Below are 57,671 nucleotides of genomic sequence, written 5' to 3' on the forward strand. Positions count from 1 at the left end.
TCGAGAAGTTGAGCGCTTCAAAAATAATCGGCGTCAGTGCCGAACCGATCAGCAGCGCCACGACCTGATAGCTCTGCTGGATGGCCGATGCCTTGGCGCGGAGGCGATCCCCCTGATACAGCTCCGGAAACAGCGCGCCGTAGTTGACCCACAAGACGGTGGATACGGCCTCAAACAAGATCAAAGCCGTCAGAAACCAGGCAAACAGTCCATTTTGTGTTAAACCACCGGGAGGAGAGAACACCATGATGAAGGTGAGCATGAACAGCGGCATTGCGCCGAATATCCAGGGCCTGCGCCGTCCGAGCCGGGTATTCGTGCGGTCGGACCAGTGTCCGAAAAGCGGATTATTCACGGCATCCCAGATCAGGAAAATGGTCCGGGCCAGCGTCGCGAGCCCGATGCCGAGCCCGAGCTTTTCCACGTAGAAGAAGCTGTAAAACGTGCTGAAGGCCTGACTTGGCACCATCATGGCAAACATGCCGAGTGCGAAGGTGTACGGCGAATTGACCCATTTGCGCTGCATGCGCATCCCTCCCATAGCGCGAATCTATTTGTTCTATATTATTCAACACATGGGTTATTTTACCTCCATGTACGGCGGCAAGATATAATTCAGACTCTCCGTTCCTTTTATAGGGAAAAATAAAGAGGACGGATCTAAACGATCGTCCTCTTGATACTAGAAATGCTGCCTTTCAAAACCCGAGCAAATGCAGCGGAAGCGCCAGCACCGACACGAAAATGCCGGTCAGCCCCATGCTGAAGCCGCTGACGGCTCCCATCCATTCCGAGTCCTTGAGCACGCGCGCCGTGCCGATGCCGTGCGAGGTCGTGCCGATGGCAACGCCGATGGCCGTCTCGTCCCGGATGCCGCACAGCCGCAGCAGCGGCGGACCGATGATGCTGCCCGCGAGCCCGGTCAGAACGGTAAGCACCGCCGTCAGCTCCGGATAGCCGCCATACAGACGCGAGACCTCCATGGAGATCGGCGTTGTCGCCGACTTGGGCATAAGCGTCCAGGCCATCTCGCCGGTTCCACCCATCCCCAGCACAATCAGCCCGGCACTGAGCATTCCGCATAGCGCGCCGACCGTAATGCCGCTTAAGATGGGCTTCCAGCTGCGGCGGATCTGCTCGGCATTTTTGTAGATCGGCACGCCAAGCGCAATCGTCGCCGGGCCGAGCAGGAAGCTCAGCCAAGACCCGCCCTTCTGGTAATCCTCGACCGGAATGTTGAGCAGGACGAGCATCAGCATGATGACCGCGCTCGTCATCAGCAGCGGCTGCACCCAGGTCCGGCGGGACTGAAGCCACAGAAACAAGGCATAAATAATGACCGTAACGGCAATGCCGAATAAGGGATCAGCCGCGATGGACATGCGCATCCTCCTTCTGCTGCCGCGTTCTTCGGGCCTGAAGCCGGTTTTGCACCAGCCAGCCGGTGACGAGGAGCGGCAGCAGCAGGCTGACGACCCCGCTGCCGGCGATCACAGCCCAGTGCTCGCGCAAATAAGGAAAGAACGCCAGGCTGCCCACAATGACCGGCACGAAAAACAGGCTCATATATTTGAGAAGGAACGATGCCGTTTCCTCCACCATCCGAAGCGGAACCCACTTCATGAACAAAGCCGCAATAAACAGCAGCAGGCCGATCACATTGGCAGGGAGCGGGAGACCCGTCAGATGCTGAAGGAGCCAACCGGCCAGCTGAAAAAGGACGAGTATGGCAAATCCTATCATCTTATTCCCTCCTTGTGAACGGCCTGTTGTCCATTGGTTGTATGGGTGATGCTTTCTTCTATAGATCCTTTAAAAATTGAATAATTTTATCATTCAGCCCAGGCAGACCCTCATGCCCAAAGTCCGGGAAAATCTCCAGCTGCACCGGTGCGGTCATTTTGTTGATAGCCGCAAACTGCGTGGAAGGCGGGCAGACGACGTCCATCAGGCCAACCCCGACCAGCACGTCCGCCTGAATGCGCGGAGCCAGGTTCTGGATGTCGATGTACCCGAGCTTCGTGAATATTTCGTCTTCGCGCTGATGCTGCGGATCGAAATAACGGAAGTACGTGCTGAGCTCTTCATAGGCATGCTTGAAGAGGTCCATCTCCCATGTCCGACGGTAATCGCTCAGGAACGGGTAGACCGGGGCCGCCTTCTTGATCCGCGGTTCCAGGGCCGCGCAGGCAATCGTCAGCGCACCGCCCTGCGACCAGCCGGTGGCACCGACGCGGTCCTCATCGACTTCAGGCAGGCTCATGACGATGGAGGCCAGCTGCGCCGTATCCAGGAAGACGTCCCGGAACAGCAGGCGATGCGGGTCTTCATTCTCCAGGCCGCGGATGATATGGCCTCGATGCGTATTGCCGCGGACTCCGCCGGTATCTTCGGACAGGCCGCCCTGTCCGCGCACATCCAGGGAAGCGATGGAGAAGCCAAGCGCCGGATATACCATTTTGTCCATCCAGTCTCCGCTATTTCCGGTATAGCCGTGGAACTGAAGCACAGCCGGATGCGGATCGGTGGCTCCTTTGGGTCTAATGTACTTCGCGTGCACCCTGGCACCGCTTACACCTGTAAAATACAAATGAAAGCATTCTGCGAAAGGAAGCTGGAATGTAGCCGGGATCAGCTCTACCTGCGGATCGATGGATCGCATTTCCTCAAGCGCCTTTTCCCAGTAGGCATCGAAATCATCGGGTTTGGGATTGATTCCTTGGTACGTTTTGAGCTCGGATAGGGGCATATCGATTAGTGGCATCGTCATCACCTTTTTCTTCTGATTTAACCAAACTTAGGTTGATTTTGACAATATCAATTTTCGTTATTCACTCATTTTCTCTTCGCCCATTATACCATGGCTACAACCTCATAGAAGAAGAATTTTTCGTTCAATATCGAATTTATAATGACGAAAATCTTCATCCCATCCCTTAGCGAGGCGGTAACGGCGTCCGCGCCGGATACTCCCACAGCTGCAGGCCAGCGCCGATCATGCCGCTGTAATTGCCGCGATAAGCGGGTACGAACTTCAAGTTATCGGTAAAAGAGGGCATCGCCCGCTTCAACGTTTCCGCCCGGACCCGCCCCAGAAATGCCTCTCCGCTCTCCGCCACGCCGCCGCCGAGCACGATCATTTCCGGATTGAACATGTGCACGATGGATGCAAGTCCCGCACCGAGCGCGCGGAAGGTCTCATCCATGATCCTGCCGGCTACCGCGTCCCCCGCCTGCCAGCGGGTCAGGACTTCCCTTGCATCGACACCTTCCGTACTCTGCCCCGAAGACTCCAGCTCCCGTCTCATCCGGGCACCGATGCCCGTTCCGGACGCGTACTGCTCCAGGCAGCCCACGCCGCCGCAAATGCAGGGCAGGCCGTCAAAATTCACCGACATGTGGCCGATTTCGCCTGCACCTCCCCAGCTTCCCCGGACGATGCGGCCATCTACCATGATGCCTCCGCCGACGCCCGTTCCGAGCGCGACGCACACAAAGTTTCGAAGACCTTGGGCAGCCCCGAGCCTTTTCTCGGTCAGGGTCAGTACATTGACGTCATTATCCACAAACACAGGCATCTGGAGACGCTCCTCCAGAATCTGCCGCAGCGGCGTGCCTGTATAGCCTGGAATCAGATCGGTTGAAAAATGCACCGAGCCCTGTTCCCAGTTGATCTGTCCCGCGCTCGCCACGCCGATGCCGCGTAACCGGAACAGGTCGGGCCCGTTGTCGCGCTGAAACAAATTGCGCAGCGTCTCGATGATCCGGTCCGGAATGCTGCCCTGGCCCGCCAGCGTAGGCAGAGAGCATGTGCTAAGCACATGCCCTTTCTCATCGATAATGCCTGCATTGATTTTGGTGCCGCCGAGATCGATCCCGATGGCGTAGGTTGAATCACCTGCGTATACTGCTCGTGTCATCCCCATGTCTGTCCCGCCTATCCCAGCACGACCGACATCGCCTGCACGTACTGTTCCGTGATCAGCTGCGGTCTGGTAATGGCGCTGCCGACGACGACATATTCCGCTCCCACGGCCAATGCCAGCGCCGCTTCGGCCGGCGTGGAAATTTTCCCCTCGGCGATAAGAACGGCACTCGTGAGCGATTTGGCGAGCTGCGATAACAGGCGGATGTCCGGTCCGGCGACTTGGGTGCTGTACGGGGTATACCCCGACAGCGTCGTTCCCACATAATCCACGCCAAGCTTCTCGGCAGCCATGCCCTCTTCGAAGGTCGACACATCCGCCATGACGGCTGCCCCGGCGGCATGAGCTTCGTCAATCAGCTCCTTCACCGTTTCCAGCCGGTTCTCCCGGTTCGTGACGTCGAGCGCCACGATATCGGCCCCTGCTTGAATGATCTGTCTGACCTCTGTCACCGTAGGCGTTATGAAAATATCCGAATCCGGCATGATCCGCTTGATGATGCCGATCACCGGCAGCTCCACGGCCTGCTTGATGCCCCAAATATCTCGGACCCCGTTGGCACGGATGCCGATGGCACCCGACTGCTGCGCAGCCAGAGCCATCTTGACCATCGTGTCCCCGCCATGCAGCGGCTCATGTTCCAGCGCCTGGCAGGATACGATCAAACCGCGGTTTTTGAATATGCATTTCATATGGCTGCTCCCCCTATCCAAACTCTTACCTCGCTCTATCAGGCTTTAATGGAAGACAAAGCCTCTTCCGTATATTCGTGAATCTGCTTCTGCAGCAGCACAATCCGTCCCCGGTCGGTCTCGCCCACCGGAAGCAGCGGCATCCGCGGCTCTCCGCACTCCACGCCCTGCAGCTTCAGCACAGCTTTACATGCTCCGTACAGAGATGGGAAGCTGAGCAGGGACTTGATGATCTCGTTGATTCTGAACTGCCACAGCTTCGCCTCTTCCATGCGGCCCTCGCGGTAGCAGCTTTCGACCTTCAGGAACAGCTCAGGCATCACGCCGTACGTTCCCCCGATGCCCCCGTCCGCGCCAATGCTGCGTCCTGCCAGATACTGCTCGTCAGGACCGTTCAGCACGAGGAAGTCCGCCCCGCCGATGGCTTTGAACTGCTGCAGCTCGTACGTGCTTTCCGAAGATATTTTCACGCCGATGACTTTATCCTGCGCCGCCATTTTGGCGAGCAGCTCCGCAGAGAGGTGAAAACCGGTTGTTTGCGGAATATGGTAGATGATGAACGGCAGCGACGTGCTGTCAATCATCTCCTGCCAGTGCCGCTCCACGCTTGCAGGCGACAGGCGGTAATAGATCGCAGGAACCGCTGATATCGCATCCGCGCCTACCGATTCGGCGTGCTTCGCGAGCTCCACGCTTTCGCGGGTAGAGGCTGATCCGACATGGACGATGATCGTCAGCTCGCTTCCGACCTCCTCCATAACGGCTTCCAGCACAACCTTCCGCTCCACGGCCGTCTGCAGCATGCCTTCACCGCTGCTTCCACCGACATACAGCCCTTTCACGCCTTTGTCCGCATAATGCCGGGCCAGTTTGCGCACTCTCACAGGATCGACATGGCCTTCTTCGTCATAGCAGGCATAAAAGGCAACGATGATGCCTTTGAATTTTTCGATATTGTACATATTTATCTCTTCCTTCCCTCTCGTCCGTTAAAATCGTAATCCGCAGCGTTACCCCAATATCCGTGTTAAACGTATTAACCTTTGACTGCACCCATCGTGATCCCTTGTGTAAATGCCTTCTGGAACGTAAGGAAGATCGCGATCATCGGCACGGAAGCCAAGGCTGCCCCTGCCATCATGACGCCGTAGTTCGTCGTATATTCCCCCTGCAGCGTCGCGATGCCCATCGGCAGCGTCATCATGGAGGTGGAACGCGTCATAATCAGCTGGCTGAAATAGTCGTTCCAGGAGCCGATAAAGGTGAAGATCGCAAGCGCGCCGAGCGCCGGTGTCAAGAGCGGCAGAATAATGGTCGAGAACATGCGCACTTCCGAGCAGCCGTCAATTTTGGACGCCTCGATCACTTCCGTCGGGATCGTCTGGGAGAACTGCTTCATCAGGAACACCCCGAACGGCCAGCCGATCGCCGGTATGATAAGGCCGCGGTATGTGTTGACCCAGCCGAAATCCGCCAGCATTGTAAACAGCGGCACGAGGATGACCTGCTTTGGCAGCGCCATCGCCGCTACGAACATCGTGAAGATGATCTTGCGGCCAGGAAAGCTTTTCTTAGCCAGCACGTAGCCCGCCAGCGCAGCGACCAGACAAACCGCGACCATTTCGCAGAACGAAATGAAGAAGCTGTTGAACGTCCAGCGCCATACCGAGTTTTTGAACAAATCGGACCAGTTCTGCAGCGTCGGATGCAGCGGGAACCATTCCGGCGGAATCGCGGTCGCCGTCGTCTGCTTTTTGAATGCGCCCGTAATGATCCAGTAAAAAGGAAAGATAAAAAACAACGTCGACAAGGTTAGAATGACATTGGCTATCCACCTGCCGATACCTAACGGTTTCTTGCCGGCTATATCAGATGGATTGACTCCCGCCTTCATGCCGGCCTGTATTGATGAACTCATCGCATACCCCTCCTAGTACTCCACATCGCTGCCGAAATATTTGAACTGGATGGTGGAAATAATGCCGATGACCACAGCCAGGATGATACCCATGGCGGAAGCCATACCGAAGTTGCCCAGCTTGAACGCCTGTTCATACACGCCGTACATGACGGTGGAGGTGCTGTAATATGGACCTCCGGAGGTGAGCAGCTGAATGATCGCAAAGCACTGAAACGTGTTGATCGTCGTAATGACGATGATATAGAGATTGGTCGGCATCAGCATCGGCCAAATGATTTTCCGGAATATTTGCCAGGACGAAGCCCGGTCAATTTGAGCTGCTTCGATATAGGAAGTCGGAATATTACCCAGCGAAGCGACATAGAGGATGATCGGCTGCCCGACGGAGGTGGTAATCAGTACGGCGATAATGGACAGCAGCGCCGTCTTCTCGTTCCCGAGCCAGGAGATCGGGTCAGCGCCGAACAGTCCGGTCAAATAGTTCAGCACCCCGTAATTCGGGTGATAAATCCAGCCCCATACCACCGTAATACTGACCACGGAAGATACGGCCGGCAGGTAGAATACGCCCCTGAAAAAGGATCTGGCAAATTCTTTTTTCTTGTAAATGCTCATCGCGACGAAAATCGAAAACACGATGACGATCGGAACGGTAATCAGTACGAGCAGCGACGTATTCCACAGCGACTTGATAAACGTCTCATTGTGGAACAGATCGACGTAATTGCTCAGGCCCACATATTCAAACTTTCGCAGGCTGTAGTTAAAGAAGCTGATATAAATCCCTCTCAGCATCGGATACGCAACGAACACGAGGAAGAATCCGAATGCCGGGAGGAGAAACAGATAACTCATGAACCAGTCACGCAAAACATTAGGATTTATTTTTATTTTTCGTACCCTTGTTTCCATGGCTCTCTCCCCTACTTTCCCATCTCTTTTGTTGACACGTGATGCGCTTGATTTGAAAGGAGTAGCGCACCATACGGCGCGCTACTCCAGAACTACGGCGTCAGTATCGTTTTATTTGCCGGCATCAGCCTTGGCTTTTGCGATGGCTTCGTCTGCTTTTTGAGCAAATTCATCCAATGCTTCCTTGCCTGTTGCCTTGCCAAGCAGTACCTTTTGCAGCTCTGGGAACCAGAACGTGCGCACTTCGGCATAACCGTCTACAATCGTCGGAGGACTTGTGTAGAAGTCACGTGCTTGCTCTGCATACGTGTATTCCGGATCGTTATACAATCCTGTGATGGAGCTGCGTGCGGACAAGCCGCCGGTTTGGATCAGGTTCTTCTTGCCCCACTCCGGATCGTTAGCAATGAAGTCGATCAGCTTCTTGGAAGCGGCGATCTTGTCTTCGTCGCCATTGTTGAAGACGGCAATGCCGCCCAGGTAAGGCTCAAGCTTCGGCTTCGCGCCGTCAATCGTTGGGAAAGGTACCAGCACATCTTCGAATTCAGCCTTTTTCAGCGTGGCATTCTGTGCTCTAAGCACCGGCGAGTAGTTCAGCGTGATCGCGAGCTTTCCTTGCAGGAACAAGTCATTCACATCGCCGCCTGTGAGGGACTCGGAACCGTTAACAACCAGCTTATCCTTCACGCCTTGCTTGATCCAGTCCAAAGCCGCGCCGGCTTTGTCCGTGTTGATGGCGATTTTGGAATTGTCTTCGTTCAGGAAGCTTGCGTTGCCCAGGTTCGCGATGTATGCGCGCGTTCCTTGGTCTCCGGCTTGGCTTTTCGCGAAGAATCCGGATGGAATGATATCAGGTGCTTTGTCTTTCACAGCTTGAAGCGCCTTCTTGTACTCGTCGAAAGTCCATGTGCGGTCCGGACGGTCCAGCGGCAGCAAATCAAGCGCGCCGATCTTTTCAAATACGGTTTTGTTCACGCCCATCATGAATGGAGCAGTGTTGATTGGATACATGTACGTTTTGTCGCCTACCATGGACTGTTTCCACAGTGCTTCCGGTACGTCCTTACGTACTTCATCGGTCACCATGTCGTCGAGCGGAGCGAGCAGGTCCTTCTTGGCCCAGTCCAGAATCCGTCCAGGCGCGTCATAGATGACGTCCGGCGCAGTATTCGAGGCAATCGCCACGTTCAGCTTTTCAGGACCGGCTTCGAATGTGATCATCTCTAGGTTGACCTTGATCTCAGGGTGTTTCTTGTTGAAGGCCTCGATGATTTGTTTCTCATACTTGCCGACTTCACCGTCAAGCGCCTGGAAGCTCGGGAAGTTCCACCACGTGATTTCTACGGGTTTAGCCTCATCCGTCTTCGGTGTATCCGTTGTTGTTTCTTTCTTGTCGTTACCTGCAGACTCGCTTGGCTTGCTTGAATCGCTTGTGGATCCGCATGCAACGAGCTGGGTGCCGATCAGCGTGATGCCTAGTAACGTCATCAGCCCTTTTTTAACTGTGCTCATTTCTTACCCCCCTGAATGGTTTGAAATTATCTTGTATAGCGCTTACAAGTGTAATTATAGGTGCTTTGTACTATTTTCTTGAATACCCTTATTTTTACTTTCATCCCTCTAAATTGACCCTTATGACAAACTCCTTCTTGTCGAATACCATTTTCCAATATTTGTTTTTTATCTTTGCGCCGCTTTCGCTACAATCGAAAATAACCCCAAGGATTCTAAAGAATCCTTGCTGAATTTTGCCAAACTGTCGGAAGTGCTGCCATATATAGAGGAAGTTTATCGAAACAACGAGTTGCCGGGGGGGTTTGAAGCGATGTATAAATTGATGGTTGTTGAGGACGAGCCGCTGATTCGCCTGGGGCTTCAAAAGTATTTCGACTGGAAAGAGCTCGGCTTTCATGAAATCGTGGAGGCGGAGAACGGGGCCGAAGGCGTGGAAACCGCCCTGAGGGAGAAGCCCGACCTGATCATTACCGACATCCGGATGCCGCTGATGGACGGTCTCGAAATGATCGGCAATCTGCGCGCTCATCTGCCCGAGACGCTTTTTGTCATCTGGACGGGTTACAACGATTTCGAGTATGCCCGGGAAGCGATACGCCTCGGCAATGTGTCCGCGTATCTGCTGAAGCCGCTGCAGTATGAGGAAAGCCTGAAGACCATTCAGGACTGCGTGAGCCAGCTTGAAAAGAAGCGTGCGCAAGAGCAGCTCGCGTCCGCCATGCAGGTAAACCTGGTGGAGAATACTCAGCTCAAACGAAGCCATTTCGTTAAGCAGCTGCTGGAGGACGGCGAGACCCAAGCGGACTCCGAACGGCTTGTCGCCTTAAGCGGAGCCGGAAGCGAAGAGCTATGGATGCAGCCCTTCGTGCTCTCCTACGTCCCCCGCTTGCTGTCCTCCCCGCATTTAAGATCGTGGTGGCGGCAAAATGCCGAACGGATGCTCATCGCGACGCTGCAGCGTTTCATACCTTCCATGGAACGTCAGCTTGTATTCAGCTATGTTTCCCATAACAAATTGTATGCGTTTACAATTATAAACGATGGTATCACCCCCCTCCTTACGGCACCTCTGCCGCCTAAGGAAACCCAGGCCCTGCTTCGCGATTTGGCTGCGGAGCAGCCGGTCCGCCTGTACATTGCCCAAGGTCAGCCGACCACGAGCCTCGGCACTTTGTCTACCCTGCTGCATCAAGCGGAACAAACCCTGCATATGCGGTTTGCCCGGGACGGCCGTCATGTCTATGAGCTTCAGCCACCGGCATCCGAGTCGCCGAAGTCTCCGATCCTCCAGCTTGGAGACAAGGAGAAAATGCTGCTTCTCACCTGCCTGGAGCAGGGTGAAACAACGCAGCTGGAGCAGCTTATGGGCCGCTTGGGGCTGGAACTCGAGGCCAAGACCGGCCAATTTCCCATGGAGCTGAGTCTGGGCTTCATTCAGGAAGTCATTGCTACCGGCATCCGTTATGCCGGCAAGCATGGCATCAACATTGAGGAGACGTATCACCAAAGGCTGCTATACCTGAGATTTGTGGATGATTTTGATTCCATGCCGGCACTGTTCGAATGGCTTACCGGCTGGATGCTGCAGCTTCGGACGGATGCGGGGCAAGCAGCGCGAAACGGCGGCACCCAGGATATGGCGGTATTCGACCAGATCGAGACGTACATTCTTCAGCATATCGACCAGGAGATTACGCTGCAGATGGTGGCTGACCGCTTTTTTTATAACCCGTCCTATCTCAGCCGGCTCTTTAAAACCAAGCTGAACAAAAACTATACGACCTTCGTCACGGAAATCCGCATTGCCTATGCCAAGCGGTGCCTCGTGCAGTCCAAGGTGCCGATGACCGATGTGGCCCAGATGTGCGGCTATACAAGCTATAAGCACTTCGTAAAAACCTTTCGCAAAATAACGAACATGACACCCTCCGACTACCGGAAGCAAATGGGGATGATGGATTGAAAAGCTCACTTTGGCTTCGTAAAATTTTTCATATGCGGCATTTAAACACGCAGATTTTCGTGCTGATGATCCTGACGGTTACCATCCCTCTGCTGATCATTTCGGCCATTATTTACTCCGCTTCCCTGCAGACGGTCAAGTCGGAATATACGAGCAGCTCCGATCTCATCCTGAACAATTTGTCCTTCAACATTGATCAATACCTGCAAAGCATCGAAAAAGGAACGCTATACGCTCATATGGACGGGGAGCTTCAAACCGCGCTTGAAAAATGGATCAACAACCCGGATGATGATCAGAGGCTGTCTTCCCAGTACGTGATCCAGCATTTTATCGCAACGCTCGAAATGACCATCAAGAATGTCGACAGCGTGCAAATCTATGCCGGACACGATCTTTTTTACTCGGCCAATTTCAACCGCTGGGATCTGAACTACGAAAATTTCGAGAAAGAGGAATGGTATCTCAAAACGCTTAAGCAAAAGGGCGGTATCGTCATTTTCGGCACGCACAGCCCCTTTCACAAAATTGATACGAAGGAAAAGGTCATCTCCATTGCGCGCGTCATCAACAAAACCGGCGGCAAACAGCCGCTCGGCGTCATGCTCGTGGATATCCGGCTCGATTCCCTGCGTGAAATTTTGAGCCTGTCCGAGAACACCAAACGGAACTTTGTCATCACGGATTCGGCAGGGGCTATTATTTATGCATCCAAGGACCTCGACTTTTCAAAGCGGCTCCAGATCGACAGCCAAAAATTCCAGCAGGTGCTGGATCAGGAGACGGGCAGCTTTTACAGCGACTTCGAGGGCCATGATTCCTACTTCAACTTCGTCACCTCCCCCTACTCCGGCTGGAAGGTCATTCAGTATACGGACGAAAGGGAAATGACGAAGGATTCCGCGATGCTCGGCCGGATCATTCTGTTTCTCGCCGTCGGCTCAATCGGCATGGCCATCATCTTTCTGATCATCATGCGGGCGCGCGTCACCAAACCGATTATTTTCCTGAAACGCCAGGTGGAAAAGGTCGGCATGGGCAAATTCGACGTGGATTTCGGAAGCAAGCGGCAGGATGAATTCGGGGTACTGTATCAAGGGCTCCGCAAAATGACCGAGGAGCTGCAGGATTATATCGATCGTTCCTCCAAAGCCAAGGTACAGCAGAAAATCGCACGGCTGGGTGCGCTCAAAAGTCAGATCAACCCGCATTTTCTGGCGAACGCCCTGGAATCCGTACAGATGAAGGCCATCTTAAATGACCAGCGCGAAATCGGCGAAATGGTCGGCACGCTCGGCCAGCTGTTCCGTATTCACACCAAGATGAGCAAGGACATCGTTTCCCTCGAGCAGGAGCTGCAGCATATCCGGCTGTACATCAAGGTGCAGCAGATGCGCTTCGGAGACAAAATCCAGTACGCCGAGGAGCTTGCGCCGCAGACGCAAAACCTGCAGGTGGTCCATTTCTCTTTGCAGCCGCTGATCGAAAATGCCATCATACACGGTCTTGAGCGGAGAGTAGGCCCAGGACTGCTGGAGGTGCGCACAGAGCTGAAAGAGGGGCAGCTGTTCATCATTGTCCGCGACAACGGTGCCGGCATGGAGCCGGAACAGCTGGCCGCGCTGCGTCAGCGTCTTGAGGAGCACACGGATACGGGCGACGATAACCATATCGGCATCGTGAATGTCCTGGAGCGGATTCATCTATACTTCGGGGCCCAGTACGGGATGACGATCGACAGCAGCCCTAGTGTCGGCACGACAGTGACGATCCGCCTGCCGGCGGTCTCACCGTAGATGCATGTCAGCCCGTTTGTAAGTCGCAATGGACTTTCAGATTTGGCAAACCGCCATGATAGATGTGTCAATTCGCGTTTTCGTGAATAGGCTATATCATCAACATTGATCTGGAGGTTCATTGATATGACGACAAGCAATTATCCCTTCGGGCCCGGCTTCCAGCCTAGTTATCCGGTTCCGTGGGCGTATGATCCATATGCTTATACGTTTCGCAGTCCCTTCCCGCCGTCTTACTACTACTGGCCGCGGCCGGAGCGGGCCTACCCTTACCCGGCAGCCTACCCGGTTTACTCCGCTTATCCGCCCTACCCGGCTTATGGGGCTCCGTATCCCGGCATCGCCTATACCTATGGCTATCCTCAGCAGGAAGCCACTCAAAACCGGGTAGAACCGACGCCGAAAGGCTTGAAGATCAAGGTTCAGCCGGAGGCGGAGGCGAAACCGGAGGATATAAAGCCGGAAAACGCGAAGACCGAGAATGTGAAGGCGGAGGGTCAGCCGGGGCTGAAGATGAATACCGGCATTGAGGTTGGCGGTCAGCATGGTGCAGGATTCCATGCAACGACGCAGGTCGATCCGCACGGAATCAGCAATCAGGTCAGCAGTCATGTGGGTGCAGACTCATACGGCCTGAACGTGCAGGGCGAAGCCAACCTGGACCAACAGGCCAAAGGCTTTCAATTTGAAACCGACAGCCAGCTGGGCGGTAAATACGGCATTCAAGCCCATGTTGATGGCCATGCAGGCCTGCAGCAGGGCATCGGGCTCAACACGGATGCCCAAATTGGCGGAGATCACGGCATTGGCGCCCATATGAAAGGCCAACTGGGCGGCGGTCAAGGCGCCGGATTCAGCACCGGCGCTTCCATCGGCGGACATCATGGGCTTGGTGCCCATGCCGGCGCGCAAATCGGAGGCGGTCAAGGCGTGAGCCTCCAGGTCGGCGGCAACGTCGGCAGCCACGACGGACAGGTGGGCATCAACCTGGGCGGCAAGGAGAAAAAGCAGTCCGAGTAAATGGCGCCATAGCTCTTGTAAGCCGGCCCCTGCTTAAATAGCAGCCAAAAAGGTCATCTTCGCAGATGACCTTTTTGGTGTTCGGATTTTATGAGGTTGTCTTCGTATCATGAACCGAATTAAGCGTGCTGCAGCTGCTCTGTCTTGATGTCCGGCAGCGCCGCAATGCCGGCCGAATTCAGGAAATTCCACGGTTTGTTGTAATGCGGCTGGAAGAAGAAATCCACGAACGCCAGCTCATCGACCGTCATGCCGTTTTGGATGCATACCGACAGGGTATTCATCGCCTGCGTCAGGTCGACTTTGGACATGATCTGCGCGCCGAGAAGGCGGCGGGTTTCCTGATCATAGACGACCTTAAGCGTTACTGTCTCTGCCGAAGGCATAAATTCCGGCCGGTAGGCATCCCGGATCGTAACGGCTTCCGCGCTCAGCTTCTCGTCTGCGCAGGCGCCTTCGGTAAGACCCGTCGAGGCCAGGTTCAAATCGTATATTTTCAAGCCCGACGTCCCCTGCGTGCCCAGATACTTCGTCGTCTTGCCCATCAGGTTGCGGGCTACCAGCATTCCCATTCGTACGGCGTTGGTAGCCAGCGGAATATATGCAGCCTTGCCCGTCGGATTGTAGCGAACCGCACAGCTGTCTCCGGCGGCGAATACGTCCGGTCTGCTCGTCTGCATATACTCGTCGACGATGATGGCGCCGTTTGGCAGCATATCGACCTGACCGCTCAGCAGCCCCGTGTTCGGGCGGAAGCCGATGCAGAGAATGACCAGATCGGTTTCGATTTCACCTTGGCTCGTAATGACGTGGCTTACTTTGCCATCCCGGCCCTCAAAAGCCTGCACCGTCTGGCCCAGCGCCAGCTCGATGCCTTTGGCGCGGAACGCATCCTCGATCTGGCTGCTGAATTCGGTGTCCAGGTACCGGTTCAGAATCCGGTCCGCGCTGTCGATCAGCGTCACCTTCTTGCCGCTCTGCTGGAATGCCTCTACCAGCTCCACGCCGATGTAGCCTGCCCCAACGACCGTAATATGATTCGCTTCTTTCGCTTTTTCGATAATCGTATTGGAATGATCGTAGTTCTTGCAAAGTAGAATATTACCGAGCTCCATGCCGGCAAGCTTCGGAATGATTGGCCAAGAGCCCGTCGTGACGATCAGCTTATCGAATGTATCCGTGAAGTGGTCTCCGGTGGCCATGCTGCGCACCTGCAGCGTCTTCGCCTGGGTATCCACCGCGAGCACCTCATGCCGCATGTGCGTTACGATGCCCAGGTCTGCCAGCTGCTGCGGCGAGGAGTAGAAAAGCCCCTGGGGATCCTTTACGACCCCTCCTACGTACAAGGCAATGCCGCACGACAGGAACGACACGTTATCGTTTCGCTCATATACGGTAATCTGCGCTTCAGGGTACAGCTTGGCGGCGTTGACCACCGCTGCGGTTCCTGCATGTGTGCATCCAATGACGGCTATTCTCATAATAAGTTCCTCCTCGGGATGATTGGCTATTTAAAAATAAAAGTAATCGAATTTATGATTAGAATAAGGGTTGATCTTCAGTCATTTGAAAAGTGGAATCAGCGACGGGTTAAGAAATGATCCATTCATGTCTGTTCTTTCAAGTTGTTGGTTGTGATTTATTTCACACTTATAATATACTGTGATTTTTTTCACATTGCAAGGGGTTTTACGTCTGTTTTCGAAATTTGTTCAATTTTTCACAATATAGATCTGGCTTAGCCATTGATCACGCGCCGTGAGCTTAACCACCTTTGAGCTATATTCCGTAACGAATAAAAATGCACCTCCCCATGGGCCATGCATCGAACCGGCAGGTTCTTCATGCTCCATCTGGAGAGGTGCTTGTATTAAGCAGTATAGTTATTTATTCAACCGCATTCTCAGCCTTTGATAACCTGAATCGCGTCATTCTGAACGTCCACATTGATATGCGTCACATTCTCGTCGTCCAGTACCAGATCAGTGATGCCGTCCTCTACGTACTGCTGGATGACACGGCGCAGCGGACGGGCCCCGAATGCCGGGTTGTAGCCGAGCTCGGACAATTTCTTCTTCGCCTCGTCGGTCACATGAAGCGTGATGCCCTGTTCTCCCAAGGTGCTGACGATTTCGTCAAGCATATGATCGACGATTTGAACCAGAACCTCTTCTTTCAAGGAAGCAAACGGAATGATCGCATCGAAACGGTTCAGGAACTCGGGACGGAAGTAGGCGCCGAGCGAGTCCAGAATCGAGCTGGTCTGCACGGATTCCGCGGCCGAGAAGCCGACGGTAATCTTCTTCTCCGTGATGCCTGCGTTCGATGTCATGATGATGACCGTATCCTTGAAGCTTACCGTCCGTCCCTGGCTGTCCGTCAGGCGGCCGTCATCCAGCACCTGCAGGAACATATTCTGCACGTCGGGATGCGCCTTCTCGATCTCATCGAGCAGGATGATGCTGTACGGATTGCGGCGCACGCGTTCGGTCAGCTGGCCGGCTTCGTCATGGCCGATATAGCCTGGAGGCGAACCGATCAGCTTCGATACCGAATGCTTCTCCATGTATTCGCTCATATCAAGCCGGATCATGGCGTCCGCCTGGCCGAACAGCTCTTCCGCGAGCGATTTGGACAACTCGGTTTTACCGACGCCGGTCGGTCCGACGAACAGGAAGGAAGCAATCGGCTTGTTCTTCGGCTTGAGGCCGGCACGGCTGCGGCGCACCGCTTTGGCTACCTTCTCGACGGCTTCCGTCTGGCCGATAACTTTGAAGCCGAGACGCTCCGCCAGATTTCTCATCTTATTCTGTTCGTCCTGCTGCAGCTTGCCGACTGGAATGCCGGTTTTGCGTTCGATGATATGCTGTATATCCTCGACGCGGACTTCCGCTTGAGTTTCCTGCTGCCCCGCGGCGCCGTTCAGCTTGCCGAGCAGTTCGCTCTCCTCATCGCGCAGCTTTGCGGCGCGTTCGTAATCTTCACTTCGGGTCGCTTGGTCTTTCTCGGCCTTTACCTGCTCCAGCCGTGCCTGAATCCGCCCCTGTCCGCTACCGGACATCCGTAAATTCAGTTTGGCGCCAGCCTCATCGAGCAGATCGATCGCTTTATCCGGCAGGAAGCGGTCCTGGATATACCGGTGGGACAGCTGCACGCAGGCCGCGATGGTTTCGTCGGAATAGCGAACCCCGTGAAATTCCTCGTACTTCGGACGCAGCCCCTTCAGAATCTCGATCGTTTCCTGAACCGTTGGTTCATCGACCATGACAGGCTGGAAACGGCGTTCCAGTGCGGCATCCTTCTCGATTTGGCGGTATTCCTTCAGGGTGGTTGCCCCGATGACCTGCAGCTCGCCGCGCGCCAATACCGGCTTCAGCATATTGCCTGCATCCATCGAGCCTTCGGCTGATCCTGCGCCGACGATCAGATGGATTTCATCGATGAACAGCAGAACATTCTCACGCTGCTGCAGCTCGGCGATCAGCTGTTTGACCTTCTCCTCGAATTGGCCGCGGATGCCGGTACCGGCAACAAGCGAAGCCACATCGAGGGAATAGACCTCTTTATTCAGCAGCTTGGCGGGTACTTTGCCTTCCGTGATGCGGAGGGCCAGGCCTTCGGCGATAGCCGTTTTGCCGACCCCGGGTTCACCGATCAGAACCGGGTTGTTTTTGCTGCGGCGGTTCAAAATTTCAATGACGCGCTCGATCTCTTCGTCACGGCCGATCACGGCATCGATTTGTCCCGCTTTTGCCGCGTCATTCAGGTTGCGGCCCAGCTGATCCAGTATGCCGTTTCCGCCTTGCCCCCTGCTCGGAGCACGGGTCCCCGCGCCATGTGCGCTGTTAGCGTCCTGCCCAGATTGCGGCTGCTGCATGAATCCTTTGAAGAACTCGTCGATCGGCGACATGCCGGACGAGCCGAAACCGGCGTGGAACGGAATTCCGCTGTTAATTTCTGCATAGCACTCTTTACATATATAAAGTCTCTCGGATTGTTGATTTACGGTCAGGCTAAGTCCTACGGTTGCTTCATGTTGATTACATTTTTGACAACGCATGTTCATTGCCCCTTTCTTGTATGAAAGCTTAAGCTCGCCTCAATCGGCGTATGATCAAATCTTCTGACTTTGACTTTCTTTGACTTTCCTTGATTATTATTATAGCGCATCCTTCTCCTATGTCAACCCCGTTTGAAAATATACAATGAAAACTTTCAACGAAACAAAAAAACCACGCTCACCCGGTTGTTAACAGGCTTAAACGCAGTTTTCTAACGTAATTCAAGATCAACGATCCCTAAGCTACTTTGATTCCAAAGTCAAAGAACGAGGTCTCGCCATCATACGGGCTTCGGATGTTCTCCCCAGTTTTCACCCCAAATGCGCAATTCCCGAAGCACGGGGATGTACGCCCTGCCTTTATCCGTCAGAGTGTACTCAACGGTTACAGGTCTGGTAGGGAAAACCTGGCGATTGATGACTTCATGCTGCTCCAAGTGGTGCAGGACATTCGTTAAAGACTTGATACTGATATGGTCTAAATTTCTTCGCATTTGATTAAAGCGCTGCGGACCCAGACTAAGTAAGGTGAGCACCAGAATAGACCATTTTCCGCGAACAACCTCCAAGGCTTCACGAATGGATATGAGGCATTGCTCCTCCTCTTTGCTTACATTCACTGAAATCTCTCCTTACTATAATATAGTTGGTCTATTTTATAGGGCTACATAAAAATAATGTGTCTACTTTAGATTATACATCTGATAATTTATAGTAACATTAAGACATATCTCACTGCTATGTTTCAGCTTAAGCAGCGTTCGTCTTACAAAGCTTAGGAAGGAGTTTTAGAAGGCCACGTGACCTCAAAACTGTAATAATTATAATATTAGTTAATAATTTGAAGACTTCTAGTGCCTTCAAAGAGCACAGTAATAATGAGGAGGAGAGACACATGTCCGTTGCACAATCGTCTCAAAAGGTGGAGCAGCAGTTCTTTAACGTGATTCAAGATCGGCGGTCCGTACGCTACTATTATTCTGAAGCAAAGATACCGCGGGAGGAAATGAACGAAATCCTGCAGCAAGCTACGTTAGCCCCTTCAGGCGCCAATCTGCAGCCGTGGCGGTTCCTCGTCATCGACTCACCGGAGCTGAAGCAAAAACTGTTTCCGATCGCCAACCAGCAGCAGCAAGTGATCGAGGCCTCGGCTGTCATTGCGGTACTCGGTGATTTGGAAGGCTACACATTGGCCGAGAAAATTTACGGAATGACCGTCGATGCGGGTTACATGCCTGAAGAGACAGCCAAATCATTCGTGGAACGCTATCAAGGATTGTTCGCAAGCATGCCTACAGAGACGGTTCTCCGAAAAGTATTGATCGACAGTGGATTGGTATCCATGCAGCTGATGCTTGTCGCCCACGCTAAAGGTTATGATACGGTGCCGATGGGCGGCTTTGACCAAGCTAAATTTACAGAAGCGTTCAATATTCCGGAGAGATACGCTCCTGTTATGCTCATCGCCATCGGTAAAGGAGCGAAGCCCGGACACCCGACGGTGAGATTGCCAATTGAGGATGTCGCCTTCTTCAATGAAATGCCTAAGGCATGAATCATAACCGACACGCTTGTAAGTGTAAGAGAAAGGCGAGGGCATTGCGTACCCTCGCCTACTTTTTGCCGATATCGGCTCCCGCCTGCTCAGGATAAGATTCATCGATAGCCCCGTTCGCAATCCGGATCCCGACCTCGTCTCCCACGGAAACGGAAACGTAATCATCCTTTCCGACAGACAGCCATATCGCATCGGGCTGAGCCTTCTCCAGAATCTCATTCAGCGGTGTATCCGGCGCTGCCTGCTTGCGCACGACCAGCACCCTTCCGTTTTCTTTGGCTACCACATATCCGTTTTTGTGATCCCAGCGCCCTTCCGGCGCTGCATCCTTTGCTGCGGAGCATCCCATGACCAGAAGCAGCAGCATAACGGCCAATATCCCATATTTGCGCATGTTCCTCCTCCTTCCAAACCAAGCGGTAACGGCTCATGGCCTGTCTTCCGCTAAGCATATAACTCCTGTGACGGAAATAATGGTTATCATGTTGCGCTTCGCGCATAAAAAAAGACATCTAGCGATGTCTCCTGCATTCATTCATGTGCGTTCAGGAAAAATCCGAAACGATAACGCTCTCTCTTTCACCTCTATACGTGTATGCTTCTATGGTTTCGGGCTTTGCGTGTCGACCTTGATCTTCAGCAGCAGCGTTAAGACATCCGCTGCCAGCATCTCCTTCAGTTCCTCGGGGTTATTCGCGTTATAGTTCCGGTAACCGCCGGACTTACTCTGGCGAAATACGGCCAAGGTGGCAGACTCCCCCGCTTTCAGCTCCAGTTTCTCATCTCCTATGACAGAGCCCATCATGGACGAACGGTCTTTATCGATTACACCGGGTACGTCAATGAGGCCTGTGCTGACTCCTGGGGCGTATAAAATCATGGACTTCTGCTCCCCGCCTTTGGTGACCAGTCCCCAGCCCATCGCACCCTCGCTTGATTCGGAGGGGGCGTTGCCGTAAGAGAGACGGATGAGCTGCGAATCCTGCATTTTCTCACCCTTTTTATAGCCCTCCACCCAAATCTCAACCCAGGTTGTATCCGCATGCGGCAGAAGCAGGTTATAATCGAATACGCTGCCGAGTGACAGGGTTCTGAACATTTCCGTGTAGCTTGAGTCCTTCTGCGGCTTAATCACTGCCAATGTATCCTCCTTCGGCTTCGAACCGGCACACCCGGCAAGCAGCAGAATCAGCAGAACCCCGGCCGTCATCCGCTTCCATCCTCTTTTCATGGCTCCCCCCTTTTCCTCCAGAAGTAAGAAGGCAATTCGCCGCCTTCACTCTTGTCATAATTTGTATATATTGTAAGTTAATTTATGGATACCGTAAACCGTGAAACATCAAAAAAGAGGCATCCGCGGATGCCTCTCTTCAACCATTTATTGTTTCAGCATGACATGTTCTTTAATCTTTCCGTTGATCCAGTCCCGTTTGGATACAATCCATGCCGCTTCCTTCGGATACCTGCTGAAGGTAATCGGCTCATCCAAGCCTTCATCCAGCGCCGCAAGCACTGCTTCCCGGCCCATCAGCTCATCCAGGAGGCGCAGCGCCCGCAAATCCTGCAGCGCTTCGCGCAGGACCTCCATCCGGATCGACTCGATCGGGCCTTCCTCGCCCGGATAAACCAGGAATGAGTCACCTGAAGGGAAGACGCCCCCAGCGTCCGTGACGCGGAACGGATCGATCACCTTCTTGGAGTATTGTGTATACCAAAAATTATAGCCCCAGTGCAAGAAGCCGACTGCATCGTATTTGTACAATTGATAGCCCAGAATCCGGTTGCGCGCGGACGGCATGGCGAAGAACCGGTTGGATACATCCTTGTACTGCGATACGCAGTAATACGTCCACAGCGGCGTGACTCCGTGTTCCAGGAAGGGTTCGATGTGGTTGTTAGCAGGTATCGGATTCTCCACAAGGCCCTTTTCATAGAAATCGTAATCCGACAAAGCGTCGATAATCGGAAATCCCTCGAGAAGATCCTTCACGATATTACGGGCACTTTCGTAAGATTCAAGGTGATCCAGCGTCGGCTCATCGGAAATATGGAAATAGCTGCGGCTCTCCAGCCCGTTCTCCCGAATCCAGCTCACCAGCTGCGGCAGGAATTGATTCAGAAATGCATGATAAGCTTCGCCCGACGCGTCGGTCTCCCAGCCGAAGATGCGCCTTGCTTCACCATCGACGGTCGCCATAATTTTCGGTGCATGCCGTGCGCCCCACTGTGTGAACAGATGTGAGAATTCGAAATACTTGACGCCGCATTCGTTGCACAGCTCAACCCATCTTTTCAGGCGGTCAAATCCGAAACGGTACTGATCCACCCCCGTCACCTCAACATCGATCAACTGCACGGTCGGACGTTCTCCCCCGACTTCCGTGTCGAGCGGAGGCGTGAAGAGAGGCGTAAGCAGCATATTGATGCCGTGATCCACCGCGGTTTGTATGTATCGTTTCAGGAGCTCCCAGTGCCTTTCGCTGAACGCATCCGTATGATAGTGTGTCGTCAGGCAGTCCGCGTGAAACCACTGCGTATGCACAAGCTGCTGCTCGGGCAGCTTCGCCCCGATGATCTCAAGCTCAAAGCGCTCCTCCGCCAGCGCCTCCCCCGATTCCGTTTCAAAGCTTACCCGAATCGGGTATATGCCAGGCTCTACATCATTTCTTGGATTCACCGTAACCCAAATCGAACGCCATTGGCCCGGATATGCGCGCAAGCCGCCGTCCAGCGGCAGCAGCGGGTCCGGATACAGGCCAGGCGTGGTCCGCAGCATGTTGTCGTCATGATCAGGCTGCACAGGGAATTCCGACGGCGCCAGGCCGACGCTGCGAAGCGTAATGTAGTCCCCGATTTTTGAATCGACCTTCACTTGAATAGCCGGCATCAGCTGCTTCGGCCGGTAGGCCACCTGATATGAGAATACTTCATTTTGGAGCGCGGCACCGCTTGCTGCTGCCTGTTCCAGCAGCTCCTCGTCGGCAAACACCTTCACCAAAGAATGGACCGTGCGCGTCTCGAATTGCTTCGTCATATACTGCATCCTCCCTTCGTCTCCTCCCGATATTGCGTGGGGGTCTTGCCTACGTTTTTCTTGAAAACTTTCGCGAAATAAAAATAATTCGGATACCCCGACTGCTCCGACACCTCGTATATTGTAAGACGAGAAGAGCCCAGCAGCCGGCAGGCGTAAGCAATCCGCTTATCCGTTACATACTGCAGAAATGTCGTCTTTGCCACCTTCCGGAACAGCTGGCTTAAGTAGCTGGGATTGACGTAGAACTGCTCCGAGATGCTCTTGAGCGAGACATCCTCCGTGAAATGCCCATCCAGGTAATGCATGATGTCCTGCAGGGTTTCGTGCCTGACGCTTGCATCTGCTTCCAGGTCGACCTGCTGCGGGGAGAAGGAGAAGAGCCTGATCTCTTTCAGCATATTCGCGAGCGTCCCGTATTTTTCCACCAACTGCTCGTAACCGTGAATGTATTCATCCTGATCGGCCTGGCCGCTGTGCATGAGGAAGAACGTATTGCAGAACCGCAGCGCATCCTGAATATCCACGGTCCCGCGAGCCGCAAACCTTCCGAACATGTCGCACAGCTTCGTTACCTGCTCCGGATTCAGCGGATTTCCCATCTGCTGCCAAAGATCCTTGATCTCCGGCCAGGAGCGTTCGGCAACAGGCATATAAAGACCCTTCAGTCCCGTCATAAAATACTGGTAGGAAGCAGCTTCGGCCTCCTGATAAGCGCAGTGCAGCTGGCCGGCATCCAGCAAGGTCCTGGAGCAGCCTATGCCCTTCACAGCCGGCGCCAGCAGCAGACTTGCCGCCAGTTCCCCGTCCATGCTTCCATCCGGGCCGGCCCTTAGCAGGTACATGGTCTCCTGCCTGCCGGTCCGCAGCCGGATCAGGGGGACGGAGACTCCCGGCGGCTCTTCGTTCTCCCCGATGACGGCAACCACCAACATGCCTTGACCGTTATCCCACGACAGATTCATGCGGTGTAACAATTGGGCAGCATACGCCTTGGACTCGATCCGGTCCGACATGAAATACAGCAGCTCCATTTGCAGGAGAAGCTCCTTCTCCTGCTGCATCGCCCTGAACCGGGTCAGCAAGCCCGCCATCTCCTGCTCTTCGAAAGGCTTCAGGCAGTATCCGATGGCACCGGCATTGATAGCCTGCTGGGCGTATTCGAATTCGGCGTGACCACTCGATACGATGAATCGGGTATCGAGCTCCAGTCGGTTCACCTCGCGAATCAGCTCCAGACCGTCCATCCCCGGCATGCGGACATCCGTGATCACTAGATGGGGCCGCTGCTCTTGAATGACCTTCAAGCCCAGAATCCCATTCATGGCTTCGCCAACCACTTCATACCCGTATGATTCCCAGTCTACAGAAAGGCGCATATCTTTCAAGACCCATTTTTCATCGTCGACCAGCACTATTTTATACTTCAACCATCCTCACCCTCTTTGGCCAAAATCGTCAGATATACTTCTGTACCCGCGGTGGGCGAGCTTCTGATCGCAACTCCGGAACCGCTTCCATAAGACAGCTGCAGCCTTCTATGGACGTTCATCAGTCCCAGGCTGTGGTTGTCGGCAGCTGCGGTTTCCCGCTCGGCGTGTCCCGACAAGGCTTGCTGGAGCCGCGCAAGCTGATCCGGCGGAATACCCTCGCCGTCATCCTTGACCCAGAGCACGAGAGCCCCCTGCCCGTTGTCGCACCCGCCGATCCAGAGCGTGCCCTTATCCATTTTCCGTTCCAAGCCATGCGATAAGGCATTCTCCACGATGGGCTGCAAAATCATCTTGATGATTTTACGGTCGTGCAGCTGGGGATCCACGTCGTAATACACGTCAAAACGGTCCTCGAAGCGGAACTGCTGGATTTTAACGTAGAACTTCACGATGTCCAGCTCCTCGCGCAGCGTTACCCGCTCCGCACCCTTGATGCTGTATTTGTAAATCTGGCTTAGGGCACCGGTAATCTCCACGAACTGCGGCATGCCGAGCTCGGCGGCCAGCCCCTTCATGGATGCGAGGGTATTGTACAGAAAATGCGGATTGACCTGATGCTTGAGATAGGACAGCTCCGCCGACTGCTTGGATAGTTCCAGCTCATAGATCCGCATGCGCGAGGCTACCGCTTCTTCCGTCAGATCGTCGATCGCCTCGATCATTTCATTGAATTTTCCGGCCATGATTTTGATTTCCAAATATCCGTCCAGCTTGATCTCGGATCTCTCTTTCTGAAAATGCCCCATCTTCAACGCGTTGATGGACCGGATGAACATCCGGATGGGGGAGACGATGTTTTTGCCGAACACGATCGCCATGAAGATCAAGGCCGGAACCGTTAAGGCTAGAATGAACATGTACACCTTTCGAATGTCTGTCATTCCGCGCAGCAGCTCCTTTTCGGAAATGACGTTGATGATCTTCCCTCCAATATCGGGCAGATCAACCATTCTTACGATATGGCGGATATGCTGCTCATCGTAAAAAACGTAGTTTCCGCTGCCGGCCTTCTCCAGCCTATCGAGCGCATAGGTTTCCCCGATATGCCCGCCACCGCTCGCTGCGACGACGACGTTGTTCCGGTCGAGCACGTAAATTTTGCCGAAGGCATTCTGGTACACCTCCTCCATATTGGAGATGAAGGAGGATGGCTTCATGAATACGACCATGTACCCCAGCCGCCTGCCGACGGTCGAGGTCGGCATGGCATTGTTGATAGGAAGCCCCACCAGGAAATACTGATTCTCCTTGTCTCCGTTATGATTAACGATGAGCCCCTTGTAATAAGGATTCGAGCCGCTGTAATTTTTAAACGCCATTTCTTCTATGGTACGCATGACTGCCTCGCGCTTTTGGCTGTCGATCATCAGGTTAAAATTGCTGCCGTTATTCCCGATGATGGTCACGTCCATAATGCCTTCGCGAAGCGAGCTGTATCGGGCAACCAGAGTGTCTGTCTGTCTGTACAGTTCGTATCTCCCTGGCGACTGGTCCTTTGTCTCCAGCAAATACTGCTGAACCGATTCGTTATAAGCCATCCCCTGAATCAAGCGATTGGTCGCCGTATTTTGCGCGGAAATATGCTGCCTGATCTTATTCAACAGCAAATAAGAATAGTCGCTGTTCTGATGGTACAACCACCTCGATGTAAAGATATAGGCCGTGGCCATGACCCCGAAGAGCAGCAGCATAAAGGCCATAATAATAAGAAACAGCTGCCGCCGGATCGGCAGACTCCGAATGTAGTTTAGCAAGAGGTGAATCCTCCCCCGTGGCTCTAGGATGCCATAAGACGTCTCGCAGCGCATTTTCCCCCATTATCGCATAGATTCGATCCTGAATATGCAATAAACTTCCTCCACAGGCATAACCTGCAGAGGAAGTGCTCGTGGTCCCGCTTCGGTTTACGGCTTAATGCCCATTTCCGCAGCCTTATCGTTTACTTCTTTAATAGCTTCGTTCAAGCCCTTGGCCTCATAGCCCTTCAGGACGGTCTCCCACATTTTTGCCGGATCATCCTTGCCAATGACGACCTTCGTAATATCGTCGATGAATTTGATGCCCATGACTTTATCCTTGGCAGGCGTGGACATCAGCTTGATATCGAACGCCGTCGGGATCGGTTTGGCTTCGCCCGTGAGCTTTTTGTACGCTTCATCAACTTTTTCCACGAGCGCGTCGCCGAACTGCATCCGTTTCACGCTGTCCTCCAGATAGGTATCCTCGCGCCATCTTGCCACCATCGCGAGCACCTGCTGGGAAGGGTATACATCCTTTAGCGCCTTCATCGAGCCCGTTTTGGCGTCAATCGGCCGGGTAACGAGGATTTTGTCGCCCTCCTTCTTGTAATCCTTGCCTTCAAAACCGTACCGCACGAGCATGTCGCCTTCCTGCGACAGCAGGAAATCATACATTTTCAGGATGCGGTCCATCTTGACGTCGTCGACTTTGGCGCTGAAATAACTTTCCGACCAGAAGGAGGTTTGCACAAACCGGTACGTATTGCCGTCCAGGTCCGGCCAAATCGGCAGAATGGCAACGGACTCCTCGAATGGCTTGTCATGCTGATACTTCGACCACAGCGTCTTCAGTCCGGCAAGCTTTGCGATAGAGATCTGATTGAAGATAGCCCCGGCTTTATTCTGAGCGAACTTTTCTTGTCCATCATCGTTTTTCAGAATCGGAAAATCGGGATCCAGGCCGCCGCTCGTATACAAATCGCGGAGCTGCTTCAACCCGTCAACCATTTTCGCAGATGCAACCGACGGAATCCATTTGCCGTCTTCATACAACCAGCCCTCGTTGCTGTATTGCGGAATCGAGCCCAAGAGCGGCGTATCCAAGAAGGATGGGAGCCGCAGCGTGACCCCTACCGTGTCTTTTTTGCCGTTGCTGTCGGGATCCTCGCTCGCAAACTTGATCAGCATATTTTTATAATCGTCATAGGATTTCGGTACCGGAATATTGAGCTTCTCCATCCAATCCTTGCGGACGATCAATCCGCGTTCCATGACCCATTCATCCGTAGAGTCGAAGGTCAGTCTCGGAATCATGTAGAACTTGCCGTCCACCTTCAGCGGCTGTACGTCGGCCTGATCCATCACCTTCTTCACATTCGGGTACTTGCTCAAGTCATCCGGCAGCGGACGGATGATACCCTGCTCGATCCACTGATTGTATGTAGCCGTATTGAACATATCCGTGGCAATGATATCCGGCAGTTCGTCCGCGGCGGCCCATAACCGGAACTTCTCCTGATAGTCCGACCAGCTTACGTTTTTGGGCTTAAGCGTGACATTGAAATCTCCTTCCACCTTTTTCAATAGATCATCGCTGTCCCGGTTCGTAAACGCTTTGTCGGCATCCCACATGCCGAGGCTGATATCCAGCTTTTTGCTGTCGTCGGCCGGCGTTTCCGCTTTCGTTCCCCCTGATTCCTTCGCTTCGTTATTAGCCGTACCCGCTTCCTCCGTCTTACCGCCGCCGCATGCCGCCAGCGAAAACACCATCAGCAGCGAGACGGCGCCCGTCGCAAGCTTGTTCCACCCTTTTGATACCATAAACTGACCCCTCCTTCGTTTGTTTTCTTTCTTATGGATTATGGCTCTTAGGCCGCAATCACTCTTTTAATGATCCGATCATGACGCCCGCTGAGAAAAAGCGCTGAAGAAACGGATAGATGCACATAACGGGCAGCATGGTGACGACGACCGTCGCCATTTTAAGACCCTCTGGATACGTGTTGCGCATCTCGGAAGCCATGGAGGCAGCATAGGCGTTATTCATCATTTTATTGACGTCCACCAGCATCTCCCGCAAATACAGCTGCATCGGAAACTTGTTCGTCTCGGATATATACAGGAGCGCGCTCCACCATTCGTTCCAGCGGTCCACCGCGTAGAACAGGGTAATGGCGGCAATCGTCGGCATGGAGATCGGAAGCACGATCCGGAGCAGCACCTGGATATCGTTCGCCCCATCGATCTTGGCCGATTCCTCCAGCGCCTCTGGCACCGTGCGGAAATACGTCAGCATGATAATCAGATAAAACGTATTGATGGCAAGCGGCAAAATCATGGACATGACGTTGTTAATCAGTCCGAGCTGCTTGACCGTCAGGTAGATGGGAATCAGCCCGCCGTTAAAGAGCATCGTAATCAGAATGCCGACAAGAAAGGCATTTTTGCCCGGAAGGTGCTTTTTCGAAAGCGCATACGCACCGAAGGTGGTCAGCACGATGTTGACTAGCGTGCCGACGATAGTGACGATGGCCGATATCCCAAGAGCTCTGAACACGGTTCCGCCGGAAAAAATGTACTTGTACGAGCTTAGGTCAAAAGACGTCGGGATCAGGTAGATCGCCTGTTTGGCAATGGCACTCGGATTGGCAAACGAAATCAGCACCACGTTATACATGGGCACCAGAATCAGCACGGCCACAAAGATGAGGATCAGATGAATGACAACGTTCGGCCAGCCTCTTTTTTCAACCATTTACATCAGTCCTCCTTGACCCATGCGTTTGACCGCCTGATTGGCAATGATCAGCAGAATGCAGTTGATAACGGATTTGAACACGCCGACCGCCGTCGAGAAGCTGAAGCTGCCGCCTTCATAGAAGGTTGAACGGTAGATGAAGGTATCAAGAATATCCGACACTTCGTATACCCCGGGGTGATACATGTTGAAGATTTGGTCAAATCCCGCTCCGTTCATGATGTTGCCCACCTGCAAAATGAAAAGCACCGCGGCCGTGCTGCGAATCGAGGGCCAGGTAATTTTCAACATTCGCTGGAACCGGTTCGCCCCGTCGATGCTTGCCGCCTCATACAGCGCGGGATCAATGCCCGCAATGGCAGCCAGGTAGATAATCGTTCCCCAGCCCATCTCCTTCCAGATGCTCGTACCGAACAAAAGGCCGCGGAAGCTCGACGGCTCCATCAGCAAATTGATTTTTGGAAGGCCGACGAGCTGCAGCAGCTGGTTCAGGACGCCGGAGTCGCTCAGAAAGTTGATCAGAATGCCCGAGACGATCACCCAGGAGAGAAAATGCGGAAATGTAAAGACCGTCTGGTAAAAGCGCTTGGCGAACGTACGCCGGACCTCGTTCAGCAGTAGGGCGAAAATAATCGGAATCGGAAACTCGATAATAATCCGCCCCGCGGCAAGAATCAGCGTGTTCTTCAGCACATCGAAAAACTGGGGAAGGCTGAACATGGATTCAAACTGCTTGAATCCGACCCAGGGGCTGCCCATAATCCCTTTAGAGAAGCTGTACTCTTTAAAAGCAATGATAATCCCGTACATCGGGTAATAGTGAAATACGACATAATAAGCAACCAACGGCAGCAGCAGGATGTATAAGTACCTGGCTTCCCACGCATGCCTGGCCATGCCGCTGCGGATGCGCCCCGCGCCGGGCTGCGGCCCTTCCGTTCTGTTCGTCCTGCGTTCCAGCATAGAGCCCCTCCTGTCTTCATTTTCGATATCGCACAATCGTTGTTAACGCTTACAACAAAATTATAGAAAAGTTCCCGCCGCCTTCGTATAGCGTTTCTTTAGTTGTTGTATATCCGATTTTTAGTTTCAGCTATCCTGGATCGCACATAAAAAAAAGCGGAGAGCAGCCAGGTCTGACCGGGGTCAGATTTGACCGTTCTCCACAGCGTTCTCCACCCTGTTATCGCCTCAATCGACTATTCATCCATGCTACTGAACGCTCACATCGTCACCGTAAGCATAGCCCGTACCCGAAGGCTTGTACACATAAATCGTGGCTGCCGTGTTGGAGACACCTGTCGTAAAGGTAAAGGTACCGAGCGCGTAAGAGGTGCTGGTAATGACGGCGTATTGCTCCGCCCCCCCGTAATTCTTCACGCCGATCCGTACCGGCTGGCTGCCGTTATCCGTCTTGGCATACCCCTTCAGCGTATAGGTCGTGTTCGGCTGCACCGCAATAATCTGTTCAGCCGATCCCTGTCCCCCGTTCAAACGCAGAGCATAGGTGCCGCTTCTGGCATTACCGCTCACGACGCTGGCCGTATTCCAGTTCGTCCAGGGCGACAAGGCTCCCGTTTCAAAGCCGCCGTTTTTCACGATGCTTGCAGGCGTTCCCTGTATCCCCGGGCCGTTATAAGCCCCCCGGTTCGGCGCATTCGACTGCGAGACCGCATTGCCCCAGTAATCCTTGCCGCCATTGCTGCTTATCAGCAGACCAGAGCCTAGAGAAGGCGATCCCTGCAGCAGCTTATAGCCATCCACCGTGCTCCGGTTCACGCCGGTACCGGGTGCAGCCAGCAGGGGATTCGCGGTCGATTTGTTCGCATCGGCAGGTTCCCCCGCCGTATGAACGCCGTAAATCGTATTGTTGTCGAACGTGAAACTGGCAATGTTGGACAGCCCCTGCCATGTGCCGCTTCCGTCCAATTGCCAGACGTTATTGTAAAAGGCGATCGACTTCGTATATCCGCCCCAGGAACCGGCCACAATCGGAGAGGTTGTGCTTCCTGCCGGCAGATAGATCGTGTTGTTATAGACTGATGTATTGGTTGTAGGCCCGATTAAATGGAACGTGCGCGCGTAATCGTTCTGGCTGATATTATAACGGACGATGCCGCCTTCATTCTTAGCCCCTCCCGGCTGGCAGATCAGGATAAATCCTCCGTCATTGTCGTGGCTGTAGTTGTATTGGACGATCGTCCGCGACTGGCCATAGTCGATGTCAAACCCTTGTCCGTCCCGCGTCGTTTTGCCATTAAAAGCCTCATTATACTGAATGATGGTATCATCCGCATTCCAGGTCCATATCCCTGCATTCGGAGTTCCCGAGCGCATGTTAAAGCCATTCACGGTGTTATACTGCACAACCGCTCCCTGTGTAACCATCGGCACGATGCCGTCGCCGCCGACATCGTTTACGTAGTTGTTCTCGATGATTACGTTCGTACTGGGATACCAGTTGTTCGTCCCGGTACAGCCGCTGTCGTTCCGGCACCCGTAACCGGAATTAACGTCTATGCCCGTCCGGTCCACCCGCGGCCCCACTGTATTCCCGTCGATGCGTACGTCATTGTAGTTCGATTTGATGCTGCCCGTTTTCGTGCGGATCTTGATCCCACCGCTGCCGTTGCCGTCCTTGGCATTGTTGCCGTAAACATCGTGAACGTTATTTCCGATCACATAAATGTGATTCAGCAGGCCTGCGCCTTCGTTAACGACATAAATTCCCATTCGACGCGAGCTCGTCCCGTTATCATTCGTAATCTCCAAGTTTTTAATTTCCCAATACTGCTGGTTGTATAGATAAACGGCCGCCTCCTCGCCGTTTCCGTTCAGAAAGGGCGGACTTCCGGTGCCGTAGGCATCCACGACGATCGGAGCCTGCGCGGTCCCGCTCCCTTTCGGCCACAGCTTTCCGGTCCATGAGCCTCCGCGTTTGAAAGCAATGCTGTCGCCAGGTTGAAACGCCGTTGCGTTTACTTGGGACAGCGTCTTCCATGGCGCCGCCTGATCGGTACCCGTGTTGCTGTCGTCGCCGCTTTCGGAATCCACATAGTAATTCGCTGCCGAAGCCGAGACCGCAAAACATGCAGCCCCGCATAACGTGAAAAAAGCTGCAGCAAGCACTCCGCGCCAAACGATCTTTTTCATTTTCCGTCCTCCGTTTCTTCTTTTCGAATTACAGCTCACTCCGCCTTCATAGTGCCGTATAATCCTGTCAGCCGAACTTCCGCTTCAGATGCAAGCCTTTCCAGATACTCCCCGAAGGCCTTGTCCTCGTACTGCAGCATCACCTCCTCCCGGACCTCTTCAAAGGAAAGATAGCCTCCTTCGGTTCGTGTATCGCAATAGATGATGGACATGACTCCGTTTTCTTCCGCTATCCCGCTCTCTCCCGGCCGCAGGCCTGCCGCAAGCTCATAGAATCCGCTCCGGTATTTAGCCATATCGCGATAATTTCCCTCTCCGATCACCTCGATACCAGTCCATCCGGGCTTGTCTTTTCGTGACTCATATAGCTTCATGAACGGAATCCCCCCCTTCAGTTGCTCCAGCAGCACCTCTATACGCCCGTTGGCCTCGCGGCGCTCCTGGTCCCCTAAATTCCCCTCTTTGTCCATAGAGGGCTCCGTTAATTTAAAGATCCGGAAGATATCGTGTTTTCTTGCAAGCTGATCACGGTTTTCCATATAGTAGGTACGAAGAGCCTCTTCTTCGCCATTCGACTGCCCTTTTTTCCAAACCGTCCTCAGCTGATTCAACGTGCTTGCATGCTTGTAATCATAATAAGACTGCAAGGTAAACTGCCGCGGCCCGTATATAACCTGCTTGCTCCGCACGGCTTCGGCCCTGCGCTTGTTTTCCTGCTCCAGTTCCAAGGTAAGAGAATCGTACGCGCTTTTTTCCGATATTCCCTGCCGGACGGCTTCCTGCTGGGCGGTCTTTATTTGGATGAGTGATTCCATCACCCTTTTTTTCAAAGATCCGGACAGCTTCCCGTCCTTCTCCTCCCGATAGCCGCGCTGCTGCTGGGCCAGCAGAAGAAACTCTTCCTTATCTATGGGTTCATTATTGATATAAGCCACAATATTGGCACGAGGTTTCACGGCGTTATCATTCCAAAGAAACAAGGCGGACAACAGCACCACCGCACATACGCTGATCAAAACGCCCGCTCCATAAGCTTTTCCCTTCAAGTATTCACCACCTTCCAATGATAGCGCTTTCAAATTAGATTATAATAACCCACCTCCTTGCTTCGTATGATCATTTTTTAGTTGCCGTATATTGGATTTTTAGTTTTTGATTCATCCGACGCTAAAAAGCCCGCAGAGAGAGCCGTCGGTTATCAAGGGCTCATCTTGCGGGCATTATTATGAAACACAATATTTAAGGAACCTTATTTCGTAGCGTTTTTCCAGTCAGCTGCAAACTTCTCGATGCCTTGATCGGTTAGCGGATGTTTCACAAGCTGCGCGATGACGCTGAACGGTACGGTTGCGATATGCGCTCCAGCCATGGCTACGCGGGTAACGTGATCCGGATGGCGGACCGAAGCGGCAATGATTTGCGCGTCCAGGTTATGAATGCGGAACAGCTCGGCGATTTTGGATACGAGCAGCACGCCGTCTTCCGAAATGTCATCGAGGCGGCCCAGGAATGGGGAAACGTAGGTTGCGCCTGCACGTGCAGCCAGCAATGCCTGGTTCACGGTGAAGATCAGGGTAACGTTCGTTTTCACGCCTTTTTTGGTGAGGTAGCGGCAAGCTTCCAGACCGTCGAGGGTCATTGGCAGCTTGATCGTGATATTTTTGTCGCCGCCGTTGATCTTGATCAGCTCTTCTGCTTGAGCAATCATGTCAGCCGCGGATTCAGCGTCCGGTGTCACTTCGGCAGAAACGGATTCCACCTCGGGAACGACCTTCAAAATTTCTTCGATGCGGTCTTCGAATTTCACGCCTTCTTTGGCTACCAGCGAAGGGTTGGTCGTTACGCCGGACAATACGCCGGTTTTGTATGCCTTTTTGATGTCATCAAGATTCGCAGTATCGATAAAAAATTTCATGATTCACTTACCTCCAATTTGTTTTTAAAATTTTTAGTTTTTGATAACGGCATGGCCGCCAAACTCATTGCGAAGGGCTGCAACCACCTTGCCCGTGAACGAATCGTTCTCAAGAGAACGATAACGCATGAGCAGGGAGAGTGCAATAACCGGAGTCGCGGTTTGCAGATCCAACGCGGTTTCCACGGTCCATTTGCCTTCGCCGGAAGACTGCATGACACCTTTAATGCCATCGAGGTTCGCGTCTTTGGAGAAGGCCTGCTCCGTCAACTCCATGAGCCAAGAGCGAATAACGGAGCCGTTATTCCATACGCGTGCCACTTTCTCATAGTCGTAATCGAAATCGCTCTTCTCCAGCACTTCGAAGCCTTCGCCGATGGCAGCCATCATGCCGTACTCTACGCCGTTATGGACCATTTTGAGGAAGTGGCCGCTGCCGGCTTTGCCTGCGTACAGGTAACCATTCTCCACAGCGGTATCCTTGAAGATCGGTTCCACGATGTTCCAAGCTTCCTGGTCGCCGCCGATCATGTAGCATGCGCCGTTGCGTGCGCCTTCCATGCCGCCGGAAGTGCCCACATCAAGGAAGCTCACACCGATTTCCTTGAGCTTGTTGTATCTGGCGATGGACTCTTTGTAATGAGAGTTGCCGGCTTCGATCACGATGTCGCCTTTGGACAGAAGCGGAGACAGCTCGTCGATGACGGAGTCAACCACGGCATGCGGAACCATGATCCAGAGAATGCGCGGGGATTCCAGTTTGCTTACAAGCTCTTTCAGGCTTGCCGCGCCTTCAGCGCCTTTGCTTTTCAGCTCTTCGACCGCCGCCGTGTTCAGGTCAAAGGCAGCCACGTTATGCTGATGATCCAAAAGATTTTGTCCCAGGTTAAGACCCATTTTACCTAATCCGATTAATCCGACTTTCATATTATTACCTCCACACCATGCTTTTTTATCTATTTAATATTACTTAACCAGTATGATCTCTTTGCGCTCAGGATCAGGCTTGGGTTACCAATACCTTTTCCTCTTCCTTCTTGGCAGCCGGGGCGTTATCCAGCCACCACTTGAACCCATCCGCTTCAACCAATTGATCGGACGCTTCCGGTCCATTGGAGCCTGCAGGGTAGTATGACAATGGAATCAAGTCCTGCTCGAATGCGTCGAGAATCGGCTGTACGTATTCCCATGAAAGCTCGACTTCGTCCCAATGGGCAAAGAACGTGGAATCGCCGCGGACAGCATCGAAAATCAGGTTTTCGTAAGCTTCCGGCAGTTCCTTTTCGTTCGAGAAGAAATTAATGCGCATCGGTTCAAGCTTTTCGGTGTTGAGCGGGTCTTTTTTGTTTAATTGAATAAAGATGCCTTCATTCGGATTAATTTCGATCACCAGGAGGTTAGGGTCGCTCGTGGTAGTTTGTCCTTTTAAAGGCTCTTTAAATTCAATGACGATCCGCGTAGATTTTTCCGCCATGCGTTTGCCTGTACGGATATAGAAGGGAACTTCATTCCAGAAGTAGTTATCGATCCACAGGCGTAGCGCGATAAAGGTATCGTTCTTCGAGGTTTTGGGCACATTGGGCTCGTCCGTATAGCCCGGAACGGCTTTGCCCTGCATTTCGCCTGCCGCGTATTGGCCGCGGACGACGTTCTTCGCAATGGTCTCCATGTGCAGCGGACGAAGGGATTCCATGACGTTTCTTTTCTTCATGCGGACTTCGCTCGCATCGCTCTTGCGCGGAAGACGCATGCTGATCATCATGAGGAGCTGAAGCATATGATTCTGTACCATGTCGCGGATGGCTCCGGAGTTATCGTAGTACCCGGCTCTTTCTTCGACGCCGACGACTTCGCTCGCGGTAATCTGCACGTTCGCAATATGATGGTTGGACCATAGGGCCTTCAGGATCGGATTCGAGGATTCGAGGATTTCAAGATTCTGTACCATCGACTTGCCAAGGTAGTGGTCAATGCGGTAAATCTCTTCTTCATCAAAAGCCTTGCTGAGCTGCTCATTAAGATGCCGAGCCGATTTCAAATCGCGTCCGAACGGCTTCTCGATGATCAGACGCTTCCAGCCGCTGGTCGTGCCCAGGCCGCTTTCCTTGATGCTCAGCGCGATGACGTCGAAAAACTCCGGTCCTACCGAAAGGTAGAACATACGGTTCTCCGGAATGCCAAGCTCCCGCTCCCGGGATTCCACCAGGCCCCGCAGCTTGCGGAAGTCCTCAATGTTGCCTGCATCCAGCGAGGAATACCGGATCGATTGCAGGAAGGATTCAACGACTTTTGCATCGCTTGCCGCTCTTCTCGAGAAGGTCTGGAGCGATTTCGCCACGATCTGCTGAAACTCCGCGTGGGTCTGCTCTTTTCTTCCCAGCGCGATAATCGAGAAGGCCTCTGGCATTTTGTTATCTATATATAGATTGAATAGGGCAGGGTAGATTTTTCTTTTGGCCAAATCCCCTGTGCCTCCAAACAAAACAAATGACATATTGTCCACAGTATATTCCTCCATTCCATCCAAAAAACTTCTAGCTGCCGGCAGCAGTTAACCCTGCTTATTGGTTACTAAAAATAACCCGATTACTTAACATGGGCAATATTAAACTCATTTTTCCGCTCTGTCAAACATTTTTTGTCCAAATTATGAACAGCGCCCGCAGGCCTTTAATGATAGCGCTTTCCGTGATATAGTGTTGTATAATCATCATGTGATAAACATCATTTCATCGATTTTACATCCATAGTAACTTAATCATGTTTAGTAACCAGGTGATGGAGGAGTGAGTAAAATGAGTGAAGAAAAGCAGGATAATCCGCTATGCGGGAAAATCGAACTCGCCTATCAGATTACAGGTAAAAAGTGGGTCAATCTTATCATTCATACCTTGATGGAAGAGCCCAAACGTTTCAGCGAAATTCAGGCCTATATCCCCGATCTCAGCAAGCGCATGCTGAACGAGCGGATCAAGGAACTCGAGGACAGCGGCATCGTGATCCGCAACGTCATTACGGACCGTCCCATTCGCATCGAATATTCGCTAACACGAAAAGGAACCGAGCTGGGGAGAGCTTTGCGTGCCGTAGAAGAATGGGCAGAGAAATGGTACTAGGAAGCTCCTGATAAGCACTTATGTTAGCGTTTACAAATAAAAATATGTATAAATATACATATCCATATAGACATAACATGCGCAAAGTAATATTACACTTGGGTTTATGAATATATGCAAGCTATAAAAGTCCACTAAAAAGCTCTGCATCTCAAACGAATAAAGGAAGGGAGCTTTCCTTCGTCCATTCCATATCAGAAGATGCAGAGCCCTAGAAAATTTAATGCCTCGGTGCCGCATAAGCACCCTTTCCCGCAATGAAGAGCCGGAACTAAGCCAGCGTCATCACTTCATATTGCCCGGCCAGTTCCATAAAATGCCCCATGCTTGAAATCTCCCCGACGCTCAGCTGTTCCCGGATGCCGTAGTAATCTACGCAGGTCGCGCAGGCCAGCACGGGTACGTCCCTCTCTGCCAGCTCCTTCAAATGGACCGAAGCCAAAGACTGTTCCGTCAGGGCAAGCACGCCCCGGTTGGCACAGAAGATCGCCGCTGGAAGCTGCTCCCGCTGCTTCAGCAGGGTGAAGAACGTCTCCAAGATCTGCGTTCCCAGTTCCCGTTCACCATTTCCCAAGCTGTCTGTCGTTAAGAAAATCACTTTATTGCGCATCCCAATCCTTCCCTTCCGTCCTTTAAGGTTGTGCTTCCATCTCAACGATAGCCCACCCCAGGCAAGGAAGCAACCACATCGAATCCGGAAACGGGTTACCTAGCAGACGTTCCTCCGGTATTTGCCGGGACGTTCGAGTCGGCTCCCTCAATGTTCACGTCATCCGTCGGCCGCCGGCCCGGCCAGTTGACGAAGATGATGCCAAGCCCGATACAGGCAGCCCCCGCCAGCACGTACGTATGGAGCCGCTCTCCGAGAATCAGCCAACCCGACAGCAGTCCGAACAGCGGAATTAAGAATAAATATACATTGGCTTTGCCGGGGTCGCTGTTCTGCAGCACATAATACCAGGTGACGAACTGGGCGATGGAGCTCATGAGAATCATCCAGCCGATCACGAACAACTCTTTGCCCAGCTCCGACGGATCCAAGCGGAACTCGGGCTGCTCCAGGAGCGGGCTGGCTGCAAGGAGAATCACCCCGCCTATCAGCATTTGATAAGCAGCCATCACCCAGGAGTCATATAATTTCCCCCAGCGGGAGGTCAGCAGCGTTGCCAAACCCCAAGCTATTCCGGCTCCAAGCGCATACCAAAATCCAGCCTCCATCTGCACCTTAAAGCCCTGCGTCATGGCAACACCGGCAAAACCGACGAGAACTCCGAGCCATTGAATAATTCGGTAACGAACACCAAACAGCAGAAAGCTGAAAACAATAAACCAAATGGGATTCGTCGACGAGAGGATGGAGGAGCTCCCCGACGTGATGGTTTCCATGCTCAGGTAGATCCCTGCCATGACGAGTCCGGACTGGAAGAGGCCGATTACGGCTATCTTCAGCCAATCTGCGGCTTGCCGTGGATGTGGACGCCGGAGGATGAAGGGCAGCATCAAGAGTCCTGCTCCGATAAAGCGGATGGCCAGCAGCACAAAAGGCGAGCCGAACGCCAGGGCAATCTTGCCTATTGGAAAATTGAGGCCGGCAACCAGCATCGTAAACAGGGTACATGCCAAAATAGAGCGGGATTTCATCCGTATCTAGCCTTCTTTCACAGAATATGTATACAGTGTATGCGTGGTTTGATATCATGTAAAATGATTAAAATTGATACAAAAGATCACTTCAAATGATATTAGGGCATGGCGATAAAACACCCATTCACGTTCACGGATGCATAAAAAAATCATAATGAAAGGCGGTGTTTCCCGGGTGGAGAGCGGAGATTTGAGAATATTCCAGGCCGTCGCCCGTGAGGGCAGCATCACGAAGGCGGCTACCCATCTCGGTTACGTCCAGTCTAACGTGACGGCCCGCATCCGGCAGTTGGAGGGCGAGCTTAATACGTCTTTGCTGTACCGGCAGAGTCGCGGCGTCTCGTTGACACCAGCAGGAAAAAACCTGCTGAAATACGCGGATCAGATCATTCATTTGCTCGAAGAAGCCGTCAGATCCACGCAGGATTCCGAAATACCAAACGGACCGTTGCGGATTGGATCTCTGGAGACCAACGCGGCCGTGCACCTGCCCGGAATCATGCTGGAGTACCACCGGAATTACCCGGAAGTCAAGCTGTCGCTGATTACGGGGCATACCACGGATCTCGTGAAAAGCGTGCTCGACTACGAATTGGATGCCGCATTCGTCAGCGGGCCTGTCGAACATCCGGAACTGGAAGTGTTCTGCTCCTTCCGGGAGGAACTTGTGCTCATTACGGAGCCGAATGAGTCTCGTTTGTCCGAGGCGTTGACCAAGCCGCAGCTCTTCTTCGGCAAAGGTTGCTTTCACCGCAAAAGACTGGAGCAGTGGCTGCAGGAAGAGCATCAGGAGCCGCTGAATATTATGGAGTTCGGTACCCTCGAAGCCATTCTGGGCGGCGTTTCAGCCGGGCTCGGCATATCGCTGCTGACCCATTCCTCCGTGAAGGCCTGGGAAGATTCGGGTAAAGTCCGCTGCTTCCGGATTCCCGAACGGTTCCGGTATTCCATCGTCAGCTTCGTATTCCGCCGCGATTTGTTCCGTACTACGGCATTCAATAAATTCACAGATCAGCTCCTTCATTTCCCGAAGCTGCGGGAGCCTGCCGAAGCAGACCTCACCTAATGCAGAAGCCGCTGTTTCCGGAATCATCTTCTCCGGCAGCGGCTTATTGAATGTGTATATTCGGTTCAGTGGGCTGCCCCCTTCAGATTGATGACGACGACGCCGACTAGAATAAGCATGAGCCCGGCTGCCGTGATCATATTGGCTGATTCCTTCCAAATGACGATCCCGATTATGGTCGTCAACGCCGTACCGATCCCGGACCAAATGGCATAGGCCACGCCGATCGGAATATGCCGGAGCGTGATGGAAAGGGAATAAAAGGCGATGCCAAAGCCCACAATAGTACACAAGCTCGGAATCCATTTGGAAAACCCGTTTGACGCTTTCAGCATGGAAGTAGCAAACAGCTCGGAAATGATGGCGATTGCCAAGAACAGATAGGGCTTCATCCTCCCTCCACCCCCTTGTCCTCATATAAGTCATATTGAGGGATTCTATTCCGGTTGATTCTCATGATGATCCTTCCTCTCTCTTCAAGTTTCCCTTCAAGTTGCAAGTCCTATTGTTTTACCCATGTCTATATTCGCAAATCAACAACCGAGGAGGCATCGTCTGGCTGCCGTGTAAGCCCATTGCAAGCAGCAAATGGCCTCAACCGGAAGATAGAAGAAGTTTTAGGCAGCAAAAAGCGGACACGCATCGCGTGAACGCTTGTTGAATCATCCATGATTTGGTTGCTATTGAATGAATCCCGACTGTCTCAGCAGCCGCTGCAGCAATGCTGCCGTCTCGGCTTTCGTAATGGCCCCGGCCGGATGCAGCCTTCCGTCCGATCCTTGCATCAGCTTATTCTGCACGGCGGCGGCAGCGGCATCTTTGGCCCATGCAGCGATCGACCCTTGATCGGCAAATGACTCCAACGTGCGGCTGGCGTCCTCTACGTTGATATTCAGGCCAGCGAGCTTCATGGCCCGGTATACAATGACCATCGCTTCCTCGCGGGTGATGGAGCTCTCCGGATGGAACGTGCCGTCCCCATATCCGCTGATCAATCCGAAATTGTTCGCTTGTGTAATCGCCCCGGCGTACGGGCTATCGTTCAGGTCCGTAAAGCTGCCGGACTTTCCATTAGCGGCAATGCCCAGTGCCCGAACCAGAGCGGAAGCAAACTCTCCGCGCGATATGGGCTTGGCAGGATCAAAGTGCGATTCGCCAGCCCCCTGCATGATCCAGCGCGATGCCATGTCGCTCACGACGTCTTGTGCCCAGCTGCCCTTCACATCACCAAAAGATGCCGGATAGCTGGTCAAGGCTGCACGGCCGCCGCTTAAGCTGGTGAGAACGACGGCCTTTTTACCGTTTAGATCTGTCATTTGGAATGGAACGGGATGAAGCGCTCCGCCTTCTTGCATCATGACCGCCGTCGTGATCCGGCTCGCATCCACGCCTTCCGGAATGCGGAGCACCTGCTGCACATACGAAGCGAAGCTGCCAAGCTGTATCGCCTTGCCTTGATAGGCTGCCATCACCGTAAACTGTACCGGCGCGGCTATGAGCGTCATGCCCTGCGCCTTTGTTGCGGCCTCCATCGCATCCGCCATGGTCGCATCGCCCTTGGAGACCTCTAACCGGATCTTCAGATGAGGCCACTGCAGATTCTCAGTGCCGAGTCCGGCCGCAAGCTCGTCCAGCTGGATCGCACCCGCAGGCACTTTGAAGGCGCCATCTGACGTTTCGAGTTCCAGCACCGCGTTCTTCTCCTTCAGCGCCTGCAGCGCATCTCCCTGGAATTCAAGGGAAACCCGGTCCGCGTTCCGGCTTAACGGAATCGTAAGTGTCGGATGTTCCCCAGCCGACAAGAGCAGAGACTGAACGGCCGCAGAATCGAGGCTCGCCGTAACGATGGTCTGGCCGTTGTCCGTACGAGTGCTCGCGGTAACCACCTGATTATAGGTGCTGCCGCCTACCTTCAGCGGCACCGGTGCAGCAGCACTGCCACTTCCCGACGCAGACGCACCTGATGCGCTTGCTCCCCCGCCAATACCATTAGAACCTCCTGTTGAGCCACCGCCACCAGAATTGCCGTCAGAGCCGCCATGATCCGGATTACCGGTTGAAGCGGACGCACGGTTCACCGAGATGGTATACGTTTGCGTGGTTAACCCATCATGAGACGTAACGACAACGGTAATCGTATTATTTCCTTCCCGGAGCGCAATCGCCCTTCCTTCACCCGCAGTCAAGACTTCACCGTTGACCGTTAGCGTTGCGCCCGAATCCGCCGGGGCCGGAGTCACCGTCACCGAGCTCACCCCGTTTGCCACGGAGACGGCATACTTCGTCGTATTGGAACGGAAGGCCGGAGTCAGCGTGCCCGTGCTTAACTGCAGGCTGATCAATGCGCCATCGGATTGGGCTCCGTCCGGAATCCAGTTGGCATAAAGCGTGACGTTTCCGTTCCCCATTATGAAGGTATCGCCTTCGTTATAGTTCGTTCCTTTCCCGTCGGCCTGCGTATTCCAGCCTCCGAATGAATGCCCCTCGAACGACATTTCTCCCGGATTGCCAAGAACCGTTACCCGCGCCCCCTCTTCATACACCTCCGGGTCGGCAGGCACACGGCCCAAGCTGCCGTTACTGTCGTAGGTCACGCCGTACTGCTGAACCGGCTCGGCAGTGCCGCATTGGCCCGGGGTTCCGAAGCAAATCGCTTGTCCCGATGACAGGCTCGCCATATTTTGCGAATAGAGCAGGTAGTTGGATGCATTCCCGCCCTGAGCCTGAATGCCGATCGTCGCGGACTGGCCGTTGTCATACTGTCCTCCGCCAGCGCCATCCATATCGATTTGCGGGTACTGAAAACGGATGCTGCCGCTTTTTTCATCCAAAATGGCCTGGAAAGTAACGGGCGCATCGGTGCCCAGGTAATACATATGGTTCCACTGCACGATAAACTTCCGGTCCCCCGCCTCGCCGACTGTTTTCGTATAAATGCCCGAACTCGGGTCTTCAGGCTTGATTTCCATATTCCCCAGATAAGGATGAAGCGCCGGCGGAGAATCGTTATCCGGATATTCGTTCATATACAGCGTGTCATAATCCTGGTCGCCGAAATAGAGCGCGCCCATCGGACTGATGGTAATCCGGTTATAGACATCACCGTAGAAATTGAAGCCGAAGGGCAGATCGAGCTTAGCCATTTCCCTGTCGCCGCTTGGTGTCTGGGTAAGCTCTGCCGGCATCTCATCCGAAACATCCAGCGCTTCGGGAGAAACCTGGTCATCGAACGTATAAGGAATCAGCGTCCCGGCATCGACATCAAAGTAGGTATGAACCTGATGTCCCCCGTTCTCATCGACCACCCGCGTCTCTCTCGCTGCGCGGTTGCTGCTGTCCGGCTTGACCTTCAGGCTGCCGAAGGGCTGTCCATCCCATTCCGCAGAGATCATATAGGGACCGGAACCGGTCGTGTTCATCTCAAAATGCAGGGACTGGTCTGTGCTGTCGTAGGACATTCCCTGCTCTCCATCTCTTAACGTTGTTTCCGCTCCGGCATCGGGCGTCAGCGTAAGGCTTATGCGGGAAGCCAGGTCGGAATTCACCGGAATCGATCCTTTAACGGTTGAAACCATGCTCCAATGATAATCGACGTTGTCCATGATTTCGGCATGTTCTTTCTTGATCGTCGTCACCCTGAACGTTACCGGACGCGGATCATCCAGGTCAAAGCCCGGAACCCAAGTGGCGGGATCGATATTGATCACATAAGGCTCGCTTGGCGGATTGGGACTGTGATTGACATACATCCGGTCTCCCGATTCATTCATGGATTCCACCTGAAGCAAATAGTTATCGTCGGTATAAGCCGCATCCGTAACGATAAAGCTGTAAGGATTTCCTTGGATCGGCTCGACGGAAATTTCCGCCATCGCCAGCAGTGGAAACGCCTGCTGGGCACCCAGAAGCAGCGCAGCAGCCAAAGCCGCCTTTCTTAAACTTTTCATTCGTTGACCTCTCCCTTACTTCCATAACATAAAATACAGCAGCAGCTGTTCATCCCCTGTAACCAGTCCGGAGCCAGCCCGAATTTCAGGGCATTCCCATCATATCCAGGCAAATCAGCGCGGACAATTAACGAAAGTTAATTTTCGACAAATTTTTCGTGCGGTATCTGCATCTCCGGATATTTGGGGCGGCCGGATTCCTTCCTTCAGAAATGGGTATTAGCATTAAAAGCGATAAAAAAGCCGGAGTTAGCCGGGGAGTCGAGTGGTATACTGAGAACAGAATAGTAGAACCGGGGATTCAGCCGGCTTTTTGCCACATTCCGCCATCCTGTGCGGATCTATGGTGAAAAAAAGCGCATGCTGTGCTACAATACTGGAATTGCACCGGCAATTAGATCAGGGAGGTTTATATATACGCCATGCTCATTATTGGTATCGCCGGCGGGACAGGCTCCGGCAAAACGACTGTAGCACGTTCCGTCATTGACCGTCTCGGTACGGGAAAGGTTACGTTTATATCCCAGGACAACTATTATAAAGATCACAAACATCTCACGCTGGAAGAACGGGCTCACATTAACTATGATCATCCGTTCGCCTTCGATAATGAGCTGCTGATCGAGCATCTTGCCCAGCTGCGGGCAGGAGAAGCGGCATACGCACCGGTGTATGACTTTACAGTCCATGCCCGTTCCACGGCGGAAACGCTGGAACTGCGGCCGAACAATATCATTATCATCGAAGGACTCCATGTCCTGTCCGATGAGAAGCTTCGCGCCATGCTGGACATCAAGGTGTTCGTCGACACCGATCCTGACGTCCGCATTCTGCGCCGCGTCGTTCGCGACATCGAGGAACGGGGCCGCTCCATCCAATCGGTTAACCAGCAATATTTGACGACGGTCAAGCCGATGCACGAGGCTTTTATCGAGCCCTCCAAAAAATACGCCGACCTGATCATCCCCGAAGGCGGGCAGAACGAGGTCGGCATTCAGCTCCTGTCGATCCTGACGGAAAAGTTTCTGTCCGGCGACCGGGATTGGTCCGATTACTAAGCCTGTCCGCATACATGCACCCAGGTACAGGTACGCATAAAACAGCGGCCCCATGCGCATATCCTGCGCCGGGGCCGCTTTTTATTTGAAGAACAACCAATAAGGATATACCTTGGTGACCAAGGCCTGACATATGTTCCGGTTTACGCCTGCTTCTGTTCCGCCTGCATGGGGCTAAACTGCTCCCGGTACTGGCCGGGCGTCATGCCTTCCATTTTTTTGAACATGCGGTTGAAGTAGGGCGGCTGGTAGCTGACGGCCTTGGCAATCTCGCTGATTTTCATGTCCGTGGTCACGAGCAGCTTCTTGCAGTGGCCTATTTTGACCGAGGTTAGGTAATCGATGTAATTGGAGCCCGTCATCTGCCTGAAAGCCTTGCTGAGCTGCGACACGCTTACGTCCGCCTCCATGGCGAAGGTTTCGAGCGACAGGTCGCTCATGTAATTATCGTTAATCTTGCGGATGATTTGATCCACCACCTGCTTCATGGACGGATGGTAGCTCTTATGGAGCACCTCGATATACGGCTTGATGATGCTGGAGCGGAACCAGCAGATGCAGGCCTGCGAATCTCTCAGCGCTTCCAGCTCCTCCTGTAATTTTACACCGTCGTATAGCGCATATGGATTGTGGTTGGATTGAAGCATGGAACGGTATAGGCTGTTTTTCAGGCGCATGAGCCCCTGGTGCACGACCCACTCCGGCGCCCCATCATTTTGCAGTGCCTCAACGAACCGGATCAGAATATCCTCCGCCTCCGTTTCCAGGCCGAGATTCAGCGTATGGGTAAATTCCTGCTCCAGTTCAAACGGAAACTCCACCTCCAGCTTCGCTTTCTCCAGCACGATGGCTGCTTCCAGAAGCTGGCTCTCCGAGGTGAAGCTGCGGTAGTTCAGAGCTCTCCTCGCCTGCTCCAGCAGATACGGCACATCCGTCCAGACCTGCGTCGGACCGTTCACAACGACCGTTGACGGCATGCTAAGCACATCCTGAAGGGTATCGATCATGTCTCTGCTCAGCTGCATCACCGGCGGCTTGAGTTCCTCCACAGAGGACATCTCCGGCACGAATCCGATCACAGCAAAGGATCCGTCCATAAAATCGATCGTATGCGTGTATGAAGCGAGGCGCCCGGACATTTCATGCAGCAGGTTGACCGCCGCATAGCTGAGCAGCTGATTATCCTTAACCGTCAATTGCACCCGATCCTCGCTGAGAGAGTGAAGCTGGCAGACGATCACGAAGAATTGGTGACGCTGGATATCCAGCTGCAGTCCCTGCAGCTTCTCGGCAAGCTCCGATTCCGTCAAATGGGCGGCCTGCCCGGATAAAAACTGGTTGATCAGCGCTTCCCGGACCTTCGGAATGGACTGGTTCAGGCTGCTCTGCAGCGTTTCGTTCACGGAACGGTATTGGCGCCACTTGTCCTCGATGTATTTCAGTTCGTTGTTCTCCGTCTTGGCCTCGCTCTTGCCCTCCTGGAACAAATCCACCATCCGGCGGATCGGCCGGTACATGCGCTTTGATGCAAACCAGCTGAGGGCCAAGGCCAGCAGCAGGGAAACGCCCCAATACGTCATCACGACATGCCGGTAAGGCCCCGTCGGGGCGGTAATGGCAGAGGAAGGGGTGCTCGAGACAAAGGTCCAGATGCCGCCCATTTTCTCGAAGGACAGCGCGCTCACCAGCAACTTGTCATTCTTGACCGGCAGCTGAAAATGCGTCTGGGTGTCATAGGAACGCTTCGTGGTGCTCAGCACCTCCTGAATCTCCGGAATGACCTCGGGATGCTGTTTGCTTGCGTCGGATTGCCCGACCAGGGTATCTTCTCCGTCAAGCACAAAGGCCACCTGCTCGGAGTTCGCGTTCAGGCGCACTTTGGCCGGATTGACGTACAGAACAAGCGCTCCATAGGGCTGCTGGCTGTTGAAGGGCAGCTTCATCACGATCGCGTGCGACGAGCCCCCTTGGCCGAAGGGGCGGGCCAGATGATTCGTCCAAAAGATGCCTTTGTCAGCCTGCATAATATTTCTCCAGGCGGCCGAATCGGCCGGCTGTGTTAACGGGCGCAGACCCAGCAGCGGCTGCATGACCTTGTTCTGCTTCTCTACATACAGATAGGCCTGATCGATCAGCGGGTCCCCGTTCTCGATAAAATACAGCGTATCGCTGAGCTCCTGCGTCTTTTCGAACTGATCCACAAAGTTGGTATCGGCAAGGGAAGGCTTCAGGATGGGGTTCGAGATCATATGCAGCGCATACTGAACCAGCTGGGAGAACTGCTCGTCGATTTGCCGCGCGGTGTCTTTCACCAGCTCCTCGTTGTTCTGCTGATGCTGTCTGATGAGATATTGATTGCCGACATGCCAGCTGATGAAGCTCACGATGGAAATCGGAACGCAGGTAAGCAGGATGGCAAGCGCAATGGTTTTCCAGTACATGATTCCTTTAGAAGCCAGTTTTCTCGTCCACTCTTTACCCAAACCCCTCACTCCTGACCGTTTGCCTTTTGGATGAATGAACTTGATGTTCCGCGTTAACGTTTGAATCCATCATAGCGAAAGAAAGTTGACATGAGAAGGCTTTCATGAAGAAAAATCGCTGTAAAAACGGTAATTCCCCTCCAAAAAAGCCCCTGTCAAAAAAGTGCAATCCTTTGAAATGAAATCCGGGGAAATCAGGTAACAGCACGTCACCAAGCCTTTTGGCGATGCTGAAATAAAGTCGAATTGCCGAAAATGTTGTAAGCCTTTACATTTTGTTTATGCTTTCAATTTCCACCCATAGAAAGAGAGGTAGCCCGATGCACACAGCGAGGCGAAATGCCAAACAAAGACCACCCCAACGATCGTTATGGCCGGATTTGAAACGAGATAAGTATTTGTACCTGCTGGCGCTGCCAGGCATTTTATTCTTCATTATTTTCAAATATATCCCGATCACGAATCTGGTTATCGGATTCCAGGATTACTCCCCGTATCTCGGGATCGCCGGAAGCGAATGGGTCGGATTCGAGCACTTCACCCGTTTCTTCTCCAATCCCGATTTCTGGATGCTGCTGCGCAACACGCTGGGCATCAGCGTCATGAACCTGATCTTCTTCTTCCCGGCGCCGATCATCCTTGCGCTGATGATGAATGAGGTCCGCAACCAGATCATGAAGCGCACCGTGCAGTCCCTGATCTACATCCCCCATTTCCTGTCATGGGTGCTGATTTACGGACTGACGTTCCTCATGTTCTCGCAATCCGAGGGCTTGTTCAACAAGCTATTGACCTCGGCGGGAAAAGAAACGATCGATATCCTGTCCAATCCGAATTATTTCTGGGGCATGCTGACGGCGCAGTCGATCTGGAAGGAAGTCGGCTGGGGCACGATCATCTTCCTGGCCGCCATCGCCGGCGTCGATCCGCAGCAGTACGAAGCGGCCGTCATCGACGGGGCCGGGCGCTTCCGCCGCATGTGGCACATCACGCTGCCCGCGATGCGGAACGTCATTATGATCCTGTTCATCCTCCGCCTCGGAACGATCATGGATACGGGCTTCGAACAGGTATATCTGATGATGAACGCTGCCGTCACCCAGGTCGCCGAGGTGTTCGATACCTACGTGTACCGCGTCGGCATCCGTCAGGGCGAATTCAGCTACAGCACCGCGATCGGCCTGTTCAAATCCATCGTAGGCGTCATTCTGGTCGTCGGCGCGAATAAGGCTGCCAAGCGTTTCGGCGAGGAGAGCTTATATTGATTTCAGCAGCAGAAAGGAGCGTCATTTAGATGATCATGGAACTCAATACGTCCTGGAAGGACCGGCTGTTCAACGTTACGAACCTCGGCCTTCTCATCCTGTTCAGCCTGGCGATGGTTTTTCCGATCTACTATACCATCGTGCTGTCCTTTACCGATCCAACCGAATACTACACCCGGGACTTGATCCTGTGGCCGAAGCAGTGGTCGCTGGATGCATACCAATATCTGCTCGGCAACGGATTGTTCGTGAACTCCCTGCTCGTCAGCATTTTTCTGGCCACGGTCGGCACGGCGCTCAGCCTGCTGGTGACCGGGGGATTGGCTTACGCCATATCCTGCCGCCGGCTTCGTTTCCGCAAGACGATGATGTTCATGATTCTTCTGACTTTCCTGTTCACGCCGGGCCTCGTGCCTTTGTATATGGTCGTGAGAAACCTGGGCCTGATCGACAGCATCTGGTCTCTGATCCTGCCCTCGCTCACTAGCGGTTGGTACGTGCTGCTCATGAAGGGCTTCTTCGACAGCATTCCGGACAGCCTCGACGAAGCCGCGCGCATTGACGGGTGTACCGAAATCAGCGTGTTCTGGCGGATCATCATTCCGCTTTCGCTCCCGGCGATCGTCGCTTTCGGCCTCTTTTTTGCCGTGGGCTACTGGAATACGTATTTCAATGGCATTATGTTCATCAACGAGCAGTCCAAATGGCCGCTGCAGGTGCTCTTGCAAAATATGCTCGTCGATCCGACCACCATGGGCGGCGGAGGCAACAGCCAGAGCGTATCCCTGCAGATGAACCGGCAGCTGCCGACGGAAACGCTCAAAATGGCTGCCGTCGTCATCGCGACCATCCCTATCATGTTGGTGTATCCATTCCTGCAGAAGCATTTCGCGACAGGCGCCATGGTCGGTTCTGTAAAGGAATGATCGATATACAGGTGTTGCCCAATCAAAGGAGGTTATAGACCATGAATTCACCAGGAAAACAGATCAAAAAACCCTTGCTGATGAAATCCATGCTGCTCGTGCTCGGTTCCAGCGTCCTGCTGACGGCATGCGGCGGTTCGAAAAGCGCATCGACGGATACGGCCGGCCCGACGTCAATCCAGATGCAGACGCTGAATTATGCCACCGAGTTCATCGACAACACCAACGTCATCTGGAAGGAATTCGAGAAACGCACCAACACCAAGCTGGATATCACCTGGCTGTCGCCATCGACGTCCGAGGAGAAGATCAACGTCATGCTCGCATCCGGCGATCTGCCCGAGGTGACCTTCGTGGAATCGCTCGTCAATCCGCAGCTGCAAAAGATGATTCAGCAGGGCGTATTCTGGGATTTGACGCCGTATATCAAAGATTATCCGAACCTCAGCGCGCCGAATCTGGAAGAAATGTGGACCGATTCCAAGGTGGACGGCAAGAACGTGGTCATTCCGCGGTACTACCCAAGCTACGGCGGAGGCGCGTTTCCGATTCTCCGCAAGGACTGGATGGATAAGCTCGGACTGCAGCCGCCGACCAACATGGATCAATTTTTTGACGTGCTGAAAGCATTTAAAGAGAAGGATCCGAACGGAAACGGACAGGCGGACGAAATCCCGTATGCGGCCAACCCGGATACGCTGGGCTTCGCTTACGGCGTGTTTAACGGCACGCAGGGTCAATGGAAGCTGAAGGACGACAAGCTCGTTCCGGTCATTACGGAGGATGCCTCCCGCGATGCCGTGCTGTGGATCAAAAAGGCCTTTGACGCCGGGCTGTTCCCGAAAGACTTCGCGATCATGAAATATTCTCAAACCGTGGACCTGATCCGCAGCGGCAATGCGGGCGGTACTTCCCAATCGATGAACCATGCCTGGGTGACCGGCTCGAAGATCCGCGAGGTCGTGCCCACGGCCGACTATATGCCGATCACGTATTTGGAAAATGCCGGCGGCGAGAAATACACTCCATCCGGTTCGCCATATTACGGCGTCTACCTGATTCCGAAAAAGGTACCTGAGGCAAAGGTGAAGAAGATTCTTGAGTTCTTCGACTATGCCTACGGCAAGGAAGGCAACGAGATGGCGACCTACGGCATCGAGGGCGTGCATTACAACGTCGAGAACGGCCGTAAAATCCCGACGCCGCAGAGCGCCAAGGACCATCTCGGCGACGGCAACATGAACAACCTGATCCACCTGATCAGCGACGATATGTCGATCGGCGCGGTAGGCATGCCGGATGACGTATATAAACGCAACGTCGAGATCGTGAACGAGCGCAAAAAGATCAAGACACCGAATCCGAGCAATGAGCTGTATTCGGAAGCCTATAACAAGTACTATCCGGAGATCCAGAAAAAAGTGAGCGACATGCGCACCAAGGTCATCATCGGCAAAGCAACCATCGAGGAATACGACAAATTGATCGAACAGCTGCGCGGTGACGCAACGCTCAAGCAGGTGGCGGATGAAATGACCGAAGCTTATCACAAAAAAATGAGCAGTCAGTAATACCTCTGCTTCACTTCGGCTGCACTAAAGGGAGATTTCAATGAAACCAATCACAGCAATCGTCATTGGAGCAGGAGACCGGGGCATGCGGGCCTATGCCCCTTATGCGCTGTCCCATCCGGAGGAGCTTCGGATCGTTGGCGTGGCGGACCCGAACCGCATTCGCCGCGAGGCTTTTGCCAGGGAGCACCACTTGGATAGCTCGCAGCTCTTCGATACGGCCGGGGACATTCTGGCCCGCGATAAGCTCGCCGATGTGGCGATCATCTGCACGATGGATTCCATGCATCTGGAGCCCACGCTTGCGGCTTTGAAGCTGGGGTATCACGTCCTGCTGGAAAAGCCTATGTCGCCGGTTCCCGCCGAGTGCGTCCTGATGGAGCAGGAAGCCAAGAGGCAGGATCGCCTGCTCACCATCTGCCATGTGCTGCGGTACACGCCGTTTTGGCAGACGATTAAGAGGGAGATCGAGCAGGGAGCCATCGGCGATATCGTTTCGGTTCAGCTCAATGAGAATGTGGGCAATATGCATATGGCTCACAGCTTCGTCCGCGGGAATTGGCGCAACAGCGAGTTGTCCAGCCCGATGATTCTGCAGAAATCCTGTCATGACATGGACATTCTCTCCTACATCTTGGATGAGCCGTGCGAGCGCATCAGCTCGTTCGGATCCCTCATGCATTTCCATGAGGGCCATAAACCCGAAGGCGCCCCCGCTTTCTGCATCGAGGGCTGCCCGGCGGAACGGGACTGCCAATATCACGCCGTGAATTATTACATGAACGAAGGGCGCGGCTGGGCGCGAAAGATTACGGATCATCACACCGACGAGGGCATCCTGGAGGCACTCCGGAACGGCCCGTACGGGCGCTGCGTCTACCAAACCGACAACAACGTCGTCGACCATCAAGTCGTGAACATGGAGTTCAGAAGCGGCGCGACGGCTACATTCAGCATGTGCGGCTTCACGCAGGACAACACCCGGATCGTGCAGATCATGGGGACCAAAGGCGATATCCGCGGCAATATGGAGGATGAAGCGATTACGGTCCACTCATTCGTAAGCAAGGAAAAGCGGCTCGTACCGATCGAAGCATCCGACTCGGGACACGGCGGCGGAGATACCGGCATCGTCCGGTCCTTCATCGAGGAGGTGCGGCATTACGGCGACGGGAGCGGCGAAAGTCTCTCCTCCGCCAGCGTATCGGTCCGCAGCCACCTGATGGCCTTCGCCGCGGAGGAATCCAGGCTGCAGCATGGCCAAGTGATCGAATTGTCCGACTACAAAAACCGGCTGATGCTCACGGAGATTGCGGCAGCCGAAGAAGCGAGGTGACCCTGGGCCATGAATGGTCTTGAAACGAGAGGCAAATCGTTCATTATCGATGGAGAGCCTGTCCGCATCATTTCGGGTGCGATCCATTATTTCCGGGTCGTCCCGGAATACTGGGAAGACCGGCTCCGGAAATTAAAGGCCTGCGGCTTCAACACGGTGGAAACGTATGTGGCATGGAATATCCATGAACCGCGACAAGGAAGCTTCGTCTTCGAGGAAGGCGCGGATCTCGTACGCTTCATTGAAACCGCGGGAGAACTCGGTTTGTACGTGATCGTTCGTCCGAGCCCTTATATATGCGCCGAATGGGAATTCGGCGGACTGCCGTTCTGGCTGCTCAAGGAGCCGGATATGCGGCTTCGGTGCAACTACAAGCCGTTTCTCGATCACGTGGACGCTTATTATGACGTGCTGCTGCCTAAGCTCGTGCCGCTTCAGCGCACGAGCGGCGGTCCGATCATCGCCATGCAGATCGAGAACGAATACGGCAGTTACGGCAACGACAGCCGGTATTTGAACCACCTGAAGGATGCGATGACATCCCGCGGCATCGATGTGCTGCTCTTCACCTCGGACGGGCCGGGCGACTTCATGCTGCAGGGCGGCATGGTACCCGGCGTCCTCGAAACGGTCAACTTCGGCTCGCGGGTAACGGAAGCCTTCGCCAAGCTGGGCGAATACCAGACGGACCAGCCGGACATGTGCATGGAGTTCTGGAACGGCTGGTTCGACCACTGGGGCGAGTCCCATCATACCCGCAATGCCGCTGAAGCGGCCGAGGTATTCGGCCGCATGCTGGAGGCAGGCGCGTCGGTGAACTTTTACATGTTCCATGGCGGGACCAACTTCGGCTTCTACAACGGCGCGAACTGCGGTGAAGACGGCTACGCCCCTACGACGACAAGCTATGATTACGATTCCGCGGTCAGCGAATGCGGCGATCTGACGGATAAATTCCATGCCTTCCGGGCAATGCTCGCCAAGTATGCCGACCTTCCCGAGCTGAAGCTGCCCGAGCCGATTGCCAAGCAAAGCTACGGACCGGTGGAGCTGCCTGAACGGGTCTCTTTGTTCGATGCACTGCCCGCACTGTCGGCTCCGATCGAAAGCGCCGTGCCGCTCACCATGGAGCAGCTCGACCAGGATTACGGCTTTATCCTGTACGAGACGGAGATCAGTGGTCCGCGGCCTGCGATGGAGCTTGTGCTTCAGGAAGTACGCGACCGCGCCCTCATCTTCCTGAACGGCGAATATCAAGGCGTCGTCGACCGGATGCAGCAGCGTCAGCCGCTCAAGCTGACGATTCCTCCCGAGGGAGCCCAGCTGCGGATTCTCGTCGAAAATCTGGGCCGGATCAATTATGGCCCATTCATGAAGGATCCCAAGGGAATTACGGAAGGCGTGCGGCTCGGCAACCAGTTCCTGTTCGGCTGGAAGATGTACACCCTGCCGCTGAATAATCTGAATGCGCTCCATTTTACCAAGGGAAGTCCAAAGGCGGCTCATGGAACGCAGCCAGCAGCCGAGACGGGAATTCCCGCATTCTACAAGGGTACCTTCCATGTGGAGGAGGCCACCGACACCTTCCTGAACGTGGCTGGCTGGACCAAAGGCGTCGCCTTCGTGAACGGCCGGAACCTCGGACGGTACTGGGATATCGGACCGCAGCGGGCCCTGTATATCCCTGCCCCGTTCCTCAAAGCAGGCAGCAATGAAGTCATCCTGTTCGAGCTTCATGAACATGAACATACCATGATTACACTGCAGGACCATGCAGACCTCGGCTAAACTTTATTTATTGTTATGACAGACTAAAGATCCGTTATTTATCCAACTTGTAGGGCTATCCCGGCAGCTTTGCGTGCCGGGATAGCCCTTTTGCTGCCTGTAGCGATATACCACCCCCTTCGTACCTCCTACATAACTATCATAAATCTTGTAACTTAATGCCTATAAATATAGTGCTTTAACGTCACACAGAACTAGAGTTTTAGAACCAAATTCTGTGTAAAGCTTTCAGAATGATGAAAACGCTTTATATAAAAAATTTTAACCTTTTGCGGTGCATGACTTTAAAAAACGAAGAAAACTGCCGATAAGTGGTAAGTGGAGTCTTTCCGTAAGTCTCAAACCTTTTGCCTAATTTATCCACTTTAATGGAGTTCAAGTCCTAGAGAGAAAAAAGAGAGAATTGCGCAGAGAAATAGAGAGTGCAGCGGATAGGGCCTAAGAACTATGAATAAGGAGGAATTTTATTGTCATGCGTTTCAACCTTAAACAAAAAATGATCACATTGATTTGCCTTCTTTTGCTGCTCAGTTTGGGTTCTGCATCGTTTGCCAGCTATAACAGCGCATCCCGTCTATTGCAGGACAGCATCCAGGAGGAAGCCCTGCTTAGCGCCTCCAATCTGGCCATGAACATCAACGAGTTTATCGACTTGGAAATTGCCAAGGTCGAATCGGTCGGAAAGCTGATTTCCGGCAATAAGGAAGAGGACTTGAAGCTGATCCAAAAAGCGCAGGAACAGAACAAGGAATATGAGACGTTCTTTTTCTCCTATGATTTGACCGGAAAAAACGTCATTAACTTCCTTGGCGAAACCACCGACGTATCAGACCGTGTCCACTATCAGGAAGCCGGCAAAGGAGAAGGCAAGATTGTCGTGTCCGAGCCCGTCGTCTCCAAACGTACGAAGAACAATATCGTAACGATGATCATCCCTCTAATGAAGGATGGCAAACAGTACGGTTACATGGGTTCAACGCTTCCGATTGACAAAGTGCAGGAAACGGTATCCACGCAGAAGTTCGGTACCAAGGGCTATGCCTTTCTGCTCAGCAAGGACGGCAAATTCATGTGGCATCCGGAAAAAGAGATGGTGCTGAAGAAAACCGTACAGGAGCAGAACATCAAGCCTGTCCTAGAAGCTTACCAAAAAGTGACGAAAGGCCAAACAGGATATTTCAACTACACCAAAAACAATGCAGACTACTCGGCCGCTTATGCGCCGTCTACCTATAATTGGGGGGTTTTTGTCACATCCCCAACCAAGGAGCTGTTTGCGCCGATCACGGAGCTGACCCGCAATCTGCTTATCGTTGCCGTCATTGCCCTGATTGTCGCTGTTGTCATCGCGTACTTATTCACCGCCCGCTTGATTCGCCCGATCCAGAAGCTGAATACCGCCGTGAAGGAAGTGGCGCAAGGCGATTTAACAAAAACGATTACGGTCCATGGAAAAGATGAAGTCGCCGTGCTATCCAGTGATTTCAATCAGACGGTTACCGATCTGAAGCATCTGATCGAAGGGGTGAACCAGTCCTCGTCCCAAGTTATGGACGTCACCAAGACGGTATCAGGCGGTGTCGATGAAGCAAGACAAAGCATCAACGTCATCGGTTCCTCCATCCGGCAAATTGCCGACGGGGCTACGACGCATGCCTCTAGTGCGGAGGAAATTTCGATCTCCATGAGCGACATGGCGAGCGGCGTGGTCAAAATTGCCGAAACGTCCTCGATCGTATCTGAAGCCGCCCAAGAAGCGGCGAGTCAGGCCGAGAACGGCACGGTTGTCGTAGAACAGGCCGTCCATCAAATCCGCAACATCGGTACGGGGACGGATAAGGTCGCCGAAGCCATCGAGCGGCTGAATGAGCGTTCGCATCAGATCGAAGAAATGCTGGAGTTCATTACGGATATCACGACCCGCATCAATCTGTTGTCCTTGAATGCATCCATTGAAGCCGCCAGAGCAGGCGAGCATGGACGCGGGTTCGCGGTGGTGGCCGAAGAGGTCAAGAAGCTGGCGGGACAATCCGGGCAGTCCACGGAAGAAATTTCGCGCATCGTGAACGAAATCCGGGAAGATACGCGCAATGCGGTTCTGGTCATGAATGACAACCGGAACGACGTCATGACCGGCATCGCCTATATCGAGGAGGTCCGCGAGAAATTCAGCAGCATCCTTGAGGCGTCCCGTCATGTAGCCGAGCATATTCTCGAGGTATCCGCAGCTTCCGAGCAGATGTCGGCAGGCTCTGAGGAGGTCAGCGCTTCCGTGGAGGAAATGAAATCCATTGCCCTGATGACTTCGAGTGACGCCCGCAACGCTGCCGAGGCCGCCGAGAAGCAGATCCGCTCCGTCGAGGAAATCGCTTCTTCGGTGCAGCAGCTGGAGAACGTCGCCCATGAGCTGCGCAAGGAGCTTTCCAAATTTAAAGTATAACGAGCGCCGCGTTCCGCTTCCCCATGAGCGACTGACACCGATGAGTACTTGAAAGGGGGAATGCCTGGAAGAAGAGACTCAGTTTCAGTGAAGAACGCAGGGTGCACCTGCAAGCTGCTTCAACTGCTTCAACTGCATTATCCGCAACAACCGCATTACAAAACACAACCAGAGACAAATGGAGGAAATCAAACATGTTTAAGAATTGGAAAAAAGTATTACTGGCCGGAGCTATCACATTATCTTTGGCAGGAACAGGCTATGCAGGTCATGATCTGCTCAGCACGCCGAACGTATCTGCTGAATCCGCATCCGCGAACGCGCCGGGTCATGTCAAGAATCAGGCGGCATCGCAGCTGGATGAAATCATTGAAAAAGGATATATTCGGGTGGGTATGACTGGCGACTACAAGCCTTTTACATATTTGAACCCTACAACCAAGGAATATGAAGGCTATGACGTAGACGCAGCCAAAGAACTCGCTAAAGACCTTGGCGTGGAAGTGCGTTTCGTAGGAACGACATGGTCCGATATGATGAAGGATCTGCAAGCCGATAAATTCGATATCGCTGTTGGGGGCGTTACCCGCAATACGGCAAGACAAAAAACCGCTTATGTATCCCAAGGCTACGTAACATTCGGCAAAGCGCCGCTGATTCGCGCTGAGGACAAAGACAAATACCAAAGCATTGAAGACATCAACAAGCCTTCGGTACGCATCGGCGTGAATCCGGGCGGAACCAATGAAGTATTCGTGCGCCAGTACCTGAAAAACGCCAATGTTACCGTCGTGCAAAACAACCTGGATATCCCTCACCTTGTTGCGGATGGAACTTATGACGTGATGATCACGGATACCGTCGAAGCCATGACTTATGCCAAAGCGGACTCCAGACTTTACGCAGCATTGACCGACAAGCCGTTCACGAAGAGCGAAAAAGGCTACATGATTCCTCGCGGCGACTTCATCTATGCGAGCTACCTGGAAATGTGGATGGACGAAATGAAGCTGCAAGGCAAATTCGACGCCCTCTACAAAAAGTGGATGGAATAGTTCAACCGTTCCATTAAAAGTATACACAGCCAAAAGCCTCCCGCAGAACTGCAGCGCAGTTCGGGGAGGCTTTTTTCGTGACAGGGCAATTCCTTTACGCTTCCCTGCAAATGTGGTTAATGAACAGCGACAGCAGCCTCCGCATCGAACGGGCGCCCATTTTGGCCATGACATTCGTCAAATGATTCTTTACCGTTTTTTCCGTGATGCAGCAGTGCTCGGCAATTTCCTTGTTGGAGTATCCGCGCCTCGTGATCAACGATAAAATTTCCATTTCCCTTTGCGTGAGGCTGTAGCGCTCGGCAAAGCTTCTCTTCCACGCTTCAAAGCGTCTTCTCGCATGCTCGTCATAATCATCTTCGCTCATCATGTCAGTCCTTAGTCCGTTATTTCTCTAATAGACTACAGCGTTATCTCAGTGATGGTCAAAGGTACTATTTACCATTTGAATCAAATCCCGGGAGGACTCTGACATGTTGAAGAGGAGATGGCGACCACAGGCGCACATTCCCACGCCCCTT

At 53.3% G+C, this 57,671-nt stretch carries 47 protein-coding genes (2 of these 47 cut by a window edge); 14 read left to right on the top strand and 33 right to left on the bottom strand.

Going from position 1 to position 57,671, the window contains the following annotated elements; genetic code table 11:
- The 10 genes from ACTHPM_RS20470 to ACTHPM_RS20515 form a co-directional block, all read right to left on the bottom strand.
- Positions 1-526 carry the 5' end (the start) of an MFS transporter gene (locus ACTHPM_RS20470; RefSeq protein WP_440396930.1) on the bottom strand. The gene continues 797 nt to the left of window position 1, outside the view, so only the first 526 of its 1,323 coding nucleotides appear in the window; it begins with the start codon at positions 524-526; its stop codon lies off the left edge, out of view.
- Between the two features lie 172 nt (positions 527-698).
- A complete protein-coding gene (locus ACTHPM_RS20475) occupies positions 699-1,382 on the bottom strand; it encodes an LrgB family protein (protein ID WP_440396929.1) in 684 nt (227 codons plus the stop codon).
- The gene (locus ACTHPM_RS20480) at positions 1,366-1,743 is read right to left on the bottom strand and encodes a CidA/LrgA family protein (RefSeq protein ID WP_440396928.1); all 378 of its coding nucleotides are present in this window, start codon (positions 1,741-1,743) and stop codon (positions 1,366-1,368) included. Before ACTHPM_RS20480 ends, ACTHPM_RS20475 begins: the two co-directional genes overlap by 17 nt.
- A gap of 58 nt (positions 1,744-1,801) precedes the next feature.
- Positions 1,802-2,764, bottom strand: a complete 963-nt coding sequence (locus ACTHPM_RS20485; RefSeq protein WP_440396927.1) for an acetylxylan esterase — start codon at positions 2,762-2,764, stop codon at positions 1,802-1,804.
- Positions 2,765-2,936: 172 nt separating this feature from the next.
- Entirely contained in the window at positions 2,937-3,926 is a 990-nt protein-coding gene (locus tag ACTHPM_RS20490; protein WP_440396926.1) for an ROK family protein, read from the bottom strand.
- Positions 3,927-3,937: 11 nt separating this feature from the next.
- The gene (locus ACTHPM_RS20495; protein WP_440396925.1) at positions 3,938-4,618 is read right to left on the bottom strand and encodes an N-acetylmannosamine-6-phosphate 2-epimerase; all 681 of its coding nucleotides are present in this window, start codon (positions 4,616-4,618) and stop codon (positions 3,938-3,940) included.
- Between the two features lie 38 nt (positions 4,619-4,656).
- On the bottom strand, positions 4,657-5,580 hold the full coding sequence (locus ACTHPM_RS20500) for a dihydrodipicolinate synthase family protein (protein WP_440396924.1): 924 nt from the start codon (positions 5,578-5,580) through the stop codon (positions 4,657-4,659).
- A gap of 74 nt (positions 5,581-5,654) precedes the next feature.
- Positions 5,655-6,536: a carbohydrate ABC transporter permease gene (locus ACTHPM_RS20505; protein ID WP_440396923.1), complete on the bottom strand. Its 882-nt coding sequence runs from the start codon at positions 6,534-6,536 to the stop codon at positions 5,655-5,657.
- Positions 6,537-6,548: 12 nt separating this feature from the next.
- Positions 6,549-7,394, bottom strand: a complete 846-nt coding sequence (locus tag ACTHPM_RS20510; protein WP_440396922.1) for a carbohydrate ABC transporter permease — start codon at positions 7,392-7,394, stop codon at positions 6,549-6,551.
- A gap of 168 nt (positions 7,395-7,562) precedes the next feature.
- Positions 7,563-8,963, bottom strand: coding sequence for an extracellular solute-binding protein (locus ACTHPM_RS20515; protein ID WP_440396921.1), 1,401 nt, complete (start codon positions 8,961-8,963; stop codon positions 7,563-7,565).
- 313 nt (positions 8,964-9,276) lie between these two features.
- Here ACTHPM_RS20515 and ACTHPM_RS20520 point away from each other — a divergent pair, with 313 nt between their 5' ends.
- From ACTHPM_RS20520 to ACTHPM_RS20530, 3 genes are all read left to right on the top strand, one after another.
- Complete coding sequence (locus tag ACTHPM_RS20520) at positions 9,277-10,929, top strand: response regulator transcription factor (protein WP_440396920.1); 1,653 nt, start codon at positions 9,277-9,279, stop codon at positions 10,927-10,929.
- Positions 10,926-12,725: a cache domain-containing sensor histidine kinase gene (locus tag ACTHPM_RS20525; protein WP_440421656.1), complete on the top strand. Its 1,800-nt coding sequence runs from the start codon at positions 10,926-10,928 to the stop codon at positions 12,723-12,725. The genes ACTHPM_RS20520 and ACTHPM_RS20525 overlap by 4 nt, the downstream gene beginning before the upstream one ends.
- 126 nt (positions 12,726-12,851) lie before the next feature.
- Positions 12,852-13,745: a hypothetical protein gene (locus ACTHPM_RS20530; RefSeq protein ID WP_440396918.1), complete on the top strand. Its 894-nt coding sequence runs from the start codon at positions 12,852-12,854 to the stop codon at positions 13,743-13,745.
- Between the two features lie 119 nt (positions 13,746-13,864).
- Here ACTHPM_RS20530 and ACTHPM_RS20535 read toward each other — a convergent pair whose 3' ends face one another.
- The 3 genes from ACTHPM_RS20535 to ACTHPM_RS20545 all read right to left on the bottom strand — a co-directional run bounded on the left by ACTHPM_RS20535 (position 13,865) and on the right by ACTHPM_RS20545 (position 18,425).
- On the bottom strand, positions 13,865-15,226 hold the full coding sequence (locus ACTHPM_RS20535) for an FAD-dependent oxidoreductase (RefSeq protein ID WP_440396917.1): 1,362 nt from the start codon (positions 15,224-15,226) through the stop codon (positions 13,865-13,867).
- 422 nt (positions 15,227-15,648) lie between these two features.
- A complete protein-coding gene (locus ACTHPM_RS20540; RefSeq protein WP_440421658.1) occupies positions 15,649-17,805 on the bottom strand; it encodes an AAA family ATPase in 2,157 nt (718 codons plus the stop codon).
- A gap of 281 nt (positions 17,806-18,086) precedes the next feature.
- Positions 18,087-18,425, bottom strand: coding sequence for a winged helix-turn-helix transcriptional regulator (locus tag ACTHPM_RS20545; protein ID WP_440396915.1), 339 nt, complete (start codon positions 18,423-18,425; stop codon positions 18,087-18,089).
- A gap of 275 nt (positions 18,426-18,700) precedes the next feature.
- Here ACTHPM_RS20545 and ACTHPM_RS20550 point away from each other — a divergent pair, with 275 nt between their 5' ends.
- Complete coding sequence (locus tag ACTHPM_RS20550) at positions 18,701-19,360, top strand: nitroreductase family protein (RefSeq protein WP_440396914.1); 660 nt, start codon at positions 18,701-18,703, stop codon at positions 19,358-19,360.
- Positions 19,361-19,418: 58 nt separating this feature from the next.
- Here the strand turns inward: ACTHPM_RS20550 and ACTHPM_RS20555 are convergent, their stop codons facing one another.
- From ACTHPM_RS20555 to zwf, 13 genes are all read right to left on the bottom strand, one after another.
- Positions 19,419-19,757, bottom strand: a complete 339-nt coding sequence (locus tag ACTHPM_RS20555) for a DUF3221 domain-containing protein (protein ID WP_440396913.1) — start codon at positions 19,755-19,757, stop codon at positions 19,419-19,421.
- A 207-nt stretch (positions 19,758-19,964) separates the two neighbouring features.
- A complete protein-coding gene (locus ACTHPM_RS20560) occupies positions 19,965-20,594 on the bottom strand; it encodes a hypothetical protein (RefSeq protein WP_440396912.1) in 630 nt (209 codons plus the stop codon).
- A gap of 147 nt (positions 20,595-20,741) precedes the next feature.
- Positions 20,742-22,397: a glycoside hydrolase domain-containing protein gene (locus ACTHPM_RS20565; RefSeq protein ID WP_440396911.1), complete on the bottom strand. Its 1,656-nt coding sequence runs from the start codon at positions 22,395-22,397 to the stop codon at positions 20,742-20,744.
- Positions 22,394-23,827 carry a response regulator transcription factor gene (locus ACTHPM_RS20570; RefSeq protein ID WP_440396910.1) on the bottom strand — a complete coding sequence of 478 codons (1,434 nt, stop codon included), beginning with the start codon at positions 23,825-23,827 and terminating at the stop codon, positions 22,394-22,396. Before ACTHPM_RS20570 ends, ACTHPM_RS20565 begins: the two co-directional genes overlap by 4 nt.
- Positions 23,824-25,644, bottom strand: a complete 1,821-nt coding sequence (locus ACTHPM_RS20575; RefSeq protein WP_440396909.1) for a sensor histidine kinase — start codon at positions 25,642-25,644, stop codon at positions 23,824-23,826. Before ACTHPM_RS20575 ends, ACTHPM_RS20570 begins: the two co-directional genes overlap by 4 nt.
- Positions 25,645-25,794: 150 nt before the next feature.
- Complete coding sequence (locus ACTHPM_RS20580) at positions 25,795-27,450, bottom strand: extracellular solute-binding protein (protein WP_440396908.1); 1,656 nt, start codon at positions 27,448-27,450, stop codon at positions 25,795-25,797.
- A gap of 58 nt (positions 27,451-27,508) precedes the next feature.
- Complete coding sequence (locus ACTHPM_RS20585) at positions 27,509-28,384, bottom strand: carbohydrate ABC transporter permease (protein ID WP_440396907.1); 876 nt, start codon at positions 28,382-28,384, stop codon at positions 27,509-27,511.
- Positions 28,385-29,350 (bottom strand): ABC transporter permease, encoded by a 966-nt coding sequence (locus tag ACTHPM_RS20590; RefSeq protein WP_440396906.1) that lies wholly within the window; start codon positions 29,348-29,350, stop codon positions 28,385-28,387.
- Between the two features lie 249 nt (positions 29,351-29,599).
- On the bottom strand, positions 29,600-31,540 hold the full coding sequence (locus ACTHPM_RS20595) for a carbohydrate binding domain-containing protein (RefSeq protein ID WP_440396905.1): 1,941 nt from the start codon (positions 31,538-31,540) through the stop codon (positions 29,600-29,602).
- Positions 31,541-31,575: 35 nt separating this feature from the next.
- A complete protein-coding gene (locus ACTHPM_RS20600) occupies positions 31,576-32,586 on the bottom strand; it encodes a peptidylprolyl isomerase (RefSeq protein WP_440396904.1) in 1,011 nt (336 codons plus the stop codon).
- 203 nt (positions 32,587-32,789) lie between these two features.
- Positions 32,790-33,455, bottom strand: coding sequence for a fructose-6-phosphate aldolase (gene fsa, locus ACTHPM_RS20605; protein ID WP_440396903.1), 666 nt, complete (start codon positions 33,453-33,455; stop codon positions 32,790-32,792).
- Positions 33,456-33,488: 33 nt separating this feature from the next.
- Positions 33,489-34,382: a phosphogluconate dehydrogenase (NAD(+)-dependent, decarboxylating) gene (gene gnd / locus ACTHPM_RS20610; protein WP_440396902.1), complete on the bottom strand. Its 894-nt coding sequence runs from the start codon at positions 34,380-34,382 to the stop codon at positions 33,489-33,491.
- 73 nt (positions 34,383-34,455) lie between these two features.
- Positions 34,456-35,958 (bottom strand): glucose-6-phosphate dehydrogenase, encoded by a 1,503-nt coding sequence (gene zwf / locus ACTHPM_RS20615; protein ID WP_440396901.1) that lies wholly within the window; start codon positions 35,956-35,958, stop codon positions 34,456-34,458.
- Between the two features lie 292 nt (positions 35,959-36,250).
- On the opposite strand from zwf, the gene ACTHPM_RS20620 reads away from it, so the two are divergent.
- A complete protein-coding gene (locus ACTHPM_RS20620) occupies positions 36,251-36,571 on the top strand; it encodes a winged helix-turn-helix transcriptional regulator (RefSeq protein WP_440396900.1) in 321 nt (106 codons plus the stop codon).
- Between the two features lie 271 nt (positions 36,572-36,842).
- Here ACTHPM_RS20620 and ACTHPM_RS20625 read toward each other — a convergent pair whose 3' ends face one another.
- A complete protein-coding gene (locus ACTHPM_RS20625) occupies positions 36,843-37,181 on the bottom strand; it encodes a DsrE family protein (RefSeq protein WP_440396899.1) in 339 nt (112 codons plus the stop codon).
- A 95-nt stretch (positions 37,182-37,276) separates the two neighbouring features.
- Complete coding sequence (locus ACTHPM_RS20630; protein WP_440421660.1) at positions 37,277-38,212, bottom strand: DMT family transporter; 936 nt, start codon at positions 38,210-38,212, stop codon at positions 37,277-37,279.
- Between the two features lie 178 nt (positions 38,213-38,390).
- Here ACTHPM_RS20630 and ACTHPM_RS20635 point away from each other — a divergent pair, with 178 nt between their 5' ends.
- On the top strand, positions 38,391-39,281 hold the full coding sequence (locus ACTHPM_RS20635) for a LysR family transcriptional regulator (RefSeq protein ID WP_440397285.1): 891 nt from the start codon (positions 38,391-38,393) through the stop codon (positions 39,279-39,281).
- 65 nt (positions 39,282-39,346) lie between these two features.
- On the opposite strand, the gene ACTHPM_RS20640 is transcribed toward ACTHPM_RS20635, so the two are convergent.
- Together ACTHPM_RS20640 and ACTHPM_RS20645 are read right to left on the bottom strand one after the other, a co-directional pair.
- Positions 39,347-39,673: a DMT family transporter gene (locus ACTHPM_RS20640; protein WP_440396897.1), complete on the bottom strand. Its 327-nt coding sequence runs from the start codon at positions 39,671-39,673 to the stop codon at positions 39,347-39,349.
- Positions 39,674-39,961: 288 nt separating this feature from the next.
- Positions 39,962-43,228, bottom strand: a complete 3,267-nt coding sequence (locus ACTHPM_RS20645) for an S-layer homology domain-containing protein (protein ID WP_440396896.1) — start codon at positions 43,226-43,228, stop codon at positions 39,962-39,964.
- A 422-nt stretch (positions 43,229-43,650) separates the two neighbouring features.
- On the opposite strand from ACTHPM_RS20645, the gene udk reads away from it, so the two are divergent.
- Positions 43,651-44,286 (top strand): uridine kinase, encoded by a 636-nt coding sequence (gene udk, locus ACTHPM_RS20650; protein WP_440396895.1) that lies wholly within the window; start codon positions 43,651-43,653, stop codon positions 44,284-44,286.
- Positions 44,287-44,429: 143 nt separating this feature from the next.
- On the opposite strand, the gene ACTHPM_RS20655 is transcribed toward udk, so the two are convergent.
- Entirely contained in the window at positions 44,430-46,769 is a 2,340-nt protein-coding gene (locus ACTHPM_RS20655) for an AraC family transcriptional regulator (RefSeq protein ID WP_440396894.1), read from the bottom strand.
- A gap of 320 nt (positions 46,770-47,089) precedes the next feature.
- Here ACTHPM_RS20655 and ACTHPM_RS20660 point away from each other — a divergent pair, with 320 nt between their 5' ends.
- The 7 genes from ACTHPM_RS20660 (at position 47,090) to ACTHPM_RS20690 (ending at position 57,150) form a co-directional block, all read left to right on the top strand.
- Positions 47,090-48,034, top strand: a complete 945-nt coding sequence (locus ACTHPM_RS20660; protein ID WP_440396893.1) for an ABC transporter permease — start codon at positions 47,090-47,092, stop codon at positions 48,032-48,034.
- A gap of 29 nt (positions 48,035-48,063) precedes the next feature.
- The gene (locus ACTHPM_RS20665; protein WP_440396892.1) at positions 48,064-48,960 is read left to right on the top strand and encodes a carbohydrate ABC transporter permease; all 897 of its coding nucleotides are present in this window, start codon (positions 48,064-48,066) and stop codon (positions 48,958-48,960) included.
- A 41-nt stretch (positions 48,961-49,001) separates the two neighbouring features.
- A complete protein-coding gene (locus ACTHPM_RS20670; protein WP_440396891.1) occupies positions 49,002-50,531 on the top strand; it encodes an extracellular solute-binding protein in 1,530 nt (509 codons plus the stop codon).
- A 40-nt stretch (positions 50,532-50,571) separates the two neighbouring features.
- Positions 50,572-51,867: a Gfo/Idh/MocA family oxidoreductase gene (locus ACTHPM_RS20675; protein WP_440396890.1), complete on the top strand. Its 1,296-nt coding sequence runs from the start codon at positions 50,572-50,574 to the stop codon at positions 51,865-51,867.
- A gap of 9 nt (positions 51,868-51,876) precedes the next feature.
- Positions 51,877-53,655 carry a glycoside hydrolase family 35 protein gene (locus ACTHPM_RS20680; RefSeq protein ID WP_440396889.1) on the top strand — a complete coding sequence of 593 codons (1,779 nt, stop codon included), beginning with the start codon at positions 51,877-51,879 and terminating at the stop codon, positions 53,653-53,655.
- Positions 53,656-54,127: 472 nt separating this feature from the next.
- Positions 54,128-56,095: a methyl-accepting chemotaxis protein gene (locus tag ACTHPM_RS20685; RefSeq protein ID WP_440396888.1), complete on the top strand. Its 1,968-nt coding sequence runs from the start codon at positions 54,128-54,130 to the stop codon at positions 56,093-56,095.
- Between the two features lie 194 nt (positions 56,096-56,289).
- The gene (locus tag ACTHPM_RS20690) at positions 56,290-57,150 is read left to right on the top strand and encodes a transporter substrate-binding domain-containing protein (RefSeq protein WP_440396887.1); all 861 of its coding nucleotides are present in this window, start codon (positions 56,290-56,292) and stop codon (positions 57,148-57,150) included.
- Between the two features lie 94 nt (positions 57,151-57,244).
- Here ACTHPM_RS20690 and ACTHPM_RS20695 read toward each other — a convergent pair whose 3' ends face one another.
- Positions 57,245-57,517 (bottom strand): helix-turn-helix domain-containing protein, encoded by a 273-nt coding sequence (locus ACTHPM_RS20695; protein ID WP_440396886.1) that lies wholly within the window; start codon positions 57,515-57,517, stop codon positions 57,245-57,247.
- A 152-nt stretch (positions 57,518-57,669) separates the two neighbouring features.
- Positions 57,670-57,671: a 2-nt sliver of a DUF2812 domain-containing protein gene (locus tag ACTHPM_RS20700; RefSeq protein ID WP_440396885.1), read on the bottom strand. 616 nt of this gene lie beyond the right edge of the window; a 2-nt sliver of its 618-nt coding sequence is all that appears in the window; its start codon lies off the right edge, out of view; the stop codon is cut by the window's right edge — 2 of its three bases fall inside, at positions 57,670-57,671.

The organism is Paenibacillus sp. SAFN-054 (genome assembly GCF_051966755.1).
Lineage (GTDB): Bacteria > Bacillota > Bacilli > Paenibacillales > Paenibacillaceae > Paenibacillus_AQ.

Excerpts from the sequence above, each read along its gene's own strand:
- ACTHPM_RS20535 (WP_440396917.1), bottom strand. The coding sequence starts at position 15,226 with ATGAGAATAGCCGTCATTGGATGCACACATGCAGGAACCGCAGCGGTG.
- ACTHPM_RS20480 (WP_440396928.1), bottom strand. The coding sequence starts at position 1,743 with ATGATAGGATTTGCCATACTCGTCCTTTTTCAGCTGGCCGGTTGGCTC.
- ACTHPM_RS20515 (WP_440396921.1), bottom strand. The coding sequence starts at position 8,963 with ATGAGCACAGTTAAAAAAGGGCTGATGACGTTACTAGGCATCACGCTG.
- ACTHPM_RS20585 (WP_440396907.1), bottom strand. The coding sequence starts at position 28,384 with ATGGTTGAAAAAAGAGGCTGGCCGAACGTTGTCATTCATCTGATCCTC.
- ACTHPM_RS20680 (WP_440396889.1), top strand. The coding sequence starts at position 51,877 with ATGAATGGTCTTGAAACGAGAGGCAAATCGTTCATTATCGATGGAGAG.
- ACTHPM_RS20485 (WP_440396927.1), bottom strand. The coding sequence starts at position 2,764 with ATGCCACTAATCGATATGCCCCTATCCGAGCTCAAAACGTACCAAGGA.
- ACTHPM_RS20595 (WP_440396905.1), bottom strand. The coding sequence starts at position 31,540 with ATGAAAAAGATCGTTTGGCGCGGAGTGCTTGCTGCAGCTTTTTTCACG.
- udk (WP_440396895.1), top strand. The coding sequence starts at position 43,651 with ATGCTCATTATTGGTATCGCCGGCGGGACAGGCTCCGGCAAAACGACT.
- ACTHPM_RS20625 (WP_440396899.1), bottom strand. The coding sequence starts at position 37,181 with ATGCGCAATAAAGTGATTTTCTTAACGACAGACAGCTTGGGAAATGGT.
- ACTHPM_RS20685 (WP_440396888.1), top strand. The coding sequence starts at position 54,128 with ATGCGTTTCAACCTTAAACAAAAAATGATCACATTGATTTGCCTTCTT.
- ACTHPM_RS20695 (WP_440396886.1), bottom strand. The coding sequence starts at position 57,517 with ATGAGCGAAGATGATTATGACGAGCATGCGAGAAGACGCTTTGAAGCG.
- ACTHPM_RS20540 (WP_440421658.1), bottom strand. The coding sequence starts at position 17,805 with ATGCGTTGTCAAAAATGTAATCAACATGAAGCAACCGTAGGACTTAGC.
- ACTHPM_RS20640 (WP_440396897.1), bottom strand. The coding sequence starts at position 39,673 with ATGAAGCCCTATCTGTTCTTGGCAATCGCCATCATTTCCGAGCTGTTT.
- ACTHPM_RS20500 (WP_440396924.1), bottom strand. The coding sequence starts at position 5,580 with ATGTACAATATCGAAAAATTCAAAGGCATCATCGTTGCCTTTTATGCC.
- ACTHPM_RS20660 (WP_440396893.1), top strand. The coding sequence starts at position 47,090 with ATGCACACAGCGAGGCGAAATGCCAAACAAAGACCACCCCAACGATCG.
- fsa (WP_440396903.1), bottom strand. The coding sequence starts at position 33,455 with ATGAAATTTTTTATCGATACTGCGAATCTTGATGACATCAAAAAGGCA.
- ACTHPM_RS20675 (WP_440396890.1), top strand. The coding sequence starts at position 50,572 with ATGAAACCAATCACAGCAATCGTCATTGGAGCAGGAGACCGGGGCATG.
- ACTHPM_RS20580 (WP_440396908.1), bottom strand. The coding sequence starts at position 27,450 with ATGGTATCAAAAGGGTGGAACAAGCTTGCGACGGGCGCCGTCTCGCTG.
- ACTHPM_RS20555 (WP_440396913.1), bottom strand. The coding sequence starts at position 19,757 with ATGCGCAAATATGGGATATTGGCCGTTATGCTGCTGCTTCTGGTCATG.
- ACTHPM_RS20590 (WP_440396906.1), bottom strand. The coding sequence starts at position 29,350 with ATGCTGGAACGCAGGACGAACAGAACGGAAGGGCCGCAGCCCGGCGCG.
- ACTHPM_RS20665 (WP_440396892.1), top strand. The coding sequence starts at position 48,064 with ATGATCATGGAACTCAATACGTCCTGGAAGGACCGGCTGTTCAACGTT.
- ACTHPM_RS20490 (WP_440396926.1), bottom strand. The coding sequence starts at position 3,926 with ATGGGGATGACACGAGCAGTATACGCAGGTGATTCAACCTACGCCATC.
- ACTHPM_RS20560 (WP_440396912.1), bottom strand. The coding sequence starts at position 20,594 with ATGAAAAGAGGATGGAAGCGGATGACGGCCGGGGTTCTGCTGATTCTG.
- ACTHPM_RS20530 (WP_440396918.1), top strand. The coding sequence starts at position 12,852 with ATGACGACAAGCAATTATCCCTTCGGGCCCGGCTTCCAGCCTAGTTAT.
- ACTHPM_RS20620 (WP_440396900.1), top strand. The coding sequence starts at position 36,251 with ATGAGTGAAGAAAAGCAGGATAATCCGCTATGCGGGAAAATCGAACTC.
- ACTHPM_RS20690 (WP_440396887.1), top strand. The coding sequence starts at position 56,290 with ATGTTTAAGAATTGGAAAAAAGTATTACTGGCCGGAGCTATCACATTA.
- ACTHPM_RS20505 (WP_440396923.1), bottom strand. The coding sequence starts at position 6,536 with ATGAGTTCATCAATACAGGCCGGCATGAAGGCGGGAGTCAATCCATCT.
- ACTHPM_RS20495 (WP_440396925.1), bottom strand. The coding sequence starts at position 4,618 with ATGAAATGCATATTCAAAAACCGCGGTTTGATCGTATCCTGCCAGGCG.
- ACTHPM_RS20550 (WP_440396914.1), top strand. The coding sequence starts at position 18,701 with ATGTCCGTTGCACAATCGTCTCAAAAGGTGGAGCAGCAGTTCTTTAAC.
- ACTHPM_RS20475 (WP_440396929.1), bottom strand. The coding sequence starts at position 1,382 with ATGTCCATCGCGGCTGATCCCTTATTCGGCATTGCCGTTACGGTCATT.
- ACTHPM_RS20565 (WP_440396911.1), bottom strand. The coding sequence starts at position 22,397 with ATGACGAAGCAATTCGAGACGCGCACGGTCCATTCTTTGGTGAAGGTG.
- ACTHPM_RS20670 (WP_440396891.1), top strand. The coding sequence starts at position 49,002 with ATGAATTCACCAGGAAAACAGATCAAAAAACCCTTGCTGATGAAATCC.
- ACTHPM_RS20645 (WP_440396896.1), bottom strand. The coding sequence starts at position 43,228 with ATGAAAAGTTTAAGAAAGGCGGCTTTGGCTGCTGCGCTGCTTCTGGGT.
- ACTHPM_RS20510 (WP_440396922.1), bottom strand. The coding sequence starts at position 7,394 with ATGAGTTATCTGTTTCTCCTCCCGGCATTCGGATTCTTCCTCGTGTTC.
- ACTHPM_RS20630 (WP_440421660.1), bottom strand. The coding sequence starts at position 38,212 with ATGAAATCCCGCTCTATTTTGGCATGTACCCTGTTTACGATGCTGGTT.
- gnd (WP_440396902.1), bottom strand. The coding sequence starts at position 34,382 with ATGAAAGTCGGATTAATCGGATTAGGTAAAATGGGTCTTAACCTGGGA.
- ACTHPM_RS20520 (WP_440396920.1), top strand. The coding sequence starts at position 9,277 with ATGTATAAATTGATGGTTGTTGAGGACGAGCCGCTGATTCGCCTGGGG.